Consider the following 57,671-nt stretch of genomic DNA (forward strand, 5'->3'; position numbering starts at 1 on the left):
CGGGGTCCTTGGCGTTTAGATGCGCCAAAGCACCCATGACCATCGTAAACCCGAGCCAAATGCCCGCATAAGCGGCAACGCCCGGATACCAGAAGCCGACAATCAGCCCGGCGACCCCGATGTATTGCACGAGTCCCGTAACGATGCGGAACCACTGCGGCAATCCCAGATGGTTGAAGGCCTCTACCTGCTGCTTCGCCCCTCCCAACTTGCTGGCGCCCGCCACCAGGAAAACCAGAATCAACAGCCCTTGCAAAACGATAGATACTATGGACACGAATAATTACCTCCTTATTTTATTTCAGTAACTTACATGTTATTATGTATCCAGGTTCGAACTTACGGAAGTAGGCACCTTAAAGTGCCCCGGTAACCTTTAAGTAACCCAGGAAAGGAAGACGATGCGATGAATCACAACTTCGATACGGACTCATGCATGCTTGATGAGACCATGAACGTCATCATGGGAAAATGGAAGCTGACCATTTTATATTTTCTTTTCCACGGCACGATGCGTTTTAGCGAGCTTCAGCGGGGCATTCCCGAAGTCACGAAAAAGATGCTGACCGCGCAGCTGCGGGAGCTCGAAGAGCAGGACATCATCCGGCGGGTGGTTTACGCGACCGTTCCGCCCAAAGTGGAATACTCTCTGACCGAATACGGACGTACCCTCGAGCCCGCTCTAAGAATGATTCACGAATGGGGCGCCTCCCACTCCGAGCATATGCGATCCATAGCAAAAAACCGCCAGGCGATGGCGGTCAATGATTCGGTATAGCGATTAATTCTTTCACATCCGCGTATATGATATACAGCATTCCCCCGAGCAGCCCTCCGGCGGTGTTCAAAATCATGTCGTCCACATCGAATTGCCCTATCGATAAAACGGCCTGGGCGCATTCCAGGGATAAGCTCATCACGCAAGACGCCAAGCATACGCTCATCAGAGAGAAGCCTTTGCCCGCACTTGACAGGCAGCCGAGAAATAGGCCGAACGGTATGAAAATCGCGATGTTTCCGACCAGATTTACGAGACCCTGCCCTGTTACCTCATGGAGCGTCCTTGTTATTTCGTGAAAAGGAATCACATTCCCCTCATGGATTCGAAAGATAATATGGCCGGGGCTTTCCAAGCTGCTCATCAGCTGTTCCCACAGGAACGGCGGATTGACCCGGCCGAACTTAAAAAGGATGATTTTCACCAGTTCGTACAAATACGCGGCAAATATCAACCGAATTGTCAGCTCATACCACCATATTTTAGATTTCATATTCCATTCCTCGCTTTCTGCCGCCAAATTATCGGTACACGGTTACGATCACGCCGCCCATATTGTCGCCGGAAATGTCATATTGGCCTTGCGACGGCACATGAAGCGTCACATCCTTAGCAACGGGATAGTAGTAAACGTCATAGGTTCGCCCGGCGATCGTCTTCGTAATCTCTCCCTGTTCCTTCAAGTAGTCCAAATATTCTTCCAGCACAAAGCCGTTCTCCCGGATAATCGCGCTATGCGGCAAACCAACGTAACGAAAATGCCAAGGCTCGTATTGAATGCCGGTGATGGCCGTTTTGTCCTGGGGATAACGCAAAATAAAACCGTATTGCCAGGCGTTCTCCTTGAGCCACCTGCCCTCGGGGGCTTTGTCCATCTCCGCCTCGGACGACCCGATATCCAGCGATAGTCCAAGGTTATGTTCGCTATACCCCGCCGGCATCGCATACTCGGCGCCCATCTGCCGGTACAGCTGATCCTGCTTCTTCTCGTCCCGGTAGCCGCTGCTGATTAAAAAATGGTTGACTCCGTCCTTTCCCGCCGCCCGAACCATGGCCGAAAATTTCTCCGTCAAGCGAGGCGACAGCTGAACGGAATTATCCATGACGGCAAAGCCCTGGATCAATTCCGAATGCTTGACCAGGCTGACGGCCCCGGACTCCGGCTGCCCTTTTGGCACGGGATGATCCCGGTTCACCAGCAGCAGGTCCCCCTTGAAGATTTGGTCCTTCGTTACATTTATCGTAAGCCCGTCTTCGGCAGGAGTCTGATCCTCCGCGTAATATTCTTCTTCAAACTGCCTCTCATTCACGGTATTTTGCTGATAGTGGGTAACTCCGTAGTAGCCCGCCGCCAGCAGAATGATTACAAGCCAAAAACCCCGTTTCCTCATTGCTTCCTTCCTCCTAACCTTGCTGTAAATTAGGATAAAGAAAACTTTTTAAAAAGAAACGGGGTAAAAAATAAAGTTTTTCTTAAATTTTATTCGGCATGCTCATAGAGCGTAACGCTTTCGATGTTGTTGAGGAATCTCCGCAGCTCCGTGGCCGTGTTCCTGCCGATGTCGCCGGACTCGTACAGTTTGCGGATTTCCGAGCGTTCCATATCCATTACCTTCAACCGCAGTTCTTCCTTTTGTTCCTCTTTGCGCTCGTTGTAACGGAAGGTAGGTCTCTGCAGCCGGTCAATCATTTTCCGGTAATCCATAGCGACCGTTTTGACCAATTCCGGGTGGTCGCATTCTCCCGAATAAACCTCCAACCGCTGGAGGCCCGCTTCCAGGGCTTTGACTTGAATGTCGAGGCCCTGCCGGAGTTTCGCCATTCTTTCTTCCCTACTTGCCGTCTTATTATGCTTAAACCTCCTGGAACCGCGGATCATTCTGCCGACCAGGTATTTGAAGCCGGACTGGACGCTTTTGGAAAGGGCTTCTTCGCGATAGTCCATGGACTTCTCGAAGGTTTCGAATACCGCCGTTTCCATTTCGCCCTTGTCGATTTGTTCGTGAATGCATTTTCTTTCCGCCTTGAGCGCCAGAAGCCGGATCTCATTGATCCTTTGCTGAACATCTTGGGGCAAAGACGGAGCGAGCGTATGAAACATTTGCTTATATTCGTCGATCAATTCGTAAGCGGCCGCTTGGTTATCTTCATCCATCTCCATACGGAGCTTCTTGACCGCCGACATCAAAAGCATGCTCTTCGCCTCATGCAGACCGATACGGTCCGCCGGTTCTCCGAGCGCGGTTTCCTCCACGCTCAGCATCGGCAAAAATAGGGTCGCCGCAATCAGCGAGAACAAAATGACCCCGGCCGCCAAAAACAGGAGCAAGGCACGCTCGGGAAACACTTCTCCGTTTGCGATCAAATAAGGGATGGACAGCACCCCCGCCATCGTCACGGCGCCGCGCACGCCCGTTAAGCTAACCAGAAGACTGTTTTTAAAATCCGGTTTCAATATGCTTCCGGTTCGGTCGATCCGATATTCGTAATGGGAAAAAAGGTACGACCATACAAAACGGATGCCCAGGATGACGAACCCGACCGCAACAACATAACCAAGGGCCAGCCAGTTCCCGATATCCGGGTCCGCGACCGTTTCGCTCATGGACGAAGGAATACTTAGCCCGAGCAGCAAGAATACGACGCCGTTCAGTACAAACAGCATAATGGACCAGATGTTTTCGGTGAGCACCTGCACTTCGGCAATCATGGTTCCCGTCCGCTCCCTCACCAGGGCATGGACGATCCCGGCCACCACCACGGCGATCACGCCGGAGGCATGAAGCAGCTCCTCGGTTACGATATAGATCACAAACGGGGACAAAATCTGCAGCAAAGAGTGAAAGGTCACGTCATAAATGCCTTGTTTGCGTAGGGCAAAGCGGATCCAGGTGACGATCAGGCCCAATAGGAGCCCTAACCCGGCCCCGGCAATAAACATATAGGAGAAATCGAAAATCGCCTGTTTCAACGAGAAGAAACCGGTGACGACCGCTGCTACCGCATAGTTAAAAGCCACCAAACCGGAGGCATCATTGATCAGGGATTCTCCCCGAACCAGATTCAGCACTCTATCGGGGATATGAAAACGTTTGGCGATCCCATTGACCGCCACCGGGTCGGTCGGCGACAAGATCGCCGCCAAAGCGAAGGCCGCCGCCAGGGGAATCGAGGGAATCAGGGCATGGATGAAATAACCGCCGCCGAATGTCGTAATGAGGACCAGAATAATGGCGTTGCCGAAGATGGGCACCCTCATTTTCCATAATTCGTCCCGCGGAAAAAACCTTCCGTCATTATACAAAAGCGGCGCAACGAACAACAGCAAAAACCATTCGGAGTCGATTTCGATTCTGACGCCGTGGAAGAGCAAGGCGATCAGGACGCCCATGGCGATTTGAATCAAAGCCGTAGGGACCGAGGGGATATAATGGCTGATGATATTCGAGATCAATAAGGAGACGAGCAGTAAAATAACAGTCAATAATAAGTCCATGAAGTCACTCACCTTCCGCGGGCAATTTCCGAATTTAGTATTCTCGAGGCAAAAGGATGTATACCAATCCAAGCATACGCTTTCGCTTGGGGTTAAATGATAGGCGCCTTACCGCTTGCAGTACGGAACTGCAGCCATAAGACGCCTACGGTATAGGCTCGCTTATGCTATTTAGCTTGCCCGCTGGCGGTGCACACGCTTCTCCAGGTTGACTCGATCAGCCGCGCAATCGTCTCGTCCGTCAGCGTCAAATATTGATGGACTGAACCCTTTACCACGTAAACAAACGAGCCGTAGTGCATTTGCAGCATGGCGTGGGGATCCATTTCAACGAACAGCTTCTCGCCAATCGCCTGAGCGTAGAGTTTCTCGAGCGGTCCGCACCATCCTCCGGTATACGCTTCTCTCTTCACTTCATCGTAAATGTACGGCGAGAAGGAATACTGCTCGATGAACTGAAAACCCTGCGGGAACTCGATCGACACTCGAATCATGTTTCTCCATGCGCGCTCCAGACGTGTACGAATCGGCTCATCCGTGAAAAATCCGTCGAGCACGTTTTCCCCGTTAAAAGCGACGATCGCTTTATAGAGCTCGTTGATGATCGCCTCTTTGCTGGGGAAGTAATGATATATATTGCCCGTCGAGACCCCGGACTTTTTGGCGATCAAAGACATCGAGGTGGCCTGCAGCTCCTTCTCGATAATCAAGGACAGCGTCGTTTCCAGCACGGCCTTCTGAACTTTGTTGTATTTATCGAACATGGCCTTTACCTCCATATAAAACGATCGTTCGTGCAAGAACATAAACCGAATGATCATTCTAATCTTAGGCATGCCATGGCTCGTTGTCAATACATTCGGTTATTTATAATTTGCCCGGAGCGTCTCCAAATACTCCTCGATCGGCACCGAATTCCGCATGGCTACGAGTGAGTTGCCCGCAGCCCCGACCACGTTCCGGAACGTATTGATTTCCCGGGTAGCCAGCTTCACGATGGTGTCCACGATATCTTGGGAGCTTTCCAGCAGGGAAGGATCACTGTGCGTCATCATGTTCTTGACCTTGTTGATCAATTCGTCATAATCCTTAATATTCTCATCCGCGTTCCACACGACACTATCAACGAAATTATTGCCGTCCGAACCGCCCTGCTCGATTAGCCGCAGCTCGATATTAAGCGGCTTGAGCTCATAATACAGCCCTTCCGTCAAACCTTCCAGCGCAAATTTGGACATGTTGTACAGCGAGCCGAGCGGAACCGCCGTGGCAATCCCCATAAAAGAGCTGATGTTGATAAACATGCCCTCGCCGTTCGCCCGGAAGTGCGGCAAAAACTTGCGAATGACGTTGATCGGCCCTCGAGCGTTAACGGCAAACTGCCAGTCGATGGCTTCTTCCTCGGCCAGCTCAAGCGGACCGTAAGTCCCCATCCCGGCATTGTTGACGACAACATCGATTTTGCCAAAGGCTTGAATGGCCGCATCCACCGCGCTTTGCACTTGATCCAGCTTCGTCACGTCCAGCTTGAACAGTTTGATATTGCCGTACTTCGTAAGCTCCGTTTCCTTCTCGGGCGTGCGCATCGTAGCCGCTACATTCCAGCCGAGCTCGGCGAACTGGATCGCGGTCTTTTTGCCAAGTCCTGAACTTGTTCCGGTGATAAAAATCGTTTTAGCCATTTGATAAGCCTCCTAAAGTGAATGATTGTTTGAATTCGAAACATAGATCGAACGTTCATTCTAATTATGGATTCAGGTTGCGCCTTTGTCAAATGGATCGTTTTGGACAGCAAAAAAGAGCCCATTCCAAACTTTGGAAATGGCTCTTTTCGCATGCCGTGATGAGTGGATCAGATGAAAAGAAACGGGATGAGAAACAACAGGGCAATAGCCGCCCAATCGAGTCCAAAGCCATAGCCGTAGGGGTAACCGCCGCCGTAGCCGTCATAACCGTATCCGCCATCATAGGCCGGGCCGTATCCGAGCGCTTTCATCTTGGCCTTCGCCTTCATATCATTCAGTTGCTTCTTGGCTTTGGCCGGTTGGGTAGAGAGAACGGATGCGCCTTGAACTCCTCCGTTGAACTCGATTCCCGTATCGTTCACACCGGTAATGGTGCCCATATAATATCTGCCGTCATGAAGTACCGCGCAAACGTTTTTGCCGACATGTCCCTGACAGTTCTCTTGAGAAACCGGATAGATTTGCTGCATGGTTTCGTGCCTCCCCTCCTCATTCGCTCAAGTTTATCCTATTCTTCCGGGCTCCTCTCTGATTAGGGCAGGTATCCTGAAAAAATAAAAATAATTGCTTCGTTCCGAAGCCCTTAAGCATATTCTGCTCAAAAGAGGAGGCATTACGAAATGAACCTGAGTTATCACGACATCATTGCGGCTGTCGGAGAAGGCGCCGCTCACCCTGGAGGTTATCAGGACACGCTGAATTTCATCGAGGCCGTCCGGATCGAACCCGGCCTGCGTATTCTGGAGGTCGGATGCGGGACGGGGAGAACCGCCTGTTTGCTTGCTCAAAAGGGCGCCAGCGTAACCGCGCTGGACCAAAACGATGCCATGCTGAACAAAGCCAGCCAGCGCGCACAGCGGCAGAACGCCCGGATCGAGTTCGTCAAAGGAGATATCAGCGCGATTCCCCTGGAATCCGAAAGCTTCGATGTCGTTCTGGCGGAGTCGGTCACGGTTTTTGCCCAGCCGGTTGCGGCCTTTCGCGAGTATCACCGCGTCTTGCGGCAAGGAGGCCGGGTCTGGGACAGGGAGCTGCACCAGGCGAAGCCTCACCCCGATTTAAGCAAGGAGATGCAAAGGCTTTACGGCAATTCATATCTTCCGACGAAAACGGAGTGGGCGGACATGATGCGCGAGGCCGGCCTGAAGCAGGTACAATACTGGCCGCCAACGGACGGGGCAGCTTTTCCCTCAGGTCAGGGGCTTCAGGCCGCTTTCGATCCCGACCGGATCATTGACTTCGAGACGATGCAAAATCCCGCCGTTCAAACGTTTTTTGAGCAAAACGCCATCTTCCTGCAAAAGTTCCATGGCAACTTGGGTCATTGCGTGTTTATCGGAGAAAAGTGACCGGTTGCCCGGTGATCAGCCCAAGTGCGTATTTACGTTTTCGAGGAGGCGGACCGCCTGTTTCTTCTTCAAGAAAACATTCAGACGCTCTGAAAACAGCAGCATCGCCGCTGCAGAAACCACGATGTATAGAGGGAAGATGCCGATGGTCGAATGGGAAGCCAGAAATCCGAGAATCGGCGGCATGAACGTGCTGCCGGTATAGGCTACGGCCATTTGCAAGCCCATGATGGTTTGGGAATGCTTTTTCCCGAACCGCACCGGGGTCTCGTGCAGCATGCACGGATAAATCGGCGCAAGCCCGAGGCCTGTAATCATCAAGCCGGCAAGCGAGAAACCGGGCGGAAGCGGCAGGACCAGCAGCACCGCTCCGGCGAGCGCCGTGAGTTGCCCGCCCCGGATCAAAGCCCGGTTGCTTACCTTAAACGTGATAAACCCGGTAATGAAACGGCCGATGGTAATGCCGGCATAATACATGGAAACCCACTGCGCGGCGGTGGCCGCGGTCAATTCCTTGACATTGACCAAAAAGCTGCTGCCCCAAAGGCCAACGGTCGCTTCGACGCCGCAGTAAAACAAAAACGAAACGAGAGCCAGCTTCACGCCCCGGATTTGCAGAGGTTTCACGGAACCGTCCCGCTCTTCATCCGCCGAATCGGCCTGATTTCCCAGCGCTTCCGGGGAGATTCCGGCTGAGATCCCGGCGACGCGGTCCCATAAAGGCAGCGTAAAAAACAGGATGACCACCAGACCAAACTGAATGAGAGCTACCGTCAAATATCCGCCTCTCCAGGAATTCCCGGCAATGAACTGTGCCATAATAACGGGACCCAAGGTCGCGCCAACGCCCCAGAAGCAGTGCAGCCAGCTCATGTGATGCGCCTTGTAATGCGCAGCGACGTAGTTATTAAGCCCGGCGTCCACGGAACCCGCGCCAAGCCCGAGCGGAATTGCGAACACGACGAGCCAAATCAGGGAAGGCGCATAAGCGTAGCCAAGCAGCGCGCCCGCCGTCATGATGCAGCTGGCAAGGGTCACTCTCCCCGTGCCAAACCGTTTCAGCACGGCTCCGCTCGCCAAGCTGGACACGATCGTGCCGCCGGCGACAACCATAAACAGCACGCCTGCCGTCCCCAGCGAGGCGCCGAGCTCCGGCTGCATGACAGGCCAGGCCGATCCGAGCAAGGAATCCGGCAGCCCCAAGCTGATAAAAGCCAAATAAATAATCAATAAAAAGAAAATCGCCAAGTTTATCACCCATTTTCGCTAGAAATCATAAGTTGAAGACCGAGATACTGCAGTCCGTTCAGATAATCCCGCTTCCAGTCGCTGACCGTAAGTTTGGGCAGATGCTCCGCGGGAATATAAGTCGCGCTTTGGGCGGCGATTCGCTTAAGCAAGCTTTCGTCCGCTTCATGATGGCAAAATACAAAGGTCTCCGGATTCAGCATCGCGGTATACGCGGCCACCAGCCGGCTGATGGCATCCACCTCTTCGTCCCGGAACGTCAGCTTTGCGATTCCGTTCCCCCACAAAGCTTCCCCGAAATTCCGGTTCTCATATTGGGGAACATAATAAACTTCCCCGGAGAAGAAGGTACTCCCCCGAACCACGTCTCCATTAATTAATACGCCGCCCCCCGGACCGTTTTGACCGAAATACAGGTAGACGATCGAAGAATTGGCGTTTTTGCCGTATACATCGTTATATCCCAAAACGGCAGCGTTCACGTCGTTCTCCACGACGACCGGAATCCCCAGCCGCTCCTCCAGATACCCTTTCAGATCGATATTCTGAAACTGCGGATAGCTTGGAATATGAATAATCCGTCCGTTCTTAACCGCGCCGGGAGCTCCGATGGCCAGAGAACGGACCTTGGGATTCTCCGCGGTAATTTCTTGGATATGCTCCATCAGGCCTTGTTCATCGCCCATCAGAAAGCTGGGGGCCTTACCCTGCTTTTTCACTTCCCCCAGACAGTTGAATACCGTGTAGTTCGTTTCCGTCTGCTCCGAAAAAATCGCCAGTCCCAGCATATATTCCGGGTTATAAGCGTATCTTTGGGCTCTTCTTCCGCCGCTGGAATCATCCATGCCCACCGTCACCAGCTCGCCCTCGTTCTCCATTTGGCCGAGAAATTTGCTGATCGTCGGGAAGCTGATGCCCAGCTTCTGGCTCAGTTCAGCCTTCGTAGCGCTGCCCATCGATAAGAGCGCCGCTCGAATGCCGCTGTAGATCACGTTTCTCATCTCTTTGGGAGTAGCCGGCAGTTCGTTCACGAAGGTCACCTCCTTATATTAGTGCGTTATTCGCGACGGCATGCGGATCATGGCCGCACGGATTATGTGCGCGAATCGCAGCCGAGTAAATACAGGGTCACTCAAGTTCATATTATCGGCAATGGCGGGATTTCATATGATGCGCTGCTTGATGTGCCACATGACACACCACATGATGCGCCACTTGATACACCACTTTTTAAAGTTCTTTAATAAGTCACCATGATATTAACATAACCTTGCGGCGCTGAAAAGCACCAATATAAAACATTACGCTTGCATACAAAATTACGCCTGCCGGGACTCGCATCGGAAACATCCCGGGGCATGGATTGGAACACCGGGTACCGGAACTCGCTGCCTACGTGCTGTGCCACTTCCTCAGCTTCCTGTATATTTTTGCCCACTCCTCGCAATAGCGATATATTTTGGCGCTATTGCGGCGATTTGGTCATTCTACGCAGGAATAGGGGTAAAATGTATCGTTATTTTTGGCAAACGCCTCTAAAATCAGCCTTTTTCCTGCCATTTGCCCAAAATAACGGTAAAAAATGCCTTTATTCCCGGGTCAATCATATAAATGGGCTAAATAAGACCATTTGGTGCCCTTATTGTTGGCTCGTCGGCGCTTATCTCATCTCCAGAGACATTACGGCGCGTCCCTGCAGGCTTATTCGCACAAACTCACTTCTTCCCCGTTTGCTTCTCCATCACGATATAGGATTTACCGCCCTTCATGAAGGTGATGTCCGTCTTACGCAAACCGAATTATTCATAATAAGCGGCCTTTTCCGCTCTGGCGTTGCAAAAGATGCGTTCCGCTCCCGTTTTCGCGGCCTCCTCAAGCACATGGCTCAGCAGTATGCTGCCATAGCCTTTTCGCTGCTCCGACTGCCGCGTGGCAAACTTGCGGAACTGCGCTTCGCCCTCCGACACGAACAGCGACACGACGGAAACCAGCTTGTCGCTTGCGGCCTGGCCGGATTGTTTTACAACATCACCAACTTTATACAGGTCAACGCCCGTTGCTGCTCCATCCCCCGCAAGCAGGTCAACGTCCGTTACCGCATCATTTCCTGCAAACAAACCAAAATGCACTCCGGCATCATCGTCCTCAAGCTTGACGTAATCCAGGTCCTCATCCGGCCACATCACTTCATGACGAAGCTGCCAAGCGAGCTCCTTGCCGATGATCTCGATTCGCCCCCCGATTAGCATCCCGCCCCACATCCGTATTCTACCTCCCGCGGTTTTTTTCTTTCCGCATCGTATCCCACATTAGCGAAGTTGGCAAGCTGCCTGTTCCCCCGCATTCCGCAAATCCGCCCGGGTCTAAATCTGGGAAATTCAAAAAACAGTTGCCAACGCTCCCGATTCGGATTATATTATAAAACGAAACGTATCGTTTCGAAATCAAAGGATAGTGGTATGACGTAGTGAGATGATTTAGTGAGATGATTTAGTGAGATGATTTAGTGAATTGATTTAGTGAATTGATTTAGCGGAATGATTTAGCGGATCGACAAAGGAGTGGAATGAATAATGAAGAAAAAATCTGCCGCAAGCACCGGCCTGTTCTCCCTGCAATGGTTTGTGTTTCTGGTCGCCAATTCGCTGATGCTGCCGATTGTGGTCGGGCAAATCTATCAAATGTCCCCGGCCGAAATCATCAGTTTGATTCAAAGGATGTTTTTCGTGGTAGGTGTTTCGTCTCTGCTGTCGGGCTGGCTGGGGCACCGGCTTCCCTTGCCGGACGGACCGGCGGGCATTTGGCTGGGCGTATTCGTGATCATGGGGCAGCTTGCCGCGGCGTCCGGCAGCCGGTTTACGGATACGCTCCGCCTGCTGGAAGGCGGAATGCTGATAACCGGATTTACCGTAGTTCTGATCGGCTTAGCCGGATGGATGCGACATATGCTAAGACTCTTTACGCCGCTCGTTACCGGGGTATATCTGATTTTGCTAACCTTCCAGCTAAGCGGCACCTTGCTCAAGGGAATGCTGGGCGTCGCCAGCGGAGAAGCCTCCATACAGCCTGCCGCAGCCGGCATTTCGTTCGGCGTATTTCTGCTGGTGCTGATATTGACCGTCCGGGGTAAAGGCTGGATGCGCAGTTTTGCCGTGCTGATCGGGGTTATTGCCGGATGGGTCGCTTATTCGCTGGTATATGGGATGGGAAAAACGCCGACATCCGGCAGTTCCGTCTTGAGCATGCCGGGCCTGTTCGTGTGGGGGCGGCCCGCGATTGACGGCGGTATGATCGTCTCCTCCATCATGGTGGCCTTCGTGCTGATCTCCAGTGTCATCGCCAGTGTGTCCGCTATGGAGCAGGTGCTTGGACCCGATCCGCAAGCAGACGGCGCAAAGCGCACACGTCTGGATCGAGGCGGCATCATTGCCGGAGTCACCAATCTGCTGTCCGGGCTGTTCTCGACGATTGGCGTCGTGCCGCTCTCCATTTCCGCCGGTTTTGTCCGGATGAACGGACAACGGAACATGCGTCCCTATTTTATCGGCTGTTTGGCGCTGGTTGCCGTTTCCTTTCTGCCCGGGGTGTACTCGCTGCTGTCACTTTTACCGCCCCAGGTCGCCAATGCGGCTATGTTGGCTTCGTTCGCGCAGATGATCGGCATCGGCGTTCATTCCATCCTGAAGCAGCTTTTGGATGAGCGGCGAATGACCATTCTCGGGCTGGCTTTATCTTTCGGCACCGGCGTAATGTTTTTACCGCAATCGCTGTTTAGCGGGCTGCCGACGATTTTTCAATATTTGCTGGGCAACGGTGTGATGGTCGGCATGATCGTCGCTTTAGCGCTGGAGCAAGGATGGCGGGTTAAGGAAACCGGCACGGCCGCAAAGACCGTTTGAACAGCCTCAAGCCTTGTGATACCTTAAGAGGGAAATGCTTATCAGAAGGAGACGAACTCGTATGTCCGATTCACCCAAATCTTCCGCCGGACGGCCGCGCAGTGAAGCGTCCAGACAAGCGATTTTGAATGCAACCGTAAGCCTGCTTGAGCGATCCGGCCACGCTTCACTGACCGTTGAAGGGATCGCCGCGGAAGCCGGGGTCAGCAAGGCGACGATTTACCGGTGGTGGAAGGATAAAAACGGGCTGGTGCTCGACGCGTTTCTGATGCTTGCCGAGCCTCAGTTCAATTTTTTCACCGCCGGAGAATCCGTGATGCAAAGTTTCCTGGCACACCTGAAAGGGCTTGCGGGTCTGTTCAACAGCACGATTGGCCAGGCGGTGCTCTATATGGTTTCCGGCAGCGAGCCGGGGTCCGAATTTGTCCAAGCCTTCCATCGGCAATACCTTGCGCCCGGCCGGGAAGCGGCCAAACGTTTTTGGGTGAAGGCTATGGAAGACGGCCTGGTCCGCGGCGGTTTTGTGCCGGATGTCGTTCTGGATATGATCTACGGCCCACTGTATCTCCGGACTCTGGTTTACAAAAAGCCGCTGGACGACGCGTTTCTGGAATCGCTGCTCGACTGCGCGCTGGAACCGCTTTTGATATCGGGCAAATAATGATGATTTGCATGCATGGGAGGCTTCAATAACGTGGCAGTATTGATCAATGAACAAATTCGGGCGTCCGAGGTGGCGCTCACGGGAATGCGGGGCGAGAATCTGGGCATCGTTGCCAGAGAAGAAGCCCTGGCTATGGCCCGATCCCAGGGGGCCGATCTGGTCTGCACCTCGCTGATGAGCAGCCCGCCGCCCTGCAGCCTGGTTCCCAAAGGGAGAGGCAAAGCGGCCGCCCAGAAAGAGAACGCCGCGCGTAAGGGGAATGAGAGCCGTGCGCACGGCGTGAAGGGAAACGGCGGCGGCCATGAGAAGGCCAAGGAGCTGCGCTTCACCGCGCACATCGAAGAGCATGATTACGACACAAAGCTGCGGCAGGCGGACAAGCACCTTCGTTCCGGGAAGCCGGTGCTGCTCGTCGTAAAGGCGGCCGGTGCCAAAGAAGGGGCGGCATCCAAGGCTGTGCTGGAGCGGCTGCTGGCCGATCTGAAGGGAGCCGGGATCAAGGAGACCGGCATTCAGACGAGCGGCAAAGGCTCGCAGGTCAAGGTAAATCCGCGCTGATTGGCTCTTTCTTTGGATGCCGGAATATGTAATGGAGCTTACGAACTACCTACGCTTTGATATTTTTATACCAATTATATTCGGTTTGGATTTCTTCTTCGTTTCGATAGATATTCATGGCTTGGCCCAATTCGATGGAAAATTCGATAAAGGCCTGACCGACGGCGGTAATGCAGTTTCCGTCCCTGACGACATCCTGATCGACGATATGGACGTGTTCATAGATGTGCCCGTTGGTTTCATCGATCCTAAAGCCTTGTCCGTCCCCGTTCGCTCTTTTATGGTCAAGCAGACCATAGTAAGCCATCAACTCGGCGCCGCCGCATATCCCGGCTATGAGCTTGTCTTTATCGTTCAAGGCGGAAATAAAAGCTCTTAACTCGGCATTCCCGTAAAGAGGCTCCGGATTCCCGCCGGGAATGATCAGCAGGTCGATATCGTCCGGATTCAGATCGCCGATAGTCTTGTCCGGCACATAGCTTTGGCGCTCTTCGCTGACATAAACGCGATTCTCCAAGGCTGCCGAGAAATGCCATTCCCTAAATTGGCCCAGGGCAAACACCACTTCGAATTCGCAAAACCCGTCATAATACAAAACGCATACGTTCATTCTTGTTCCTTCTTTCTTGAGATGGATACTCCCATCATAAAACAGAGTGGCTGACATCTAGATGTCAGCCATTGTACTTTCCGTATATTTTATGAATGTATTCCCGCATTTCGTTTCTCAATTTCAAGGGAGCCGCCACTTCGCATTGGTCGCCGAAGCCCAGAATGAATTTCTTAAGCCCGCCGTCATCCGGAAAATAGTCCTCGACCCGGTAAGTTCCATCCTCCAACAATGCGATCCGGTCCTTGGGAAAATACTCGCTTAACTGCGGCCCGATTTCAGCCGTAAACCTCAAAGTAACCGAAATGCTGCTGCGGTCATAGCTATCGTTGAAGATTTTCTCCAAGGCCTCCGGGGAAATCACTCTTTTGACAAAACGTTCGCCCGGCCTCATATTGCGGATTCGCACAAGCTTAAATCTCCGGAAGTCTTCCCTGATCCGGCAAAAGCCGATGAGATACCATTGTCCATAGGTATATTGAATCTTCACGGGTTCAACAATACGGGTGGAATACTCCATGTTGCGATTGATGTATTCGAACTCCAGCAGCCTGCCGTTTTCTATGGCCTCATTCATCAGGAACAGGTACTCCCGAAGCTCTTCCTCCATGCTGAAGTGAGACATGTTGATACTGAGCTCGTCGTGCGTCGGCTCATCGTTCTTCCGCAGAGCCTCGAATTTCAGCACGATATCATTAAACTGCGGGTTGTTCCCGAACAGAAGCTTCAGATTGTCCATCACCGCCATCAAGGGACGCATTTCCTTCTTATTGAGGAAAAGCTGATTCAGGCTATAATTCCCCATGAGATAATAGCCCCCGCCTTTTCCGCCGGCAGCGGCGATCGGAACCCCGGCTTCGCCGATTTTATCGATATCCCGGTAAACGGTTCTGAGGGATACTTCAAAGTGATCGGCAAGCTCCTGGCCCGTGACCAGACCTTTTTGCGAGATGATAATAATCATGGATAACAGCCGGTCCGTTCTCATGGATCAATATCTCTTGCACATCCCGACGGATCTCGGGGCAGCGTGTTCGAAGCCGAATTTTTGATACAGACGGTCGGCCGGGACATCCGCAATCAGGGTGACGTAAGCATTTTTGGGAGCATGCTCATCCAGATACCTCGTCAATTCGGCCATGATGGTCTTCCCCAAGCCCTTGCCTTGATAAGCCGGATCCACGGCGATGTCCACAATGTGAAAAAAGCACCCGCCATCCCCGATAATTCGTCCCATGCCCACAAGCTTCCCTCCCAAATCCCGCAAACTGACCGCAAACTGGGAATTCGGCAGTCCGATTCGCGAAGCGGACGCGTCTTTGGGACTCAGCCCCGCTGCAATTCTTAATGCGCAGTATTCCTCCACTTCGGGAGTCTTGTAAATGACGCTGATTGGCTGGTCCATAACTGCCGCCTCCAAACTTCAATAGGTTATCTTCATTTTATAAGACTCCATCCTAGCTTAAAAGTTCCTCATAAATGTTCCGAAAGGCCATAGGCATATATCAACAGGAATGGATTCGCTCGGGCGAACCCGGACGAAGGACGGAGGGATACGGGTGCAGTATCAAATAGTTTTCCATTGGAACCGGCTCGATTGGAATTTTCCCGATCCGGAGATGAAACGGGGGTTCGAAGCCGGGCAGTTCTGGAAAATGGCGATCCCGACCGGCGTCAAAGTCGATCTGCAGGGCAATTACTATGTATGCGTCCCCCGCCGCGCCCACGGAATACCCGCAACCATGAACCGCATTGTCATCCGGGACGGCAGGTCCTTTTTGGACGCTTTCCCCAGTTGGGAATGGAATCGGCCAGAAAACGAAGGCGCCATCCGGTCCATTCAAGGATATGAAATCGACGAGTTCAACCGCATCTGGCTGCTCGACCAGGGGAAAATCGCTTTTGCCCCCTCCCCGGAGGGATCGCAAAGACTACTGGTCTGGGATCTGAACGCAGGAAGAATGATCGACGCCGTCACGATTCCGGATGAGATCGCTTCATACCGGACCTCTTATTTAAACGATCTGGCCGTGGACAACAAGAACGGCTTCGTTTATATTACCGATTCCGGCAACGGCGCGCCGGGACATCCCCTTGACGGCGGAATCATCGTCTACAATATGAGAACAAGAACGCTCAGACGGGTGCTGGACCGGCACTTCAGCACGCAGGATGTTCCCGGCTTTCAATTCCAAATCGACACAAGGACGGTCATGGACCGGGCCGGAGCCGACGGCATCGCCCTGTCGGCGGATCGCTCCACGTTGTATTACAGTGTGGTGTCGGGCCGCAATCTCTACGCGATCGACACCTCCGTGCTACGGAACTTCCATACGCCGCATGAACAGATCGAGCGGGCGGTGCGAGTCCTCGGCAGCAAACGCACCACCACGGACGGGATGCACGCCGATAATCGCGGGAATGTATTTTACACAATGCTTGAAGGGAAAGGAATCGGCGTCTACAACCCTGCCATCGAAACCTTTCGGGACCTTGTGTCCGACGACTGGATGTTATGGGTGGATGGCGTCGCTTTTGATCAAAGGGGCTCCTTGATCTTCAACAGCAACCGGCTGCATGAAATCACGAGCGGGTCCGGGATCGACTGGACGTACCCCTATAATTTGATCATCTGGAAGGCCTTTGTTGGGAACGGCGTGAAGTCTTACTTGTTTGCGTGAAGGCAAGAGGCGGCAAAAAAAGCATCATCGCATGATGATGCTTCTATCGGCGGCCTAACCCGCCGGTTATTTCCGCGGTTGACGAACCTTTATTGTATCTGTTGATTCTGCGCCACCAACTTCGGCTCAAAAAGCTCGTTCAAATTGGGCTGGTCGCTGAAACGCTCCAGGTCGTTATAGGCCGGAATGCCGTGCATGGCCATGTCGAGACCTTCCTCTTCTTCAGAGGCCGAAACTCTAAGGCCGATCGTCGCTTTCAGCAGCTTGGCGAAGCCGTAGCTCAGCGAGAAGCCCCACAGGGAGACGATGACTACACCTAACGTTTGCACCAGCAGCAGATGGACATGCCCGGTCGTGAACAGTCCGTCTTTGGCGTCGAACAGCCCCACCGCGATCGTCCCGAATACGCCGTTTACGCCGTGAACCGCTACCGCGCCAACCGGATCGTCGACTTTGGTCTTATCGACCGCGAGTGTGCCCAGAATGACCAGGACACCGGAAATCAGTCCGATCAGGATGGCCGAGTACGGGCTGATGAAAGCACATCCCGCGGTCACGGCCACCAGCCCTGCCAAGGCGCCGTTCATGGTCATGCTCGGGTCGGCTTTGCCGTAACGGAACATCGTATAGATCATGGAGGAAGTACCGCCCGCCGCAGCGGCAAGCGCGGTATTCAGCGCAATGACGGACAGTTGGGTGTCCATGGCGCTCAGCGTGCTGCCGGCGTTAAAGCCAAACCAGCCGAACCACAGAATAAATGTGCCGGCCGAAGCGAGCGGAATATTGCTTGGCGCAAATACGTTCACGCTGCCGTCGGAATTGAACCGGCCTCTGCGGGCCCCGAGCACCTTGGCAAAAGCAAACGCCGCCCAGCCGCCCATGGCGTGGATCGCCGCCGAACCGGCAAAATCCTTCATTCCAAGCTTGGCCAGCCAGCCGTCCGCGTTCCAGACCCAGTGGCCGGAAACCGGATATAAAATCGCCGCCACGAACACGGCAATCGCGATATACGCTTTAAAGGACATTCTCTCCGCCACCGCGCCGGAAATGATGGAAATCGCGGCAATGGCGAAGCCTAATTGGAACAATACATAAGCGGACAACGGCAGGTCCAGCGAAAGCTGCAGATGCTGAGAAGCGCCCCAGAACCGAAAGCTGAAAACTCCTCCCGCGTCGCGTCCGAACATGATGCCGAATCCGATCAGAAAAAACGCAAGCGCGCCCACGGTCAAGTCAACAAAAATCTTCATCGTCACATTCACGGCATTTTTCGTGCGGACAAACCCGGCCTCCAGCAAGCTGAAGCCGCCTTCCATAAGCAAAACCATGGCCGCAGCCAGGACAACCCAGATCGTATTTAATGCAGTAATGGACTCTGAATTCATGATGTCAACTCCCCTAACATGTAATAATCATGTTACAATTCACAAATCCGATTATAGCGAACGACCGGGAGCGGCGTCAATTGAAAATCGAATGAAATGTCAGATTTCTTGACAGAAAAATGAACCAAACTGGGAATTTATTCAATAAATTATTCATATTTATCGGATATTCCACCCATTTTATCTATTTTATAGGTATAAGATCTAATTGTGGATGGTTTAGCAATTGAAAACGTCAACAAAATAGTTAACATCATATGTTACTTATTTATTGAAATTTCTCTCCCTATAGAGTCAAAACATGAAAAAGCCACCCGTCATCCGGGTGGCTTCTCCATAAAAGCTCTTATTTATTTAATTCATCGATTGTCTCATCCGGCTTGCCGGTACGAATATTGTACATTTCCAGCACGGGCAGGACAAAAATCTTCCCGTCGCCCATTTCGCCGGTTTGGGCCGTGCGAATCATCGTGTCGACGGTTTCCTGTACCTTGTAATCGGAAACGACGATCTCGATTTTGACTTTCGCGTGAAGATTGACCGTGTAGGCTTGGCCCCGGTAAACGCCGGCGGTGTTCTTTTGCTGGCCGCGGCCTTGCGCCTGAGTCACCGTGAAGCCTTTAACCTCGATCTCCCTGAGCGCCTCGATCACCTCTCTCAGCTTCTCGGGTCTGACAATCGCTTCGATTTTCTTCATATAATTCCTCCGGGTCTATAGATAACTGAATCTATGGGCTGGCAAGCCTCTCTCAGCTATTATACCTCAGGAATTTGCACCCGCACATGATATTCGGCACCCGGCTGAATATTCCGCAGCACTCCGCCTTCTACCGAAGCGCCGTCCGCGATAACCTCGGTTTTCGTCACGCCGGCTGCGCGCTTGATTTCGAGATGAATACGCGCTCCCCGGAAATCCCGCGTTACCTTGGCGCTGTCCCAATCGGACGGAAGCTGAGGGTCGATGCACAGTCCTTCGGGGCTTCCCTGCAGGCCAAACAGGCCGTCGAGCAGACAGCGGTAAACCCAAGGAACGGTGCCGGTGTTGAACAGATGGCTGGAGCGTCCGGCTGTACGAGGGAACTGCCGATAAGCGCCGCGATAATAGTTCGGGATAAAAATCGGCATTTGACCGCGCTGTACCATATCGTCCAGATCCGGTCCCGGCAGCATTTTGCGGAGCAGACGGTAAGCCTCGTCGCTTTCCCCGACGGCATACAGCCCGTAGATGTAGAAAGCAGCCGCGTGATTGTAGACCGCGCCATTCTCGGCCGATCCCGGATGCTTCTGGGTTACCCGGCCGACATCTTCCCGCATCGCGGTGTAGGAAGGCGCCAGTTTTTCCACCCCGTACGGGGTTTCAAGCTGTTCTCTGACCGCTTGCATCAGCTTCTCCCGCTTGTCCGCGTCAGCGGCACCGCTCAGCAGCGACCAGCCTTGGGGATTGATGAAAATCCGGCCTTCCGTATCCTTGCTGACCCCAAACACCACGTTGTCGTCGGTGATGCCACGCGCGTACCAATTACCGTCCCACAAATATTCGTTGATGATCTCATTGGCTTCGCGGGCCGCGGTGCGATATTCCTCGGCTTGCTCCGTATGTCCGCTGCGGTCGCAAACCTCGGCCCAAATCAGGCAAGCATAAGCGGTCGCGATCGTGAGCCAGCCCGACACGCCGTTGCCTTTATAGCCGACCATGTTCATCGGATCGCACCAGTCGCCCTGGTTAATGAAGTTCAGCCCGCGTTCATCGCGGTCCTGGAGTAGCCAGAGCAGCGCCCTGCGGACATGTTCGGATACGGTGCTGGTTTCTTCGCTGTCGCCGTACCGAACCTGTTCCTCCAGAATGGAATAGTCGTTCGTTTCATCCAGATAAGTGCTTAGGCAAATCGGCACCCAAACGCAGTGGTCCGTATGCGGCACCTGGTTAATGTACTTCAGCTCGGCGTCGGGATGCAGAATAATGCCGTCCGGCATCGCCCCGCTCGCTTTTTGTTGGCTCAACGCCGTCAGGAACGCCTCTCTTGCGATCTCCGGTTTGATGAAGCTCATCCCCATGTTATCCTGCAAGTAATTGCGGGTTTGCGGGTCGGTCGTCAGACGGTTGGTTTGGCCGTGGTAATACATTTGGCGCGGCAGCCAGTGGTTCACGAAGTTGTCGAGATGCGGATCCGGCGTCGTAATTTGAATGCTCCCTTTGCCTTCCCGGATGTACTGGTCGTATTCCCGCTCCGCTTGAACGAAGCCGTCCTCGCCCTCAGCGTTCTTGTGCCGGAAGTAGTCGTTTTGGATGCGGGCGATTTGCTCCTCGTTTTTGGCCGGGCCGAAAATAAACCGGTAGCTCTCTTCCTGCCCCGGCTCCAGCGCGATCCGGTACTGCAGCACGGCCACGGGCGTCTCGTAAAGCGCGTCCCCGCGGGACAGCTCTTCGTTCTCCAGAGCGGACGGATGCATGATGCCGCCTTCCCCTTCAAAGGCCTCCTGGTTCACTTCCCACGAATCCGCTGCGCGATCGGGAATCAGGAAGGTTTTATCGCTGAATTCCTTGATAGTATCGTAATCCTGGTATTTCTGGTATGGCGTAATCGATGAGCACACGATCGACTGCAGCCCCTCGTTGTACGCCCCCGATTGATTCATCCAGGACATATACCCCACCGTAAAATATGGATACACGCTTAATTTGCGTTTGGTTCCCGAAAGATTCTTCACCTTGACGCTCCAGAGTTCCATCGGCTCATCCTTCGGCAGGCTCAGGCTCATCTCAACGGCCACCCCCTTGAACTCCACCTTCCAGACAATGCTGCTCTTGCCCACTGCAAATGTATACTTGTCGACAGACACGCGTACAGGTTCATACGGAGCGGAGAAAATCTCTCCGGTCTCTTCATCCTTCACATAAACGAAGCGGCCGGGATGATGCGCATAATAAGGCTGTTCGGGCTGCATAAACGTCTTCGCTTCCAGATTGGGCGCGTGCGAATATTTGGCCGGTTCCGGCTGCATGAACTGAGCTACCGCATATCCGCGGCAATTCATGTGGATCATCATTCTCTCGTTCCACAGAAACCCCGATGCTTTCGGAAGCAGGGTGGGACTGGACAACTCGTAAAACTCTTGATCCTCCGTCGCTCTCAACATCTTTCGTACCTCTCTCTCATTATCATCTAAATGTCGTTCATTCTATTGATCGTCTACATACGCTTTCATTATACAATACGGGCTCGCCAAATTGGACGGGCTTACTTTGGGGATTGGCCTGCGAAACCTAAAAAAAAAGCAGATTTAGCGGGCGATTAACTTCATGGAGGAAAAATTAGCTTGCAGCGTTCGGCCGGCATCGTGCAGCGTACGCCAGTACCGTGCAAAGTTCGGAATTTTGACCCTTTTCCTCGTCCATATTTGCAAGTTGCTAGTAAGGAAGTTGGTTTGGCCAACATTCGGTGAACCTTTGGCTATTCCGTCGCAAGCGCCGTGCTCGCAAGTTCATTGTTTTGGCGACCCGGCATTCCTGCTTTGTCTATTCCATCGTAGGCGCCGTATCCCGTTTCTTCGCACTCCCCTGCACATGTGCAGCATGTGTAAGCGCGGCTGCCTCCAAAAGGATCGAACGCAACGTTCAAATGACGAGGGATTGTGCCCCATTCCCGTACGGCCGCCGATTGGGGCTAAACCTCCAATTAGCGTCCCCCCCGCTACCAGAACCTGCATTTTTACAGGTTTTGGCCCGGTATAGGCCGGTTCCGTAGGAAATAACTGCAAATCTGCAGTTATTGGGGGAGTTTAGCTCTATATCGGCCCGCTCACTTTGCAAAAACCTGCACTTTCGCAGGTTTTTGCTCCATATGAGCCGATTCTGTAGGAAATAACTGCAGATTTGCAGCTATTTGGGAAGCTTAGCACCATACCGGCTTTCACGCGCTGCAAAATCATCTGGCTATTTTTAATCATGCGATGATTCCAAGTGAAAATAGACGAGGCCTTCCACAAGCTCCTCTTTTCTTTTGAAGCCCAATTTATGGAGTAAGTGAATCGACCTTTCATTTCCCGGTTCGACCGTTGCTTCAATTGTAGTTAAGCTCATAACGTCGAAACCAAATCGAATCACGGGCCGAATCGCTTCTGTCATCAACCCTTGCCCCCAATATTCCTCGGACAGGTCATAACCTATTTCAGCTTTGGCTTCATCAGGTATCCAACAATGATATCCTAAAGTTCCAATTAACTTACTCTCTCTCCGATCAAACAATCCCCAACGGCAGCCTGAATCATCAAGATGAAACTGAATGATCTCCTCAGCTTCCTTCAGGTCTTTGCATGTTGAGATATCCATAAACTTCGTAACCTCTTCTGCCGAAAAGTGTTTTAAAACTTCCGCGCTGTCTTCAAGTGTCAGTAATCTTAATATGAGTCTCTCCGTTTCTATTGAAAGAAAGTCTATATTTTGCATAGAGTCCGCTCCTTTGGAACATTTTTCACCTTCATCAACCATATGCTGAAATCTTGCTGTCTTCGTCATTCACCAAACTATGTATATTGTACAATGTTCAGGCACAACTGCCTGTGTAAAAAAAGAAAAACCGGCATCGTTGCCAATGCCGGTCTATCAATCCATTTGGTTGTCGATTACATACTTTATTTCAGCGGTTTCCACACCCAGTTTTCGACTTCCGGCAGATCGAAGCCTTCTTCGCGAATGTACGCATGATGCTTCTGCACCATGCCGTCCATTTCGGCCACGATCACTTGGTGCTTGCTTGCCCCCGGCAGGCTCAATACAGCTTCCTTCACCAGGTCGAAGCGGTCCATTTGGTTCAGCACGCGCATATCGAACGGCGTTGTGATGTCGCCGTTTTCGCGGTAGCCGTGGACGTGCAGGTTATGGTTATGGCGGTCGAAGAACAGGTCTTTGACCAAGCCTTCATAGCCGTGGAATGCGAACACGACCGGTTTGTCCTTCGTGAAGAACTGATCGAACTCTTCGTCGGACAGGCCGCGAGGGTCGAGCTTTTGGCTTCTCAACTTGAGCAAGTCGACCACGTTGATGTAACGGATCTTCAGCTCAGGCAGTTTTTCGTGCAGGATCGAGATGGCCGCCAAGCTTTCGATCGTAGGCTCCGTACCGGCGGAAGCGATAACGATATCCGGTTCCCCGCCTTTGTCCGTGCTGGCCCAGTCGATGATCTTGAGGCCTTTGTCCACGAGTTCCTTGGCTTCGTCGGCCGAGAACCATTGCGGACGCGGATGTTTGGACGACACGATCAGGTTGATCTTTTGGCGGTCGTTGAGCACTTCGTCGAACACGGCCAGCAAAGAGTTGGCGTCCGAAGGCAGATATTCGCGGATGAATTCCGGTTTTTTGTCGGCCAAGTGGCCCAAGAGACCCGGATCCTGATGCGTATAACCGTTATGGTCCTGCTGGAATACGGTTGAAGTGGCTACGACGTTCAGCGAAGGGATATCCGCGCGCCAGCTTTGATCCGTCGCTTTGCGGAGCCATTTGAAGTGCTGCGTAATCATGGAATCGACGACGCGCAGGAACGCTTCATAGCTGGCAAAAAATCCGTGGCGGCCCGTCAAGACGTAGCCTTCGAGCAAACCTTCCGCTTGGTGTTCGGACAGCTGAGAGTCGATCACGCGGCCATATGGAGCCAGGAATTCGTCGTTCGGCTCGATGACTTTGTCCATCCATTGACGTTTGGTGACTTCGAACACCGGTCCCAAACGGTTGGACATCGTTTCGTCCGGCCCGAAGATGCGGAAGTTTTTGTTCTCTTCGTTCAATGTAACGACTTCGGCCATATATTTGCCGAGCACGGACATATCTTGTGCGACGACTTTGCCCGGAGTCGAGTTGTCCAGCGCATATTTGCGGAAGTCCGGCAGCTTCAGGTCTTTGATCAGGTTGCCTGCGTTTGTTACCGGATTTTTGCCCATCCGTTTGTCGCCCTTAGGCAGGATTTCGGCCAGTTCTTCGATCAGACGGCCGTTCTCGTCGAACAGTTCTTGCGGTCTGTAGCTGTTCAGCCATTCCAGCAAAGCCGGAGCGTGCTGCATGTTGTGTTGATCGACCGGAATCGGCACCTGGTGAGCGCGGAACGAATTCTCGTTCGGCACGCCGCCCCATTGCTTAGGACCGGTCCAGCCTTTTGGAGAACGGAACACGAGCATCGGCCAGGCCGGACGGGTCGCGTCGTTGTTCTCGCGGGCGTTCTTTTGAATGGACTGGATTTTTTCGATGATGGCATCCAATGTCTTGGCCATTTCCGGGTGCATAACGGCAGGATCTTCGCCTTCCACGAAATAGGGTTCCCAGCCCATGCCTTTGAAATAAGCCGTCAATTCTTCATGCGATTTGCGGGACAGAATCGTCGGGTTGCTGATTTTAAAACCGTTCAGATGCAAAATCGGCAGCACCGCGCCATCCGTAATCGGGTTGATGAAGCGGTTCGAGAACCAGGAAGCCGCCAGCGGTCCGGTTTCCGCTTCGCCGTCGCCGACAACGACCGCGGAGATCAGGTTCGGATGATCTAGAATCGCGCCCGTACCATGGGACAAGGAGTAGCCGAGCTCGCCGCCTTCATGGATGGACCCCGGAGTTTCCGGTGCGGCATGGGAGGCGATTCCGCCAGGGAAAGAGAACTGCTTGAACAGCTTTTTCATACCCGGGATGTCCTGCGTGATTTGCGGATAGATTTCAGTATAGCTTCCGTCCAGATATGAGTTAGACACCATCACCTGGCCGCCGTGGCCCGGTCCTTCAATGTAGAACATGTCCAGATCGTACTTGTTGATGACGCGATTCAGATGGGCGTAGATAAAGTTTTGGCCGGGGATCGTGCCCCAGTGTCCGATCGGCTTCACTTTGACGTCCGCATCCTTCAGAGGTTCTCTGAGCAGCGGGTTATCCTTCAAATACAGCTGTCCTACCGAGATATAGTTGGTTGCGCGCCAGTAAGCGTCGAGTTTGTCCAGATACGTTTTGGACGAGTAATCCGTTTCCGTAAATGATAATACCATGGGAATCCACTCCTTGTTTTTTATCTTTAGGCCGCTTGTGAATATTTTCACCTATGTATATATCATAACGACTTTTTTGGAAAATTGATACGGTCCAATTATGTGAAAAAGTGAACATAGTATGAAAAATGGTGGGTTCCGATCCTGAAATCGGTCATTTTTTTGCTGGAGACCAAATATAAACCAGTTAATTTTTAAGCATATGGGCAAAAAAATAAGACCGAAAATGGTTTTTCGGTCTTCAGGCTGTCGAGAAATCCGGGGTGTTTTAAGCCCCGGGTGTTTAAACGTTTTTTTCATCAGCCAAGGCCGGCCAGCTTAGCCCCAGCCTTGCAATTCCTGCAATGAAACGGGTTTTCTTGTCCCGAGTGCTCGAAACTTCAAAATTGCGAATCTACCGTTATTTCAGAGCGGAAAAAGCCTGCCACATGCCAAACCAACTCCGAGAATGTGCTTCATATTCAATGGTATGCTCTCGTCAACAATGGCCCAACGACATTCCAAAACGCCGCATCCCTCAGACACTTGAAATAGCGACCTTTTAAGACCTTATTTCCACGGGAAGGCATCATTCTGAAGGAATAGCGCCCTTTTATGGCTTTATTTCTTCAAAGCAGCTCCTTTTTTTCCCGGTTTCAGACGTTTCGCCGAAAATAAGACCCTTTTGCGCCGCTATTTTCTGGAAAATGCGGTTTTGGAGTGAAATAAGGCCCATTTATGGCGCTATTCGAGCAAATCATTCGGGACATCGCGTTCGTGACGGTCGGCGTCGGTTAAGGCTGATTCCAGGCCGGGCCGGGTCTGGACGAAGATGGTCCCGTTCAGCGCTCGCCGCCCTGCGGCAAAAACACAATCCAGCTGCGGCTGCCCGAACCGCTGCATGATGGCGGCGTCTTCAACCTTCGGAGCTTGCCGAAAGCCAGCCCCGCAATCGGACGGCCACTTACACTTGCCGACGACTTACTCTTGGAAACAAGACATGGGTTTCTCAACAATCTGAAGACCGAAAATGGTTTTTCGGTCTTACTCAGTCTTATTGGATATCAGGATTGCACCGAGACAAACGTGTTGAATTTCAAATATTTGTAGTGGAGCCGCATATGCGAGAACTCGAACGGCGTGCCGTTATCGAGGAAGAAGATCCCTTCCATGATGCCTACCGGCTCGTTTTCTTTCAGATGCAGCAGCTCCCGGTCCTCCGCGTTGGAGGGTTCCGCAAAAATGGACAGGAACGACTTGGTCACGGCCAGGTTGTGCGCATTCTGCAAGTAATTGAAAATGGACCCCTCAATGATGGTCTGATTCAGGTTCTGGACGATTTTGATCGGAATGTAGCCCGTCTCGATCATGAACGGTTCGTCGTCGAACAGGCGCAGGCGGACGATCTTGTAGACGAAATCGTGGGGTTCCAAGAACAAATCCCGCTGCAGCTCTTCCGTCGGCGGTATGACCTCGAAGCTCAGCACCTTGATCTTCGGCCTCTTGCCGTCCATGTGGAAGTTGTCGGTGACGCCCAGATTGGAGCCTTCGTAGTTGAAAACGGATTCGTTTTTTATGTATAAAGGATTGATAAAAGTACCGGACCCGCGTTTTTTGAAAATAATGCCGTCGTTCTCCATCTTCGTAAGCGCGCGCTTGACCGAGCTCCGGCTCACCTGGTACGTCTCGCTCAGGCTCCGTTCGTCCGGCAGCCTCATATTGGCGAACTTTCCGGCGAAAATCTTCGCCTTCAGGTCATCGATAATTTGCTTGTACACTAACTGCGCCATGTTTTGCTCCTTTGGGGGTGGTTCTGGTCGATAGAAAGAACATTTCACACTCTTGCCATGTTACTTTTCTCTGTTCAACTTCTATCTCCCATTTTACCCTTTTTCGGAGATGCCGAGTAGTGTTAACTTAGCGTAAAATGTGGGGATTGCGGGACAATTTTGAGGCCTTCCGCCGATTTTAGCGGAAAGTGTTCAGTGCGGCTTCGGCAGCCAGCAGAGCGGTTTGAATCGTCTCGCTCCGCTCGTCTTGCCCTCGGCGGAAATAAAGGCTGCGGATCATATTTTTACAGTTGACCCGGGCGATGTACTGGCTGCGGTTTCTCAGCCAGTCCCCGCATTCCGCCAAACCGGCGAGCCAGTCGGCGATTTCCTCGGCAGACAGCAAGCCCTTGTCGATCATTGTGTCTACGATCGTGGCGATCCGCTCATCCTCCTGCTCGCTAAAAATATGCTTCCCGTTCTGCAGCTTCCCCTGAATCACGGCGAGAATCTCGCGCTGCGTCTCGTCGTCGCTCTCCAGACATTGTGCCAGCTCATCGAGCGCATCCGCTCCGTGAGCGGCGCTGTGCGCCCATCCTCCGCCCGGAAGATAGCCGCGCAAGTCATTCTCCTCCCGGTAATAGCGGAGCAGAGACCGTTTGAGGTTCTGGAACTCTGCCGGTTCCAGAAAAGGCAGCTCCCGGTGGCGCAGCATAATCAACGCGATGGGCAGCACCGAAAAGGCCCGGGTAAACACGGTCTCGTCCTCCTCGCTGCCGATATGGAAGAACAAATGCCGCTCATCCGTCAGCACGGCAAGCATGTTGCGCAGCAGCGTCTCCATGATCAAGCACTGCGGATGCATCCAGTGGTAAAAGGTTGGGTAAATCAACTCGTCCCGGAGATCCGGATCCGGATCTCCGATATATTTCAGCATCTGCGCAACGAACTCCTCATGCCGCTCGCCTTCGCGAAGGCGGTATTCATCCTTTGCGATTCTTTGCAAATCCTCTTTGAGCTTCACTCTGTTGTCGGTCATGTCTTTTCCTCCTTTTGGGGTTTAAGGCGCTTCGTTACTTTTACTATAAAGCAGAATGGCTGACATCCGTGTGTCAGCCATTCGAGGGAAATATGTAAATGAAGCAATCTGGAGCCTGGTGCTGAGTGGCAGGGCGCCAGAGCGGTAGAACAATTGAACGACAGGTAGAGGGAGAGGGGCGCTAGAGGAGCGGGATGACTGTGCAACAGAACAGCAGTAGGCTAGACGGCACGACGGCTATGCAACAGTTCGGCTGCATGGCTGGCTAGACGGCACGACGGCTGTGCAACAGTTCGGCAAAACTGCACAGCAACAGGCGCCAGTCAATGTATCCGTATCCTCTCCCGCTAACGGACGCCAGCGTCCTTATTTGCCGCAAAAAGCCGGGTTTCACGTTCCAACGGAGCCAGGAGTCCTTATTTGACCCAAGCAGCCCAAAAAGTGTGCAAATCAGCCAAATAAGGACTGTGGAGTCCGTTACATTTCTCAGACACCTTTTTCCACCGAAATAACGTCATTGGGATCCGTTAGCGGACCTGAGACTTCGCCGCGTTCCCTCATCAGGCAGCCGGTGCCGATTCGATCCTGAACTCAGGACTCCGCGATTCAAAACAACCCGAAACGTTTCCTTGTATAAAACGGTTCGACATCCTTCACCTGATCGGCCCAGCCGTCCAAGGGGACCATGTCGAGGAGCATGCCGTTCAAGTTGGGGTTGGCCGCAGCCGCGATCCCGCCGAAGATTTCCTCCTTGCTGCCCTCAAAATCGACTATGAGCAGGTAGCTTTTCTCGGCGTCCCGCACCATCAGGCGCAAAAAAGCCTTTTTGACGCGTTTCTCCGTTTTCAAATGCGCTTTGATCGCGTCGATCATCTTGTGCGGGTACTCTCTGGGCTCACCAAGCAGCACCCGCGTATCCTTCTGAATAGTTACCTCTTGAACCGGCGCAGTCCCTTCCTTCCCGGAGTTCGCTTGCGCCACGGCGACCTGCCCCCGGTAATCCTCGATCATTCGCTTGTTCTTCTCGTCGATCCGCAGCGAGATCCCGTGGCTGTTGATGACGGCGCCGGTCATTTTCTCGGACAAAGCCAGCACATCGTCAAAGCTGGCAACGTTGCTGCTCCATACGCTCTTATCGAACGCCTTCTCGAACTCGGGCCAATCCGTATACGCCGGCAGCCAGGCCGAATTCTCCTCCGCGCTTAACACGCCGGACTGGATCACCGTGCCCTCCTTTAGCGTCTTTACGCCTTGCTCATCGGCAGCGGAAGGTTCCTTTTCCTTGAGCTGCATCGGCACCAAGAACTTCGCGCCAAGGACTTCGTCCAGCATGCGCCCCTCCAGGACTTGAAGACGCTGCTGCTTCCCCTCGTCATTTTGCCGGGAATACATGGTTTGAAAAAACCGGATGAGCGCGTGCTGTAGTCCCGGATTCGTCACGGGGATGCTGATCTCCGGCGTTTCGCTCCAGTCCGGCGGCGGCAAAATCTCGTCCCGGTCCAGCAAAAGATGGTACTGCCCGTTGTCGACGATAATACTCCGCAGTCCCAGAATATGCAGATCGGCAAACGTCTTCAGGATGTTTTCTCCGCCGATGGCTCGCATCTCCAGCATCAGAAGCTGCTGCAGGAAGTAGTCCTCCGCTTCCGCGGCATACTCCTGTTTCGAGAATATCCAAATCCGGTCCTCGCCATCGACGTAAGGGTAATTCGTATGTTTGTCATAAGCTATGTACAAGGCATCCGCCTCTTTGATTTTCTCCTTCAAAACACGGTGAAACACGGCAATTTGCTCATCGAAACGCTCGTTCAGGAACGCCTTTTGCTCCTTAAAATGCTTGGCCGAATGAATCAGGAAAATCAATTCCTGAATCTCCAGCTCCCGGCATTCCTCCACCGATCTTAACCCGCTCAGCAAAAACTTCCGCCCGACCTCGTCTTTTCTCTCCTCATTCATTGGCAGCGCCTCTTCCCCTTGAGTGTTGGCCTAATTATAGAGCCCCCTTCGCATTAATGATATGACTTGAAGAACATAGCCTCCAATACCGGCTTCGAATTTTCGAATCCTGCCCGTTCGGCTTGCGAAATGCCTCACTCCCCTTTTCCCTTGCGCTGCGCCAAAATTTGTGGAATGTGCAGCTCCCGCAGAACCGGCACAATTTCCTGGACGCTGTTTTTGCCGAATTTTTTCAAAATGCTGTTGATCTGCGATTTCAGCGTGGACGGCTCCACGTGACGCAGCTTGCAGATTTCCTGGCGGGTATAGTCTTTCATCAGCAGTTCCAGCACTTCAAGCTCGGTTGAAGTCAGTTGGGTCAGGATGTAAAAATTATGCAGCAGGCTGTCTTCGGATTTTTTGATCCGCTGGAACTCGCGCGTAATTTTGCCCGCGATGTTGGCATGCAGCGAGGGACGGCCTTCAAAAGCGTCCTTCACCGCTTGCAGAATGGCGTCGGCGGGCATGTTTTTCAGCAAATAGTTCGTCGCTCCCAGCTCGAAAGCGCGGAATACGGCTTCGTCCGTATCCAATACCGTCAGCATCACGACCTTCACCGCCGGCATATAGTTGAGGATTTCGGCTGTGGCCCGAAGCCCCGCCTGCTTGTCCTCCAGCTCGATGTCCATCAGAATCACGTCCGGTTTATTGAGGGCGGCGAGCATCGTGCCTTCGTATCCGCTCGACGCGCTGCCCACGCATTCGATGTCCTTGTCCTTGGACAAGATCATCTGATAACGTTTGGCGATCAATGGATCGTCCTCCACAATCAATACCTTGATGACCGGCGCACTCATGCCTGTTCAACTCCTTTCCGGTTTGGCAATCGACAGCAGCGGCATCACGATATGAAACGAACTGCCCTCGTCGGGCCGGCTCTCCGCATGGATTTTGCCGCCATGGGCGGTAACGATCGAATGGCTGATGGACAAGCCCATCCCCCAATTCGTGGCCGTCGGTTTCGAAGAATAAAAGGGCTGAAAAATCTGCCGCACCTGCTCCTCGGTCATTCCCGTCCCGTTATCCGATACGGTCAGCTCAACCCACTTGTTCTTGAGGATCAGCCCGATCGTCAGCCTTCTGGCTTTGTCCGGCACGTATTCCAGCGCATCCACCGCATTGGAGATAATGTTCCCGATCGCCTGGGAAAAATAATACGGATCCGCCATAATTACGGGCGGTTTGGCAGGAGGGGCATACTCAACCTGAATCTGCTTCAAATCGGACCGCATGTCCTGCAGCAGCTTTTCCAAAAGCTCGCTCAACACGACCGGTTGCAGCTCGATTTTCGATTTCAGCGTTTTTTGGTGCACGGAATCCAGCCGCTCGTACACCTTCCGGCAGCGCTGCTCGATCACGCGGATTTCCGCAACCGCCTTGGGCGATTCCTCCAGCATGTTTTCCAGAAATTCCGTTTGCGCCATAATTGCCAGCAGTTCGTTTTTCATGTAATGGCTAAACACACGGGAAGTAAGAAGCGCAGAATCGATGTTCGTGGATATGACCGACTCCTGGTTTTTGATGCTGTTCTGGATGCGCGTATATTTATATATGCCGTACAGGCTGATCAACAGGCACAGACCCGCAATATAAGGAAGCAGCGAGTAAATCGACGGGTTCCCGACCAGGTTGATCGGCTTGTAATGGACGAAATGAGCGGCTTTGGACACCTTCACCAGCACGTCGGGCGACCAATAGTTAATGTAATAGTAAGTCACCTGCACGGAAACGTAGGAGATCAGGATCATGGCGATATTGCTGCGGATTTGGCGCACCTTTGGCGCATCGTACAGCGCGTACACCAGCAAAACGACGCCGGCAGCAAGGTATAACGTGTTCAACGCGAAAGTAAGCGCATGCAAAGTTTCATACATGGAAACGATCGCTTGGGAGCTCATGACCCCGGGATACAGCTTATAGTACAGATTCGCGTAAAAAGAAGGGTCGTACACGATCACCTGGATCAGGCACGGCACGGCCAGCCCCGTCAGCAGCCATACCCCACGCTGCAGCTGTACGTGAAACGCGAAATAGATCGCCGAACACAAACTCGCGTACAGGAACACAACGGTGAAGAAATTCAGCAGACGGATCAGGTTCAGCCGGGAAATCGGCAAAAACATGAATTGGTTCTGCAGGTCGCCGCTGATGCCGAAATAATGCTCCAGGCTGTTGTAATAATAAGCATCCTTCGACATGTAAATAATGATGCAGGATACGACGACCAAGTAGGAGAGGCCCATGAGCAGCATAAACAGCGTGGCTTTGGTGTACCGCTGCTGCAGCAGGCAGAAGACGGCGATGGCGATGAAGAGTATGAACACCAGGAAAATAAACATGCATTTCTCCCCCTTCCTCTTCGAAGTACTTCATTTTAGTTCAAGGATCTCCGGCTGTAAAGGTTGAAATTTTCTACAACCCCCGGCCCTTCCGGCGGCCGAACCCGCGGCGAAACGGCGTTGGGGACGGCCTCGCGGGGATTCCGGCGACGATAAAAGTTCAACCTTACTAGGATCAGGCATTCGACTTAGACTGTAATTGTAAGGTCTGCTCTCAAACCATAACACAGATACAGGAGGGGTTCGAATGATCAGAAAACACACCCGCGTTGGTATGGCGGCAGCGCTCGCGCTCATGCTCACGCTGGTCGGCTGCGGTTCGGGCAATAACGATAGCGCTAACAACCCGGGCGACGGCGAGAAAGTCGTGCTCGACTACTACACCTGGACCGACGAAGCCGACTACATGCAAAAAATCGTCGACGCGTTCAACGCGCAAAACAGCGACATCGAAGTGAAAATGACGACCATCAGCAACGACGCCGACGAATACAACACGAAAATCATGAACAACCTGTCCGGCGGTTCCAAAATGGACGTCTACAGCATGAACGGAACTTCCGGCCTCGGGCTTTATTCTTCCAAAGGCCAGCTCGTCGACCTGACCGACAAGATCAAGGAGGCCAATCTGGATGTCGGCGCTTACGGTCCCAGCTTCCAGGACATCACCAACGTGCTGACGAAGGGAAAATATTACGCTCTCCCTTACCGCACCTCGGAATATGCTCTGTTCTACAATAAGAAGCTGTTCGACGACGCCGGCGTTCCTTATCCTCAGCAAATGACCTGGGAAGAATACGCCAAACTGGCCAAAAGCCTTACCAAAGGCGACGGCGCGAGCAAGCAATGGGGCGGATACTTCGCCGACTGGCTGACCGCTCCGCTGGGTGCGCTGCAGGAAGGCGCCACGATCCTCGACGACGATCTCACCCCCGTGGCGAACTGGCTCGACTACCAGAACCGCCTCTATTACACGGATGGCTCCCATATGAGTTACAAGCAAATGAAAGCGGAAAGCATCGACTGGATCAAGCAATTCGAAAGCGGCAACGTCGCCATGCTCGTCAACGGCGAATGGACGCTGAACATGTTGAAGGCGGATATCGACGCCGGCAAAACCGACATCGAATTCGACATGGCTCCGCTTCCGCTGCCGGAAGGCATGAAGGATCCGATCACCGTGGGCGGCGTGAGCACCTTTATCGGCATTAACCCGCAAAGCAAATACGGCGACGCGGCGTTCAAGTTCGTGCAGTTCGTCGCCGGCGAGCAGGGCGAATCGGTCATCGCCGAATCAAGCGTACTGCCGGCCTACGCCAGCGACAAAACCAAAGAGGCGTTCCTGAACGCCACCGGAACGCAAGGCAGCGGCTACTTCTTCGAAGCGAAGACGGTCGTCGAGAACCAGCCCGTTCCGCAAATCGACGAAGTGAACCGCGTTTACAACGAACAGCGCGACCTCTTCCTGTTCCAGGAGCAGGATGCGGCCACGTCCATTCAAAACTTCACCAAGGAACGTCAATCCGTGCTGAATCAATAAACGATACCGATATGGCAAACCATCGGCTTCCGCTATCCCCATAACGGAAGCCGAGCCTCTTTTACGGGGCTTCAGAACAACTTACAGGAGGTGGCCTCGATGATCGGCCAACGGCTGCGCGGCTACAAGGCATACCTGCCGGGTACTTTATTCATCCTCCCGGCTTTCGTCTTGTTCGCGGTATTTATTTTTATCCCGCTGATCTATGGTCTGAGCATGAGCTTTACCGATTACGGCGGGTTCAACCTCAAAGCCAACTTCGTCGGCACGGACAACTACGCCAAGCTGCTGCAGGACGATTATTTTCGCATCTCGCTCAAAAACAACGTCATTTATACGCTCGTGTTCGTGCCGCTTACGGTACTGCTCGCTTTGCTGTCGGCGGTCGCGCTGAACGGGGTGCGGCATCTGCGCAAATATTTGCGCATGGCTTTTTATTTTCCGCAAATCACGTCCATGGTGTCTATCGCCATCGTGTGGGGCCTGCTGTTCAATCCGATTTCCGGCCCGATCAATTCCATGCTCAAGGCGCTTGGCGTCGCCCATCCGCCGGAATGGCTGATGTCCTCGCATTGGGCCCTGCTGGCGATCATTCTGGTGGCCGTGTGGAAAAGCTTCGGCTATTACATGATTATTATGCTCGCCGGCATTCAGGGCATCCCGGAGCATCTGTACGAATCCGCCAAACTCGACGGAGCGAACAAGTTCCAGCAGTTTTTGTACATTACCCTGCCGAGTTTATCCCCCACGCTGTTTATGGTGCTGGTGCTGACGGTCATCAACTCGTTCCAGGTGTTCGATCTAGTCTCCGTCATGACCGACGGCGGGCCGGGACGCTCGACCAACGTGCTGGTGTTCCGGATTTACCAGGAAGCGTTCATCCATTACCGCATGGGATACGCCGCGGCGATGTCGGCCGTTTTGTTCCTTATCATTATGGTCATATCCCTCATTCAATTCCGAATGGAGAGAAAATGGGTCACTTATTAAAATGACACCTACAGAAGGGGGGAGGACTTCGCATGCATACCTTTAATGGGCCGAAAAAAGGCCTTTCGTTCTACTACATTTTGCTGGCCGTTCTGGTCGTCTGCTCGGTCGCCGCTCTTTTTCCGTTCCTCTGGATGATCTCGTCCTCGCTGCGGACGGACATCGACCTGTTCAAGAACCCGACTAACTGGATTCCGCAGACGTTATATTTGGACAACTACCGGGAGGTTTGGCGGGCCATTCCGTTCGGCCAATATGTGTTCAACACCGTGAAGCTGTCCGTGGTGATTACCGTTTTGCAGGTGCTGATCTGCTCCATGGCCGCTTACGCGTTCGCCAAGCTGAAGGTGCCGTTCAAAGGCGTCGTATTCATCCTGTTCATGACCAACCTGATGATGCCCTGGCAGTCGATCATGGTGCCGCAGTTCGCGGTCGTCAGCCGCCTCGGCTTGTACAACACGCATACCGGCTACGTGCTGATTCAACTGTTCAGCGGCTTCGGCATCTTCCTGATGCGCCAGTTTTTCCTCAGCCTGCCGAACGAGCTGAACGAAGCCGCGCGCGTCGACGGCTACAGCGAATGGCGGATTTTCCGCAAAATCATGCTGCCGTTGTCGGCCCCGGCGCTGTCGACCTTGGCGATTTTCACCTTTACGTATATGTGGAACGACTATTTGGCGCCGCTGATTTATTTGAACGACGATAAGTTAAAAACGCTGCAGCTCGGCTTGAAAGCTTTTCAAACCGAACATACGACGGACTACGGCCTGCTGATGGCGGGCACCGTCATTGCCACGATCCCGATGGTGGCGGTGTTCCTGGCCGGGGAACGGTTTTTTATTCAAAGCGTGGCCACGACGGGCATGAAAAACTAACTTTTAATGGATGGGAAAGGGGAGGCTGCTGAACCATGACGACGATAAAACCTTTTGTGCAGGTGTCGGGCGAGAACTTTACGGTGAACGGGGAAAAAATCTTGTTCCGCGGCTTCGGCCTCGGCTCCTGGATGAATCTGGAGCACTTCATGATCGGGCTGCCGGGAACGGATACGATGATCAAGCGGGCTTTTGCGGAGGTGTACGGCGAGGAGCGGAGCCAGGCGTTTTTCGACCGCTTCCTGCTCGAATTCGTCGATGACCGGGATTTTGAATTTCTGAAAAAGCTGGGCGTGAACCATCTGCGCCTGCCGTTTAACTACAAATATTTTATCGATGACCAGCACCCGGAAATGTTGAAGGAAGAGGGCTTCAAGTATCTGGATCATGTCGTCGGCTTGTGCGCCAAGCATGAGATCTACGCGATCCTGGACCTCCACTCCGTGCCGGGCGGGCAAAACCCGGACTGGCACTGCGACACCAGCTCCGGTCTGCCGCTGTTCTGGGAATACTGCGCGCTGCGCGATACGGTGATCCGGCTGTGGGGACGCATCGCGCAGCATTACAAGGATCAGCCTTGGGTCGCCGCTTACGACATCGTCAACGAACCGTCGATGGTAACCGACGCGGAGGTGTTCAACGAATTCTACCGCAGGGTAATCGCGGAAATCCGCAAACACGACGAGCAGCACATTATTTTCATCGAAGGCAACGCGTTTACGACCGACTTTTCGATGATCGATCCGATCGACGATCCGCAGGTGGCCTACGAGTTCCACTTCTATCCGTTCGTCGACGAACCGGCCGTGCTCACCCGAGAGATGGATCGCGCACGCCGCAAGGAAATTTTCGCGGAGGCCTTCCATAAACTTCTGGCCATCCGCGACAAATACAACCGCCCCGTCTGGTGCGGGGAGCTGGGGCTTGTGTTCGAGCAAGAGGAGATCAATTTCCAAATGGAAATCATTGAGGATATGCTCGACCTGTGCGAGGACAATAACGTGTCCTGGGCGCTGTGGACCTACAAAGACGCCGCAACGATGGGCATCGTCTACCCCCGTGCCGACACGCCTTGGCGCCGGTTGACCGACGAGATCAAGCTGGTGTGGAACCAGCACCAAGAGCAGGAAAAAGGCGAAGCCCTGGTCGACTACATGGCCGCAACCTACTTCAAGCCCATCTCCCGAGAGATGCGCTACCCGCTGCAATTCCGCATGCGCACGCTGATGCAGGTCATCTGCGTCGAACAGAACCTGAAGCCGGTCCTGGAGAAGCGGTCCTGGGAGGAAATCGCCGAGCTGCCGGCCTCGTTCCACTGGGAGCAATGCGAGCATTGGACGGAGCTGGCGGAGGTGATTGGGAGCTACACGAAGGAGTAGTGTAGAAGCATAGGAGGATGAAGCAACCCCCCGGCATGGTCGCCGGGGGGTTGCTTGGTTTGGGTGAATCTGTTTTTCCGCTTAACCCCCCAGCCCATGAATCAAGATTTGGAACACGGAGTTGTCCAGTATCCCCACAACGCCAAGCAGGAAGCTGAAGCTAATCGCGAACAACGGCAACACTCTTCTTTTCCTCATCATTCTCATACACCTCGCAAATGATATTTTTGTACTGCACTTGTTGCTCACTTGATGCCGTATGCCTGAACTCTTCGAATAAACGGATCGAACGGATCAAAATGGACTCATCATTGAATTTTCGCGAGATCTCCAAATTTTTGATCAGATGTTCAATCCCTTCTTCGTACCGCTGACTGTGCAATTCATAAAACGCTAGCTCAAACAGGAACCGGGCGTACTGATCCGCCACAATTTGCGCATTGTATTTGCCAAAACGGCAGAGCCGCTCCTTATCCTCAAAATGCCCCTGGAAACGATCCAAAACCTCATCCACGTTCCAGTGATACCGATTCGACGCCTGCAAAATCCGGTACATTGCCGGAAAAATTTCATGCTTATAAGCGGCCACATATTCCACATAATCCGTCAGCACCTCAGCTTGCCCGGCCATCAAACGGTACAAATAGTCGTTGGCTTTGCCCCACTCCCTAAACTGCTCGACAACCCGCCGCTCATCCTCGCCGATTTCCCAGGATTCAAGCAGATCGTCTTCACTATACAAGCGCGCGTACTCCAAAGCCCGGTCGTACTCTTGGCGTATGTCACAGACATTGGCCTTCAGCAAATACGCATACAGCAGGTAAAAAAGCCTCGGCCTGGACGGCCCCTTACTGTCCTCAGCTTCACGCTTGCGCTTAACCGGGTGCTGATATCGGGGGTTAGCCATCTTCTCCAACCTTTCCGCAATAGAGTCAACCCGATCCCACAGATGCAGAGAAGCGTAAATATCCGCCAAATCTTTTAGGGCATCCAATTGATCCCCTTCATCCAAACGGTCGACATAACCCTCGAACAAAATGGCTTTTCGCAGATTCTCCACTTGATCCTCCCCGAGTCCAATCGTAAACAGCCGGTATCGGCCCAGCGCCAGCCGCTCGGAATGCTGGTATTTCTCGCATTCGGCAACACATCCATACAGCAAGGCGGCAGCCGCCTTTTTCCCTTCCGCAAAAAACCGCTCCGCTGTCTCAAACAACGGGGACATATACGCCAAATGATCCGCCATCGCCTGAACCAGCCTTTGTATGCAGTCCAGCTTGCCGAGCTCCGCACACCGCCGCAAGAACGGCCCCGCCCTCCGCCAGTCCAGCGCCGTGCCCAGCAAGTAATCCTCCAAGTAGACCTCGTAAAGGCTGCCTTCCTCCAGCCCCATGCCCACCGTGATCCGGTCCAAATTATGCATGGAAATCTGCCGCTGCCCGCTGATCATCGAACTGACCGTCCCCGGATTAATGCCGGAAGTCTTGGAGAATTGATGAAGAGTTAACCCACTCCGCCTTAGGTAATCCTCCAACTCTTGTCTGATTGTGGTAGCAGGTTGCATAGGTAAACCTCCTTATTACATAGACAGGAATTATGCAGAATTACGTTGCATAATCTACGAATATCCACATATGCCCACTTTTGACTTCATTATACTATATATAAGTAGTAATTAAAACAAGAAAAACTATATTTAATGCCCTGCATAATATTTTGAGAGTCACCTAAGCTATTATTGAGGTGATGAAATGGCAGAATTACGCAATTTCCTAGGGAATCGAATCCGAGCAATCCGAAATGCTAAAGGTCTCACCCAACAAAACTTGGCGGACATGTCCGGCTTGGACTATAGATACATCGGCTCCATGGAACGGGGAGAACGAAACTTTTCCATCGATACTTTGGAGAAGGTACTAGTGGCGTTAAAAGTCTCACTGCATGAAGTTGCTTATTTCAGCGCTGAGCAGGTTAAAGAAGAATCGGTGCGATGGGAAGCAACGGATCAGTTTATCGCAAGTACGGAGGGATTAACCGAGGAGCAGATCGAGATTTTGCGCAGAGTGAATCAGGAGGTTTTGAGGGCGTTTAAATAGCCTTTTCCGGGGGAAAAGGCTATTTTGTTATGAATTCTAACTCAGTACCTATAGCAATGTTAAATCGGCATATAAAATTACCAGAAATCGTTAGAAAACGAATCCAAGAATATAGAAAAAAGAAAAGCTGGACCTAAGAGCAACTTGCTGAAGCGGCATTGCTTCACTACAGTTACATAGGCGGTGTGGAGCGTAGGGATCGGAATATTTCCTTGGAGACATTGGGGGAAATCGTTGCAGTTTTCCCGAAGGGAATTATTTCAACCGGAAGAGGTTTTGGATAAGCAAAGTTTGCTTGATTAGCATATGAAGTTGATAAGTGGTAGAAGTACTGAAGAAATTGCGTAGAAGGTCACTCGGAATGTTCTTTGGAGGATGGAGATGAAGGAGATTAACTGAAGTTCACCATAGTAATCTTCAATTCAAAATCTCATTATTTTTATGCCAAGAACGATAAAAAGGGCCTTTGTACGGGAAATGTACAATTAGCCCTTCATTAACGATTTCAAGTTTACATTTTAGGTTGTTATTTGAATCAGTCTATTAAATATTTCCTTTTTCCAGTCTGGCCACTTAGCTATGGTGCTTTTAGCCAATTCATATTGTTCACCTTCAGGTTTACTGCTATTAAATAAATCCATCGATAGCACCGACACTTCCATACTCTTCGCAATTTTTACTTCAGTCATTTGCTTTCCCCCATTTTTCTTGATATACAGCTGTAGCCACCATTTCTTTTTCCAAATATGAATATGGCAACAACTGCATTCTAGAGTTTGAAGCCTCGGGAACCCAAGGTAATGTTTCACCTAGTTTATTCTTACGTTTTTTATTAATTCCTGAATTGATCGACATCGAAAAAAGTTCAAAGAATCGTCTTGGTCCTATTCCAACAAAAGGTTGAAATATTACTTTATTCTTTACGTTTTCCTGTCTCATAGAAAAAGGAACTATTGAATCTGTATGAAACTGAAAAGCCTTACTCTTAGGATATGGTTCGATATATACAACTCTTTCCAACCCTGCAGCAATGATGTGTTTAGCACAATTATGACATGGAAAAGTTGTTCCATACAGAGTTGCACCGCGTGTAGAAAGCCCATTTCGAGCACACATCAAAAGAGCCTCCATTTCGGCATGAACCACTCTACCATACTCAGTAATATCACTAATAGGGCTATTTCTAAGTTTTTCTTTATCCTCCTGTGAAAGATCTAGTAATTCGACTATTTTTTCTATCATTTTTGTCTGTTCTTGCTTATTTGAATCTATTTTTCTAGTATAATCTCTACCGTCAGGATAATCTATGATTGAATTTGATTTATTATCAAAAATTGGCCAATATAATCCACCACCTGCTTTTGGTGCGTCATTAGCACCAGAAGCAATTATTTCATTGTTCTTAGCAATTACAGCACCTACTTGCCTCGAAAGATCCGCTGATCTTAATGCAGTAGAAAAAGCCATAAACATTGCATATTCCTCAAAGGTTGGTGTCATAAATGGGTGACCAAATAGTAGATCTAATATTCTCCAAATACTTTTTTCTACCTGGTCGTGATCACGGTCAAGATGGACAAAGAAATCAGCCATCTGAAATGTATCTCGTGTATGTTGTCCGTGACCTTCTTCCTCGCTTACATCTCTCTCAATTAGTTCCAAAGCTTTTTCTTCAGAAATTCTAAGATTTTCTGTTAAGTTATACAATCGACTTTCTTCATCTGAGTGTATTCCAAACAGGAAAAAACCATCTGAATATATCTCTCTCAGTAACTCCACCTCTTTTGGATGTTTAAGAGAGCGTATTATGTAACAAGTTCGCGGGGCAGGTCTCTCAGATTTACGTCGACTTGCAATTTCAGCGGCTACTCCGAGAGCAAGTATTGAATTGTCTCCCAATTCTTTCCTAGCTCGATTACCTAGATCCATTTGAGTCTTTATACGATCAAACTCAGATTTAAATTTAGGAACATTATATATCTTCATTATCACGTCTCTTGAAACGCTTATGGAAACAACATTATATTTATATGCTCGCAATCTCTCCGTTATAATTTCCACTATTCTGTTATGTTTTGTACCAACAGCACCTACGAGACCGATTATAAGTTCTGTGTCTTTATACGCATAGTTCAAAAAAGCTTCTTTATTTTTTTTTGAATTAGACTCCTCTCCTAGGCTTTTCTTATCCGCTTCTGTATCGAAAATCTCTTGGGGTTGTGAAGGACTATCTTTTGAAATATACTCTTCCTCTGGATTACTTTTATTTTCGCCCATAACAGATATCCCCTAGTACAATAATTATTCTACTCAATTCTTCATATTCAAGTATTTTCCTGCAAGACCTCAGAGTATTTTCAAATTAAATATTTCATCTATATTACTGAGTGAAAATAATCTTGAAATTCAAAAACCTAAGCAAATTAAAATATTAATATCGCATCGTCGCGATGATCTATCAAACTTACAATGAAATTCCTCTTTTAATTTCACCCATACTATTTGATTTCCTCGAATTTTAATACCCTACCAATGAAATTGAAACTTCCTACTTAAAAACTTTGGCATTTAATGCAGAAATAAGATAAAATATAAGTAAATAAACCCCTCAAAGATCCCACACCATTGCTACTTAAGTATGGAGGGGGATCATTTTAGGAGGGGTTTTTATGTTGAGTCCTGATCAGAAGTTAAGTTTATTTGAATTACTCAAAGCTAGAAGAGGCGATGACCCTTGGCCTCTTCACCGGATTGGTCGTCATATCGGCTTTTCCGTAGATACTCTCAAAGAAAAAAATGCACTACGATATCAAATTAAAAAACTAAAGAAGCACCCTGACTTAGAGTACCTTGCTAATATAGGAAAGGGATATTTTATTCCTGAGTACCAATATGAATTCGAAGACGTTTCCACCACTTTTAAAAATCGTGCGAATGGTATGGCTGAAACAGCAGAAAAGTATAAATTCGGAGGATTAAATGCAAGAAAGTCTACCAGAGACCATGAACAACTAAGTTTTGATTTTGATAACACATCTGAACAATAAGGAGTAGGTACTAGTGTTAGTTAAAAATCTACCTATTGACTTAATCGATGAAGATTTAGATCAACCTAGGTATAACTTTGACGATGATAGCTTGGTCGAATTGGCTAACAATATCAAGGAAATCGGACTTTTAAATCCTATAAAAGTTAGGGCCTTAGAAAATGGCAGATATAAAATTATTTTTGGTAACAGAAGATTTAAAGCGTTCTGTCAATTATCTTTAAAAGATATACCGTGTATTATCTCCGAAGAGACAAACGAACTAAATATTTATTTAGAGCAACTTGCAGAAAATATACAACGAGAAAGTTTTTCACCTGTCGAAGAAGCTGAAGCCTTCCATAAACTTTTGAATGAGGAATATAAAATCTCCACAATGTTTCTGTCAACTAAGCTTGGAAAAACCGAAACTTATATTCGTACAAAATTAGAACTCTTAAAATTCGGTAAAGATGTGCGTTTCCTAATAAAAAGCGGAAAAGAAACCGTCCTAAACAGACTAACAGAGGATCAATTAATTCCTTTAAAAGATGTAGACTATGAATTTCGCGATGCTTTAGCTATGAAAGTAGCCCACTCACAAATGCCTCCAAAAGATGTTAAGAGAATAGCAATCATGTTTAAAGACACTGAAATTTCAAATGAAACCAAGAATAATCTTATTAAAAATAATGGCGATGAGTTACTTCGATCTTGGTCGGTGTACAATGAAAAAAAGCAACGACCCCAAAAGCCTATTGAGGAGCTAAAACTTGTCGATTCCCAAACAAAGCAAGAAGAGTTAAAAACGTTTGAGATTACGCCCATTGAACAGAAGGTTCAAGAACTAATATCCAGAATTCCCTCATTTCGTCCAATACCACTAGAAACTATCTTTTCACATGAGCGTATTACTCTCGATAATAGAGTAGACTTTCAAAGGCAGCTTGACCTCTTAATTGAAAATCTAGAAAAGCATCTTTCTGAATTCAGAAAGGTGCGTGATATTTGTAAAAAAAGTTCCATAAAGGTAATTAAATAAATTAAAATCCATTAGAGTCTCTTTTGGGCTCTTTATTTTTTATTTTCTCAGTTTTTCTCGTTTCTTTCTTATATCCCGACCGTCCGTATTTCGACCCGCCACGATAAAATCGATGCGTTTGCTCGTCGACGGTATGTTGTATTCAATCATGACGCCGCAATCGTCGGCAATATTGGAATTGCGAATGACCCGCTCCATGAACTGCATAGAGTTGTTCCAGGCTCTTTTCTCGTCCGGGCCCTCATTCCCATCCGCTTAATAAAAGCTTCCTCAATCTCTACAGTAATTTGATTCCAGTCCACCGTCTCCCGAAACTGCAAAGCATTGCTGCCGTAACACGTTGCCCTCTCCCTATAACTCCGTATATTTCGTCATCTTACCAAAGGACTTCTCCGGGGGATACTTAGCCGCGTTTCTTTGCATTTTATCCTGGATGATAGTTTCGATATCGAAGTCCATGGACAGGGCCAAGTAGTAGGCGTAGATCAATACGTCGGCCAGTTCGTCGGCGATGGCGGATCTTTTTTGGGAGACGGCGTCTTCGGACGATTTCCATTGGAAGTTCTCGAGCAGCTCGGAGGCCTCCAGGCTGAGGGAGATTGCTAAATCCTTCGGGTTGTGGAACTGTCCCCAGTTGCGCTCCTCTCGAAAAGCGATAAGTTTTTTGACCAGCTCTTCATTCATGTTTCTTGCTCCTATCATTTTTGTAATAGAGTTCTTGCAGCTTCCGATCCACGCAAAAAAAAGGCGGTTCTCCCCTTAGAAAAGGGGGCCGCCTCTTGTCTTTCTTGAAATGACCATGCTTTGGCCCAAATTTGGAGATTCCTACCTCCAAGTTAGTACGAAACGCAGGATTCGTCAATTAAATCCCGATCTCTCGCATTTTCGCCGTCACTTTTGCCATTCTGTCGTCCGTATCTGTACCGTTGAATTTCGGGAGCCGCATTTCGCTTACGATTTTTCCGTCGCGCATGAACATGATGCGTTCTGTCTTCACGGCGATTTTGGCGTCATGGGTGACCAGCATTACGGCGGTGCCTTCGGCGTTGATTTGAGCGAACAGGTCCATGATTTCCTCGGCGGACTTCGAGTTCAGCGCACCGGTTGGCTCGTCGGCAAAAATGATCTTCGGATCGCTGAGCAAGGCGCGGCAGATTCCCGCACGCTGCAGCTGTCCGCCCGAAACCTGGGTGATATCCCGCCGTTCCAGCTCCGCGATGCCCGTCTTGTTCATCAGCGCTCTGGCCTTTGCCGTGATTGCCGCGGCGTTTTTGCGGTTGTCGCGCAGGGACGGAAGGAGGATGTTATCCAGGAGGTTCAGATTCTTCATCATTGTCGGCTGCTGAAAAACAAAGCCCATTTGCGTTCTGCGCAGGTCGGCTAGCTCATTTTCACGGAGCCCCGACAATTCCCTGCCGTCAAAAGTGACCTGCCCGCCGTCAATGCCGTCCATCCCGCTCAACGCAAACATCAGCGTAGACTTCCCCGAGCCCGAGGGCCCCATCACCGAAACGAACTCGCCTTCGTTGATCTCAACGGATACGCCGTCAAGCACAGGGCGCCTCTCATCGCCGAGGCCGTAATGTTTTGCGATATTTTCGCCGATCATCAGCTTCTTCATATGCCTCACCTACTCCTTCAAATTCTCGGATATTTGGATTTGCCCCGTGCCCGCCGTGCCGATCACCGTTGCGATCAGTACCGAGCCGATCATCATCAGCGGACAAAGCACATACGCCAAAAGCGGATTAACGACAAACTTGAACGACGAGGCCCCAAACGAGGAAATCAGCGCGCCCGTCAGCATTTCTCCGACTGTGTTGGCCAGCAGCGTGCCGAGAACCAGGCCCACCAGAAGCACCAAGCCCGAACGGGCAAAATACTGCGTCCTGATATCCGAGTTCGTAAACCCGAGCGATTTCATGACGGCTATGGAATATCTGTCTTTGGCCGCAAGCATTTTCATGAACAGCAGCGTAATCAGGACATTGATCATCAGCACAACGACAATGGCGACGTGGGAAGCCCTTCCGACGGAGTTAATGGTCGAGCCGAAGGTCTGGGCGATAACCTCGTCAATGTCCGCAACCTTGGCATAATCAAACCGCTTCGCATATTCCAAAACCTTGCCGTCGACCCGCGTTTTTTCCGCGAGCTCCGCATAAATGACCGACCACATCACTTCAGGCGAATGACTGGTAAAAGCGGCCTTTGCCGTCTTTCCCCCATTGGTGATGTCCGAATAAATGCCGGACACCGTGAGATCCCTTGCCTCCCCGTCCATCAGCAGCGTCATGACGTCGCCGACCTTTTTGCCCAGCTCGCCCGCGTTCATCGCCGACAGCGCGATTTCGTTCTCCCCGGACGGTCTGTTTCCTTTGGAATATTCCACGGGGAAAACGGAATGGTCGCCAAGCTCGATTTTCAGATTTTCCTCCGTACCGTCCGTCTTCCTGGCTTTGAACGTTTCCGTGGTGAGCACGGCATATTTCGATATGGACGGGTCGCTCTCCATGGTCTTCGCGACATCCGCCGCCTTGTCGGCAATATGATCGGTCTGCTGAATGTCGAGGCGCATATCGCTGTTCCCGATCCCCATATAGGTGATGAAGCTTTTGGCGGAAATCGTGTTGTACAGGTTCTGCGGCACAATCATGATAAAGGCGGAAATCACAAGCACGGCCAGCATGGTGGCATAAAGGCTTTTCCTGGCGAGAACGTCTTTGACGCCAAGAAAAATATTCGTGCTAAACAGCCTGTTTCGGCTCAGCGAGAAATGCCGGGAACTCGCGGATTTATCCTGCGAAATGCCGAAGCGAATGGCTTCTGCCGCGGAAATCTTCCGGAAGCGTTTCAGCACTCGGTTGACGTAAGCAACCACGGCAAGGAAAACAAGCAGCATGCCGATGATTCCGAACAGCAAAGCTAATGAAGGATGATCGCTCCCCCCCATATACAGCCGAATATTTTCAAGCAGCAGGCCTCGGAACGCAAAAGATAGCGCAAACCCAAGCACGCAGCCCACCGCCGCAATTCCCGCGTACTTGGCGAGATACATCTTTTTGATGTCGGAAACGCGCAAGCCGATGGCTTTCATCACGCCGATTTCGCGGTAATCGCTCTCGATCTTCGCAAGGAGCGTAAAGCGGATGCACATGAAGGCGATGGCAACAACAAGCGCGCTGATCAGAAGGATGACGGCGATCATAAGACCGTCGGAAATGGCGTTCAGCATTCTGAACAGGGGGTAGGTTATCGTGGGGCCGTTGGCTTCAAGCCCTGCGGAGGTATAGTCGTTTTTAAAGACCCCGAGCATGGATGCGTCTTTTAACCGGAACTCGATCAGATATTCGACGCTTCCCGTGTCCTTGATTTCCGCATAATCATGCGGGCTGATCAGGAATCTTTTGGACGAGGCGAGCAGCGAATTCATCTGAGAATCCCGGAGAAATCCGGCGACGGTTAATTTCTTTCCGCCAACCGTAAGCGTATCGCCGACCTTTGCGGTGCCGTCTTTCATATAACCGACCGGAACATAAACCTCCCCGTCGGACACCGTGATCCTGTTCCCGTCAAGGTCAAGCAGATAATCGAATTTATCGCTCTGCGTGCTGAAGCCGTTGTCCTGCACATTGTCCGCCAGCGATTCTCCGTTAATAACCATCCGCGCGCCATCGACATTGAGAAAATCAAGCACCTGATACTGATCGACCTTGTCGTTCCGCTCCGCAAAAGCCGCGAGCCGCGCTGTATCCATTTCGCCGGAATGCATCTGCATATAATGCGGTGTTTTCGCTTGCGTCATCAGCGTATCGATCGCGCCCGTCAGATTGACGACGAGGATGGCCGACAGGGAAACCAGCATCGCCGCCGCGGCGACGAATATCATGGTTGTGAGTGAGATGAGTTTGCTTTTTGCGATATCATTGCGAATGATTCTGTAATACATAGGTCACCTCTCTTTCAAGCCGCTTCACCGATCTGAGATTATACAAAATGACGGCGGCGGCGCTTAACAGGATTCCGGCGATGATGATGAGAAAGCCCGTTCCCCGGCCGCTGCCCGTGCCGATGATCTTGCCCACGCTGCCCGCCAGCGCGCCGCCTTCCACCAGCAAAGGAGTGAAAACGTAATCCGCAAGCACGCCCGACAGCAGATAAGCGGCAACATAGCCTAACTGCGAGACGACTCCAAACAGCGACCATGCCCTGCCCTGAACGGGATTGTCGATGTTGGTACGAACCAGATAATCCAGGGTTGTGTTGGCAAACGGGATCGTGGCAAAGAAGAGAAATCCCGAAACACCGAGAAGCATGATATTTTCGCGAAGCCCGAATACCGCCATGAATAGGCCTGCCAAGAAAAGCGACAGCGAGAGAATTTTGACAAAGTCTTTTTTGATCGGAAGCATTCCTATCAGCACACTCGTAACAAGCATCCCCGAAGCGACAACGGTTTCGAGCGTTCCTACTGCGGCGCTGTCCGAGAAGGCAAGGATCATCGGCATGGAAAGGGTTTGGATGAATCCGAGGAAAAAGGTCATAACCGACGTCATGATCACAAGAACAAGCACGCCCCGGTTCTCGGAAACCGCACTCCAGCCGGATTTGAATTCGCGGATAAACGAGCTTGAGTTTGCCTGTCGCTCAACTTTCTTGGAAGCCAAACCGCCGCGTACGGCCAGCGTTGAGGCAACGGTTACGCCAAAAGTGCAAATATCGATGATCAGCAGCAGCTTCACGTCGGAAACAACGAGCAGAAATCCCGCGATGACGGGCGAAACCAAATATTTTGCCGATCCCGCCACCTGCACCAAGCCGCTTGCCTTCGTGTACTGCTCCTCGGTGAGCAGATCCGTCACCGTAGCCTTGTACGCCGGATCGAGCAGCGACGCAAACACCGAGCTGATCGCAACTCCCGCGCAAATCTGCCATAGCTGCGCTTCTCCGCGAAGCAGGCAAGCCAGAATGAACAGAAGCCCCGTCGCGGAAAGGCTGTCGCCAAGCACCATGAGGAGCCGGCGGTCATAGCGGTCCGCAAGCACTCCCGCCACGGGGCTTAACAATAGCGACGGCATAAACGCCAGCAAAGTGACCAGCGCCATGGCCGATGCCTTTCCCGTCTGCTCGAACACGTAAACGCCAAGTCCAAACGACGTAAGCCCGCTTCCGATCGCCGAAACCAGCTGCCCGCTCCACAGAAGCGTAAATTTCCCGAAGGATTTGCCCGGGTCATGATTCATGGCCGGTATCATCTTCGTGACCAAACATTTGCATCACGCTCATCAGACTCCCCTTTTCAGCGCCCAGCAGCCTCTCCACGTTCTCAATAAACGCCAGAATGCGTGAGAAGCGCTCCTCGTCCGTCAGTTCAACCATATCGCCGTCAAAGACGGTATTCGCATAGATCACGACCATTTCCATGCATTCAAAAGGGTACGGCGTGCTGAACATGCCAAGCTCAATGCCCTCGTGGATGATTGGCGTCAGGATCGGCGGAACGCCACTCACAATGACCTTTTGGATTTTCTGATGCATCAGCGCGTTTTGCGGCTTGTGGATATGATCCATGATTTCTTTGCCGCTTGCCTCATTTCCGCTGCTGATGTTCAGCGCCATGACCACGCGGAGAATGCGTTCGACGACAGGGACGCTGTGGTCTGCGGCAATCTCCCGTGCGGCCCCCAAAATATGGGCGCTGTACCGTTCGATCAGCGCGTCCATAATATCCTCCTTCGACTTGAAGTGGTGATACAGCGTCCCCCGCGCTATTCCGACCTTGCCGAGAATATCGTTGGTGCTCGTGCCGTCAAAGCCCTTTCGGCCAAACAGCTCATTCGCCGCGTCCAGAATTTCGTTTCTGCGTTCTTCGGCTTCTTTTACAATTCTCATTACTACATCCCCTTGTTGTTCGATCAACCGACCGACTGTCTGTCTGTAAGTGGATAATAGCATGCCGCTGTAAAACTATGGTATTAACTATGTCACAGGAAATGGAAGACGGGCGACTGAAACAGCCTATTTTGCATAGGGTATGCATCGACTCATATCGGGATGTATGTGCGGTACTTGATACCATTCGCGTCGCGCTCCGAGTATCCGGAATGCTGCCTTTGTCCTGATTCATATACATATGTAACTATAACGACAAAAAACCGCTCACCGAGCTGCTCAGGCTACCGAAAAACCCGGGATATTTTACGCTTTGTTTTAAATGTTTTTTCGCCATTCGCAGGCCAACGCCAGTCTTGCAGCTTCTTCCAAGCTGAGCTGAACGCATCAAAGTGCTGAGCCGGTTGGCCGTTGGGGTAAAATGTGAGGCGCGAAACGGACTCATTGGGGAATAATTTGAACCAGCCCGGACGGATTACGGAAAAACCTGCAAATCTGCAGTTTTTTCTTGCCCTAAGTGCTCGAAATTTCAAAATTCCTGCGAATTTACAGTTATTTTCTTATTTTCAGCGCTGCCGGAGGAAAAACTCAGTAAATACCTGTATTTTTGCAGGTATTGTCCGTTCAAGAGAGTAGAGTGTGAAAAAAACTGCATAATTGCAGGAAAATATCGCCAACTATATGCGTCAGCCGCCTAAAGTACGAACCTCCCCTTATAAAGAAAGCTCACGGTCACTTCCCTAAAAAAGAGAAACCCTGCCGTTCTGGAAACAAGACAGCAGGTTTCTCGATAATCTGAGCCGCTCACCGAGCGGCTTTCAACATTTAACCTCTCTCCCCTCGCCCTACTCCCGCCGATACCTGAACCAGTCAAAATAAGCAATCGTGCCGCGGGCGGAATGATTGTACATCCCGAAGAAGACGCCGGTGAAACCGCCCGCCACTTCCGTCGAGATCAAATGCGTCTCCGCTTCGCCCAGCAAATGCCACTCCCGATCCGTGTCCGTATCCGTATCCGCATCCGCGGCGCGATAATAGAACATATACTTTTCCGGCAGGGCCTGGATTCTCAGTTCAACAGCCGACCCTTCGAACGGAGGAGAATGCTTCTCGACCATCATGCTTCCGACCTGTTTCCGAAGCGTGATCGCGGATTTGCCGTTCAATTTGGTTGAACCGATCGCATAATGGTGTTTTTCGTCCATAAATACAGCGAGTCCCGCTTCATCGCCTTCCAGAGGATTAAATTCCAATCCGGTGGAAATTTCGCAACGCCAATGCCGCTGCCTGCAGCCAATGAACGTCGGCGTTCCATTCTCGCTCAGCCCAACGGCCGACCCGCGCAAAGCCAGCATTCCTTCCCGCTCCCGCAAAGACCATTCCACCTTGTTCGCATTGCGAATAAAATTCCAGGACATGCCCAAACCGGGTTCCTCAAAATGATCGACTTCAGGTTCATCCTCCCATACCGCCGAAGGTAACACTTCCGCCTCCACTTCGACCTCTACTCCCACTACGCCGTTATCCCCTATGATCGGCCAACCGTCTGCGGTCCAGCGGACCGGAGCCAGGAACGTCTCTCTGCCCAGATGGTGACGGTAAGGATAACCCACCGGCCGAATACCCAGGAACACGGCCCACCAGCTGCCGTCCGGCGTCTCCACCAAATCGGCGTGACCCGTTGCCTGGATTTCGTGATACAAGCTCCGGTGCGACAAAATGGGGTTGTAAGGGCAGGATTCAAACGGGCCGTACGGCGTTCGGCTTCTGGCGATGGTCTCCATATGCCCGTATTCCGTTCCGCCTTCCGCGCACATCAAATAGTAATAGCCCTTTACTTTGTATAAATGCGGCCCCTCGGGAAATTTGCCCCCGCTGCCCGTCCATATCAACCGCGGTTCGCTCCGCCTTTGGCCGGTTTCGATATCGATCTCGCTTTTATAAATACCCATCCCCTGCCGGCTGCCGGTGCTTGTAAAATAAACGGTTCCGTCCTCGTCAAAAAATAAAGAAGGATCGATGCCTTCCTGGTCCACATAGACGGGGTCCGACCATTCGCCCGCCGGATCGTTCGCCCAGACGTAAAAGTGTCCGCCGCTGTCCTGATTCGTCGTCACCATATAGAATCGGCCGTCATGATAACGGAGGGTCGGAGCCCAGACTCCTCCCGACACGGCAGATCCGTCAAATTGCAGCTGACTGTCGCGCGTCAAACAATAACCAATCTGCCGCCAATGCGCCAAATCCTTGCTGTGCCAGATCGGCACTCCCGGCGAGTAGGCGAACGAGCTGTTCACCAAGTAATAATCCTCTCCTACCCTGCAAATGCTCGGATCCGGGTAAAAGCCCGGTATCACCGGATTATGAACTTTCATGACGTTTATCCCCTTTTTATTTCCGCAATATATTCGTTAACCGGTATTTCGACGGCGTGATGCCGTATTTCTTCTTGAACAAGGTTGTAAAATACGTGCTGCTGTTGTACCCGATCCGGCTGGCGATCTCGCCGATCTCCAGATCGGCTTCGTGAAGCAGCAGCTCCATGGCCCGTTCCAGCCTGATGTTATTGACATAATCCGGGAAGCTGCTCCCCGTGTAATCGTTGAACAGCTTACTGAAATACGGCACGCTGATGGCCAGCTTCCCCGCCATATTATGGACCGACAATTGCGGGTCCTGATAGTGGGTATTCACGTATTCAATGACGTCCATAATGATGTTCAGCGTCTTTTTGGCGTTTGCGTTCAGCATGATTTCGGAGGTCTGGGCGAATAAACGGTCAAGCCAGTCCCGCAAATCGTCATAGCTGTCCAAATGGACCACGCGGTTGTAGATATCGAGCAAATTTGGCGGTTGGCCCTGGCTTTTTTCGATCAGCACATCGTTCGTAAGCCGCTCTATGGCCGCGATCAGCTCGGAAAATCCCTTCACAACCCCCGAAATCGCAAACCCTCGGCTCACCTCAAACATATGGTCCAGCATGACCCGATATTGTTCAGAATCGCCTTTCTTGGCCGCATCCACGACCGCGTGGATCACCGCTTCCGAAATGTCTCCTTCGCTCATCTGCCGGAGAATATCCGAGTGAACAATCGCCTCTTTGCCATACACGATTCGATATTTAACCATCTCCAGCGACTCGTTGTATTTGGCCTTCAATTGACGGACATCGTCCGTGATCGAACTGATACCTCCCGCCATATCGAGCCCGAAGGATTCCTTTACCGTCTTCTGCGCTTCGGACAAAACGGCCGGCAAGTCCACGCCGGTTAGCGGGGCGTCCTCGGCCAGCTCACTCACAACAAGCGCGATGTGACCTTCCGTGGTCTGCAAAGCGGCGCAAAACGCCTTTCCCGCAAAACCGTCGCAGAGCAGCGTGCAAATGGAATTCATGCGGAATAAAATCGAATCCGCGTTCAGCCCTTGATCCAGTCTTTATAATGATGGATTCTTAAAGTGATCACACGGAACGGGACCCCGACGGCACGGATTGTCCCGCTTTTGACCAGGAGGTCGCCGGACAGTTTATCTTCGTTGTCCGCAGGTGAAATCAACAGCTTGATTACCGTATTGCTGTCGATTTCCTGTTCAAGCGAGTTGATTCGCTGCTCGACGCCGGCAATCGTATCATTCATGGCCTCCAGCTCGTTTCCGTTCTCGCTCTTATCCGCGAGGTGATCCGCCAGCTTGCGGATATTCAGAAACATATGGCCAATCGGCCGATAGAGCCGATACGACAGCAGCATGGACACCGCCGTTATAACGAGAAGCAGGGCTGCGCACAACGAAAGAATGACGTTTCTTGTTTTGATAAGCTCGCTCATGGAGAGGTTGTACGCTTCCTGCATCACAACATAATACTTTCCTCCATTCAATGCCGTATATGAAAAAGCGTAATCGTTGGCATCGATCGACTTCGTAAAGGAATGGTACGCTGCATCCGGTGATAACCTGCCTTGCATCGCGAGACGTACGGCTTCCGTTTGCCCGGGCTGCGCAAGTCCGCCCTGCATGATGACATGGCCGCCGCCATCCAGAATAAATATGCTTTGCCGCCCAACGGTCTGCCGTGAAAATATTCTCCGCTGCAGCTCATTCAGATCGATGTTGACGGCAACGGCTCCATCGAAGCTTTGGTTTTTGACATAATCTCTGAAAAAGACGGTCATCGTATTGGAATATTCGCCGTTCGACCGGCCCTGCAAGCTCCAAAACACGGGGGAATCCTTGACGCTTGTCCGCGCAATGTACCGAAACATGCTCGATTTCGCATCGTCCGTTACCGGCATATTTTCCACGTTAAAAACCAGTCCGTCATGATTGAACACATAAACCGCGTTGATATATTTATTGGTGCGAAGGTTGCGATTTATCTGCTCCAGTACGGTCTGCAGTCTTTCGTTCCATTCGGCATCGCCCGAGAGGATGGTCGACTCAATATCGGGATTATTGAACAATTCCATGGCATAACTCTGCGCAAAATCAACATAGCTTGCGAATGCGCTTTCAGTATTCAGCAGGGTCAGCTTATTGATTTGCTCCCTGCTCGCTACCGCTTTGGCCTGGAACCAGTAGAAGTAGAAGACGGTCAAAATCATGACGGAGCAGAGCGAAACCAGCAGCAAACTGAGAAAAAACCGGTAAAATAAAGAACGGTTTTTCATCGTAGTCAGGCTTTTCAAGTTTAGGGCCAAGATGATTCTGTTCCTGATAATCGCCACCCTCTTCTCCTTCAAGATTGCAATGGACAAGGGCAACTATGATCATAGTCACCCTTGCCGATAATTCCGGTTATTGCTTATTCTTCTCGGCGTACCAGGCCGAAAACTGCTTCTGGTATTCCGCCATGTACTTGTCGATTCCCGCTTCTTTCAACTTCTTCAAAGCGGTAGGGAACATCTCGTCGTAGCTTACAAAACCGGATCCTATCGGATTCAGCAGTTCCGTTTCGACCGCGCTGATTCTCGCCGCTTCCGTTTTTACCGGTTCGACGTTGAATACGAACCCGATGTCTTTGCGCAGGATCGATCCGTCGTTCCAATGCTTGTACGATTCAATGAAATCATCCGACACATCCTTGCTGAACCGCATGAAGTTCACGTTCATCATCATCCAGTCGTCAAACAAAAGATCGGTGCTGATCCGTTCCACCCGGCCGTTCTCGTCAAGCGAATAGTCCTTGTCTTTTACCCCGTAAGTGAAAAGATCGTATAATTCCTGATTTTTTTGCAGCAGGTTGAAGAACATAACGTAACGTTCCGGGTCTTTGGCGTTGGCCGATACAAAGTAGGCGGTGCTGTACGTCCCGCGGCTGATCAGCGGCCGGTCTCCTCTCCCCAGAAAGTAATTGGCGAGCTTCGCGCTAGGCACCGCTTTGACCATGCTTTGATAGCTTTCGACCGGCATCAGCGCATTTCCGGCTTTCCACATGGCTTTGCCTGCCTGCCAATCGGCCATCAGCTGATTTGGATTGGTCGGCGCATACTTCGGAATGATCCCTTTCTGGTACCATTTGCGCATAATTTCGCTGTAAGCTTTAAACTCCGGCGACTCGTACCAGCTCCAGAGCTTGTCGTCGTTTGCGGAAGCATCGGACACAACCCTTGAATCCAGCCACATCAAGTTTTTGTCGGAATACGTATAGCTGAGCGCGTAAGGCAGTCCGGCTTCGGCAAAACCGATCATGTCCGGATGTTTGGCGTGGGCCAAATCGTAGAACTTCTCAAGGTCGGCGAGCGAGGTAATCTCTTTCATGCCGACTTCTTCAAGCAAATCCTGTCTGACGAGAACGGAATAAAATTCCCCGGCATTCGGCTTGTTGCCCACCGGAATCGCATACTGCTTGCCGTCCGATTTAAACGAGTCGAACGAGAGCGCTTCCACATTTTTCTTCAAATCGGGCGCATCCTTGTCAACATACGGGGTTAGGTCCGCATAATACCCTTTTGCGACCTTTTTGCCCAACAGGTCAATATCGGTGTAGGAGGCAAAATCTTCGCCGGAAGCCAGCATCAGGTCCGTTTTGCCGGTTCCGTATTCGCTCCATGGCAGGTATTCCAGCTCCAATTCGGCGTTGAGTTCTTTTTTGACGAGCGCTTTGATTTCGTTTGCGACAAAATCGCTCATTCTGCCCGACTCCTCACCGTAGTATACAATTTTCAATTTGGCGGGGTCCTTGGGCGCTCCCGAGGCGAGATCGGAGGCTCCCTCCGAAGACGCGTTGCCGTTATTCGCGCCTCCGCAGGCCGCGAGCGTAACCAGCATGGCGATGGACAATGCAAAAGCGCATAATTTTTTTACCATAAATTTAGTCTCCCCTTGTATGAATTTTTATTTTAATACTTATCGCCCGAAAAGACGATGAGCAGTAAAATCGGCAATGCGGGACTCACGATCAGCCTTTTACGGATCCGATCAAGATGCCTTTGACGAAATACTTCTGCAAGAACGGGAACAGCAGCACAATCGGACCTATCGTCAAACAGGTCATCGCCATTTTGGCCGTTTCCAGCGGCGGCACGAGATTGGCGTTAGCCAGCATGCTCTTGTTCGTGCTGGTGGCCAAATAAGAGATATTGGACAGCATGTTGTAAATCATGTACTGAAGCGTGTACAAATCTTTGTTGCTCGTCAGCATGAGCGGAAGAAAAAAATCGTTCCAGTATTGGACGGCGTAAAATAAACAGATGGTCACGATGCTGACTTTTGAGAGCGGAAGCATGATCGATATGAAGATTTTGAAATATCCCGCCCCGTCGATTTGAGCGGATTCGGTAATTTCCGCGGGAATCGATTTAAAATAGTTCCGCTGCAAGTACATGAAAAACACGTTCATCAAATAGGGAACGAATAACCCCGCCAGCGTATCGCTCAAATGATAGTATTTGGTCGTCAAAATGTACCAGGGCAGCATGCCTCCATTGAACAGGATCGTAAAGTAGGCGAAAAACGCCAATCGGTTGCCGTTTTTGAAATGGTTGACCGAAATCGCATAAGCGAAAGCCGTCGTTACGGCGACCGAAGCCAGGGTCCCCACCAGGGTAACAAAGATGGTAACTCCGTAGGCTTTGGCAATAACCCCCAGCTTATCCGACAGTATGAATTTGTAGGTGGCAAAGGTCGGGTCCCTCGGCCATAACGAGAAACCTTTCATGGCGATCGCGGTCTCGCTTGAGAACGATGCGGATACGGCCAATACAATCGGCAGCAAGCATACGACGGCAAGCGCGATCAGCAGAAATTTCATGATTGCCAGCACGACTTTATCTCTCATGGTTTCGCTCATCATTCTTCCTCCTAGAAAAGTTTGCTATCCTTGTCGTACCATCCGGCTAGCTTGTTGGCTCCCAGGATCAACAGCAGTCCAACCACCGATTGATAGAGCGAGATAGCGGACGCGAAGGCGAATTCGCCCGTTTTCACGGCGGACCGATAGACGAACACATCGATGATATCCGTGACCGGCAGCAGAAGCGGATTCAGGTAGGTCAGGCCCATGATCATGCTCAGATCGCCCTTCAGCATATTCCCGACCGCAAGCAGGAACAGCATAATAATCGTCGGCTTCAGCAGCGGGATCGTGATTTTGAAAATTTGCTGCATCCGGCTGGCCCCGTCGATTTTCGCCGCCTCGTAGACGGAAATGTCAAAGCCCGTTAAGACGGCGAAATAAATGATCGAGGAGTAGCCCATCCCTTTCCACACGTTGGCAATGACCAATATGGGAATCCAAAAGTAAGGATGCGAATACCAGTCGATCGGACTAAAGCCGATTTGTTCGAGCATCCGGTTGATCAGGCCGTTCTTGAAATCAAGCATCGCAAACAGAACGGACCCGATAACTACCCATGAAATAAAAAACGGTAAGAACATGGCGCTTTGCGTTAATTTCACGGTAATTTTGCTGCGCATTTCGTTTAGCATAATGGCAATGGCGATCGCCGCAACCGTGGTAAACACGAAGAACAGAACATTTAACATAACGGTGTTCCGCGTTGCCCTTAGCGCCAAATCAAAACTGGAGTAAAAAAATTTAAAGTTGCCAAAACCGGCCCACGGACTTCCGAAAATCCCGCCTTTAAAGTTGTAATTCTTAAATACGAGAACAAGTCCCGTCATCGGGAGATACGAAAACATAATTAGAAAAACGACACCCGGCAGCGCCAAAATATACAAGGGGCCGTGCTTCGTCAAATCCCGTTTCATTTTTTGCCAAACCGTTAGCTTCATCGGTAACAGGGTTTCCCCAACCGCTTCCTTCACGTGAGCTTCCTCCTTTGA

At 51.3% G+C, this 57,671-nt stretch carries 51 protein-coding genes (1 of these 51 only partly in view); 14 read left to right on the forward strand and 37 right to left on the reverse strand.

The features are described 5' to 3' along the window. Positions 1-277: the 5' portion of a DoxX family protein gene (locus ACI48K_RS18050; RefSeq protein ID WP_475029008.1), read on the reverse strand. 92 nt of this gene lie to the left of the window's left edge; 277 of the gene's 369 nt are visible here — the first part of the coding sequence; the start codon lies at positions 275-277; its stop codon lies off the left edge, out of view. A 129-nt stretch (positions 278-406) separates the two neighbouring features. Between ACI48K_RS18050 and ACI48K_RS18055 the strand changes: the two genes are divergently transcribed. Further along, positions 407-778, forward strand: coding sequence for a winged helix-turn-helix transcriptional regulator (locus ACI48K_RS18055; protein ID WP_475029009.1), 372 nt, complete (start codon positions 407-409; stop codon positions 776-778). On the opposite strand, the gene ACI48K_RS18060 is transcribed toward ACI48K_RS18055, so the two are convergent. From ACI48K_RS18060 to ACI48K_RS18085, 6 genes are all read right to left on the reverse strand, one after another. Then, entirely contained in the window at positions 762-1,271 is a 510-nt protein-coding gene (locus ACI48K_RS18060; RefSeq protein ID WP_475029010.1) for a VanZ family protein, read from the reverse strand. The two genes, ACI48K_RS18055 and ACI48K_RS18060, sit on opposite strands and share 17 nt — an antisense overlap. 28 nt (positions 1,272-1,299) lie before the next feature. After that, positions 1,300-2,169, reverse strand: coding sequence for a M15 family metallopeptidase (locus tag ACI48K_RS18065; protein WP_475029011.1), 870 nt, complete (start codon positions 2,167-2,169; stop codon positions 1,300-1,302). An 89-nt stretch (positions 2,170-2,258) separates the two neighbouring features. Then, positions 2,259-4,274, reverse strand: coding sequence for a Na+/H+ antiporter (locus tag ACI48K_RS18070; protein ID WP_475029012.1), 2,016 nt, complete (start codon positions 4,272-4,274; stop codon positions 2,259-2,261). Positions 4,275-4,441: 167 nt separating this feature from the next. Beyond that, positions 4,442-5,038, reverse strand: coding sequence for a TetR/AcrR family transcriptional regulator (locus ACI48K_RS18075; protein ID WP_475029013.1), 597 nt, complete (start codon positions 5,036-5,038; stop codon positions 4,442-4,444). A 99-nt stretch (positions 5,039-5,137) separates the two neighbouring features. Continuing rightward, positions 5,138-5,956 carry an SDR family oxidoreductase gene (locus tag ACI48K_RS18080; RefSeq protein WP_475029014.1) on the reverse strand — a complete coding sequence of 273 codons (819 nt, stop codon included), beginning with the start codon at positions 5,954-5,956 and terminating at the stop codon, positions 5,138-5,140. Positions 5,957-6,126: 170 nt separating this feature from the next. Beyond that, complete coding sequence (locus tag ACI48K_RS18085) at positions 6,127-6,489, reverse strand: hypothetical protein (protein ID WP_475029015.1); 363 nt, start codon at positions 6,487-6,489, stop codon at positions 6,127-6,129. Positions 6,490-6,639: 150 nt separating this feature from the next. Here ACI48K_RS18085 and ACI48K_RS18090 point away from each other — a divergent pair, with 150 nt between their 5' ends. Beyond that, on the forward strand, positions 6,640-7,368 hold the full coding sequence (locus tag ACI48K_RS18090; protein WP_475029016.1) for a class I SAM-dependent methyltransferase: 729 nt from the start codon (positions 6,640-6,642) through the stop codon (positions 7,366-7,368). Between the two features lie 15 nt (positions 7,369-7,383). Here ACI48K_RS18090 and ACI48K_RS18095 read toward each other — a convergent pair whose 3' ends face one another. The 3 genes from ACI48K_RS18095 to ACI48K_RS18105 form a co-directional block, all read right to left on the reverse strand. Next, positions 7,384-8,616, reverse strand: a complete 1,233-nt coding sequence (locus ACI48K_RS18095; RefSeq protein WP_475029017.1) for an MFS transporter — start codon at positions 8,614-8,616, stop codon at positions 7,384-7,386. 5 nt (positions 8,617-8,621) lie between these two features. After that, positions 8,622-9,647, reverse strand: a complete 1,026-nt coding sequence (locus tag ACI48K_RS18100; protein WP_475029018.1) for an ROK family transcriptional regulator — start codon at positions 9,645-9,647, stop codon at positions 8,622-8,624. Between the two features lie 768 nt (positions 9,648-10,415). Further along, positions 10,416-10,877 (reverse strand): GNAT family N-acetyltransferase, encoded by a 462-nt coding sequence (locus ACI48K_RS18105; protein WP_475029019.1) that lies wholly within the window; start codon positions 10,875-10,877, stop codon positions 10,416-10,418. A 312-nt stretch (positions 10,878-11,189) separates the two neighbouring features. Here ACI48K_RS18105 and ACI48K_RS18110 point away from each other — a divergent pair, with 312 nt between their 5' ends. The 3 genes from ACI48K_RS18110 (at position 11,190) to infC (ending at position 13,737) form a co-directional block, all read left to right on the forward strand. Further along, entirely contained in the window at positions 11,190-12,515 is a 1,326-nt protein-coding gene (locus tag ACI48K_RS18110; protein WP_475029020.1) for a purine/pyrimidine permease, read from the forward strand. A 61-nt stretch (positions 12,516-12,576) separates the two neighbouring features. Then, a complete protein-coding gene (locus tag ACI48K_RS18115) occupies positions 12,577-13,176 on the forward strand; it encodes a TetR/AcrR family transcriptional regulator (RefSeq protein ID WP_475029021.1) in 600 nt (199 codons plus the stop codon). Positions 13,177-13,209: 33 nt separating this feature from the next. Continuing rightward, a complete protein-coding gene (gene infC, locus ACI48K_RS18120) occupies positions 13,210-13,737 on the forward strand; it encodes a translation initiation factor IF-3 (RefSeq protein WP_475029022.1) in 528 nt (175 codons plus the stop codon). A gap of 49 nt (positions 13,738-13,786) precedes the next feature. On the opposite strand, the gene ACI48K_RS18125 is transcribed toward infC, so the two are convergent. From ACI48K_RS18125 to ACI48K_RS18135, 3 genes are all read right to left on the reverse strand, one after another. After that, positions 13,787-14,347 (reverse strand): DJ-1/PfpI family protein, encoded by a 561-nt coding sequence (locus ACI48K_RS18125; protein WP_475029023.1) that lies wholly within the window; start codon positions 14,345-14,347, stop codon positions 13,787-13,789. Between the two features lie 64 nt (positions 14,348-14,411). After that, positions 14,412-15,335, reverse strand: a complete 924-nt coding sequence (locus ACI48K_RS18130) for a helix-turn-helix transcriptional regulator (protein WP_475029024.1) — start codon at positions 15,333-15,335, stop codon at positions 14,412-14,414. 3 nt (positions 15,336-15,338) lie between these two features. After that, positions 15,339-15,752 (reverse strand): GNAT family N-acetyltransferase, encoded by a 414-nt coding sequence (locus ACI48K_RS18135; protein WP_475029025.1) that lies wholly within the window; start codon positions 15,750-15,752, stop codon positions 15,339-15,341. Between the two features lie 109 nt (positions 15,753-15,861). Between ACI48K_RS18135 and ACI48K_RS18140 the strand changes: the two genes are divergently transcribed. Then, positions 15,862-17,028, forward strand: coding sequence for an L-dopachrome tautomerase-related protein (locus tag ACI48K_RS18140; protein WP_475029026.1), 1,167 nt, complete (start codon positions 15,862-15,864; stop codon positions 17,026-17,028). An 89-nt stretch (positions 17,029-17,117) separates the two neighbouring features. Here the strand turns inward: ACI48K_RS18140 and ACI48K_RS18145 are convergent, their stop codons facing one another. The 10 genes from ACI48K_RS18145 to ACI48K_RS18190 all read right to left on the reverse strand — a co-directional run bounded on the left by ACI48K_RS18145 (position 17,118) and on the right by ACI48K_RS18190 (position 32,551). Continuing rightward, positions 17,118-18,413 carry an ammonium transporter gene (locus ACI48K_RS18145; RefSeq protein ID WP_475029027.1) on the reverse strand — a complete coding sequence of 432 codons (1,296 nt, stop codon included), beginning with the start codon at positions 18,411-18,413 and terminating at the stop codon, positions 17,118-17,120. 346 nt (positions 18,414-18,759) lie between these two features. Further along, entirely contained in the window at positions 18,760-19,110 is a 351-nt protein-coding gene (locus tag ACI48K_RS18150; RefSeq protein WP_475029028.1) for a P-II family nitrogen regulator, read from the reverse strand. A gap of 59 nt (positions 19,111-19,169) precedes the next feature. Next, complete coding sequence (locus ACI48K_RS18155) at positions 19,170-21,551, reverse strand: GH36-type glycosyl hydrolase domain-containing protein (protein WP_475029029.1); 2,382 nt, start codon at positions 21,549-21,551, stop codon at positions 19,170-19,172. A gap of 802 nt (positions 21,552-22,353) precedes the next feature. Continuing rightward, entirely contained in the window at positions 22,354-22,860 is a 507-nt protein-coding gene (locus ACI48K_RS18160; RefSeq protein WP_475029030.1) for a GNAT family N-acetyltransferase, read from the reverse strand. A gap of 185 nt (positions 22,861-23,045) precedes the next feature. Continuing rightward, positions 23,046-25,430: a phosphoketolase family protein gene (locus ACI48K_RS18165; RefSeq protein ID WP_475029031.1), complete on the reverse strand. Its 2,385-nt coding sequence runs from the start codon at positions 25,428-25,430 to the stop codon at positions 23,046-23,048. Positions 25,431-26,473: 1,043 nt separating this feature from the next. Then, positions 26,474-27,199 carry a GntR family transcriptional regulator gene (locus tag ACI48K_RS18170; protein ID WP_475029032.1) on the reverse strand — a complete coding sequence of 242 codons (726 nt, stop codon included), beginning with the start codon at positions 27,197-27,199 and terminating at the stop codon, positions 26,474-26,476. 178 nt (positions 27,200-27,377) lie between these two features. Continuing rightward, a complete protein-coding gene (locus ACI48K_RS18175) occupies positions 27,378-28,217 on the reverse strand; it encodes a DUF2785 domain-containing protein (protein ID WP_475029033.1) in 840 nt (279 codons plus the stop codon). Between the two features lie 606 nt (positions 28,218-28,823). Continuing rightward, positions 28,824-30,173 carry an enhanced serine sensitivity protein SseB gene (locus ACI48K_RS18180; RefSeq protein WP_475029034.1) on the reverse strand — a complete coding sequence of 450 codons (1,350 nt, stop codon included), beginning with the start codon at positions 30,171-30,173 and terminating at the stop codon, positions 28,824-28,826. A gap of 134 nt (positions 30,174-30,307) precedes the next feature. Then, positions 30,308-31,009, reverse strand: a complete 702-nt coding sequence (locus tag ACI48K_RS18185) for a response regulator (RefSeq protein ID WP_475029035.1) — start codon at positions 31,007-31,009, stop codon at positions 30,308-30,310. A 6-nt stretch (positions 31,010-31,015) separates the two neighbouring features. Continuing rightward, entirely contained in the window at positions 31,016-32,551 is a 1,536-nt protein-coding gene (locus tag ACI48K_RS18190; RefSeq protein ID WP_475029036.1) for a sensor histidine kinase, read from the reverse strand. A 247-nt stretch (positions 32,552-32,798) separates the two neighbouring features. Here ACI48K_RS18190 and ACI48K_RS18195 point away from each other — a divergent pair, with 247 nt between their 5' ends. From ACI48K_RS18195 to ACI48K_RS18210, 4 genes are all read left to right on the forward strand, one after another. Next, complete coding sequence (locus ACI48K_RS18195; RefSeq protein ID WP_475029037.1) at positions 32,799-34,091, forward strand: ABC transporter substrate-binding protein; 1,293 nt, start codon at positions 32,799-32,801, stop codon at positions 34,089-34,091. Between the two features lie 99 nt (positions 34,092-34,190). Next, positions 34,191-35,081 (forward strand): carbohydrate ABC transporter permease, encoded by an 891-nt coding sequence (locus ACI48K_RS18200; protein WP_475029038.1) that lies wholly within the window; start codon positions 34,191-34,193, stop codon positions 35,079-35,081. A 32-nt stretch (positions 35,082-35,113) separates the two neighbouring features. After that, positions 35,114-35,956, forward strand: a complete 843-nt coding sequence (locus tag ACI48K_RS18205) for a carbohydrate ABC transporter permease (RefSeq protein ID WP_475029039.1) — start codon at positions 35,114-35,116, stop codon at positions 35,954-35,956. A 35-nt stretch (positions 35,957-35,991) separates the two neighbouring features. Beyond that, on the forward strand, positions 35,992-37,335 hold the full coding sequence (locus ACI48K_RS18210) for a glycoside hydrolase family 5 protein (RefSeq protein WP_475029040.1): 1,344 nt from the start codon (positions 35,992-35,994) through the stop codon (positions 37,333-37,335). A 160-nt stretch (positions 37,336-37,495) separates the two neighbouring features. On the opposite strand, the gene ACI48K_RS18215 is transcribed toward ACI48K_RS18210, so the two are convergent. After that, positions 37,496-38,899: a helix-turn-helix domain-containing protein gene (locus tag ACI48K_RS18215; protein ID WP_475029041.1), complete on the reverse strand. Its 1,404-nt coding sequence runs from the start codon at positions 38,897-38,899 to the stop codon at positions 37,496-37,498. Between the two features lie 187 nt (positions 38,900-39,086). On the opposite strand from ACI48K_RS18215, the gene ACI48K_RS18220 reads away from it, so the two are divergent. Together ACI48K_RS18220 and ACI48K_RS18225 are read left to right on the forward strand one after the other, a co-directional pair. Continuing rightward, positions 39,087-39,431 (forward strand): helix-turn-helix domain-containing protein, encoded by a 345-nt coding sequence (locus tag ACI48K_RS18220; protein ID WP_475029042.1) that lies wholly within the window; start codon positions 39,087-39,089, stop codon positions 39,429-39,431. A gap of 185 nt (positions 39,432-39,616) precedes the next feature. Beyond that, entirely contained in the window at positions 39,617-39,715 is a 99-nt protein-coding gene (locus ACI48K_RS18225) for a hypothetical protein (protein ID WP_475029043.1), read from the forward strand. A gap of 234 nt (positions 39,716-39,949) precedes the next feature. Here ACI48K_RS18225 and ACI48K_RS18230 read toward each other — a convergent pair whose 3' ends face one another. Both ACI48K_RS18230 and ACI48K_RS18235 read right to left on the reverse strand, forming a co-directional pair. Beyond that, positions 39,950-40,120 (reverse strand): hypothetical protein, encoded by a 171-nt coding sequence (locus tag ACI48K_RS18230; RefSeq protein ID WP_475029044.1) that lies wholly within the window; start codon positions 40,118-40,120, stop codon positions 39,950-39,952. Next, complete coding sequence (locus ACI48K_RS18235; protein WP_475029045.1) at positions 40,113-41,708, reverse strand: anti-phage dCTP deaminase; 1,596 nt, start codon at positions 41,706-41,708, stop codon at positions 40,113-40,115. Before ACI48K_RS18235 ends, ACI48K_RS18230 begins: the two co-directional genes overlap by 8 nt. 392 nt (positions 41,709-42,100) lie before the next feature. On the opposite strand from ACI48K_RS18235, the gene ACI48K_RS18240 reads away from it, so the two are divergent. Together ACI48K_RS18240 and ACI48K_RS18245 are read left to right on the forward strand one after the other, a co-directional pair. Beyond that, entirely contained in the window at positions 42,101-42,478 is a 378-nt protein-coding gene (locus ACI48K_RS18240) for a hypothetical protein (RefSeq protein ID WP_475029046.1), read from the forward strand. Positions 42,479-42,491: 13 nt separating this feature from the next. Continuing rightward, complete coding sequence (locus ACI48K_RS18245) at positions 42,492-43,499, forward strand: ParB/RepB/Spo0J family partition protein (protein ID WP_475029047.1); 1,008 nt, start codon at positions 42,492-42,494, stop codon at positions 43,497-43,499. 351 nt (positions 43,500-43,850) lie between these two features. Here ACI48K_RS18245 and ACI48K_RS18250 read toward each other — a convergent pair whose 3' ends face one another. The 11 genes from ACI48K_RS18250 to ACI48K_RS18300 form a co-directional block, all read right to left on the reverse strand. Next, positions 43,851-44,183 carry a nucleotide pyrophosphohydrolase gene (locus tag ACI48K_RS18250; RefSeq protein ID WP_475029048.1) on the reverse strand — a complete coding sequence of 111 codons (333 nt, stop codon included), beginning with the start codon at positions 44,181-44,183 and terminating at the stop codon, positions 43,851-43,853. Between the two features lie 178 nt (positions 44,184-44,361). Then, positions 44,362-45,120 carry an ABC transporter ATP-binding protein gene (locus ACI48K_RS18255; protein WP_475029049.1) on the reverse strand — a complete coding sequence of 253 codons (759 nt, stop codon included), beginning with the start codon at positions 45,118-45,120 and terminating at the stop codon, positions 44,362-44,364. A gap of 9 nt (positions 45,121-45,129) precedes the next feature. Then, complete coding sequence (locus ACI48K_RS18260) at positions 45,130-47,448, reverse strand: ABC transporter permease (protein ID WP_475029050.1); 2,319 nt, start codon at positions 47,446-47,448, stop codon at positions 45,130-45,132. After that, positions 47,423-48,742: an MFS transporter gene (locus ACI48K_RS18265; protein WP_475029051.1), complete on the reverse strand. Its 1,320-nt coding sequence runs from the start codon at positions 48,740-48,742 to the stop codon at positions 47,423-47,425. The genes ACI48K_RS18260 and ACI48K_RS18265 overlap by 26 nt, the downstream gene beginning before the upstream one ends. After that, complete coding sequence (locus tag ACI48K_RS18270) at positions 48,732-49,391, reverse strand: TetR/AcrR family transcriptional regulator (RefSeq protein WP_475029052.1); 660 nt, start codon at positions 49,389-49,391, stop codon at positions 48,732-48,734. The genes ACI48K_RS18265 and ACI48K_RS18270 overlap by 11 nt, the downstream gene beginning before the upstream one ends. A gap of 845 nt (positions 49,392-50,236) precedes the next feature. After that, positions 50,237-51,766, reverse strand: coding sequence for a glycoside hydrolase family 43 protein (locus ACI48K_RS18275; protein ID WP_475029053.1), 1,530 nt, complete (start codon positions 51,764-51,766; stop codon positions 50,237-50,239). Positions 51,767-51,782: 16 nt separating this feature from the next. After that, positions 51,783-52,784 (reverse strand): helix-turn-helix transcriptional regulator, encoded by a 1,002-nt coding sequence (locus ACI48K_RS18280; protein ID WP_475029054.1) that lies wholly within the window; start codon positions 52,782-52,784, stop codon positions 51,783-51,785. Positions 52,785-52,807: 23 nt separating this feature from the next. Further along, positions 52,808-54,112 carry a cache domain-containing protein gene (locus ACI48K_RS18285; protein WP_475029055.1) on the reverse strand — a complete coding sequence of 435 codons (1,305 nt, stop codon included), beginning with the start codon at positions 54,110-54,112 and terminating at the stop codon, positions 52,808-52,810. Positions 54,113-54,182: 70 nt separating this feature from the next. Next, entirely contained in the window at positions 54,183-55,694 is a 1,512-nt protein-coding gene (locus ACI48K_RS18290) for a DUF3502 domain-containing protein (protein WP_475029056.1), read from the reverse strand. A 91-nt stretch (positions 55,695-55,785) separates the two neighbouring features. Beyond that, positions 55,786-56,676 carry a carbohydrate ABC transporter permease gene (locus tag ACI48K_RS18295; protein ID WP_475029057.1) on the reverse strand — a complete coding sequence of 297 codons (891 nt, stop codon included), beginning with the start codon at positions 56,674-56,676 and terminating at the stop codon, positions 55,786-55,788. An 11-nt stretch (positions 56,677-56,687) separates the two neighbouring features. Next, on the reverse strand, positions 56,688-57,653 hold the full coding sequence (locus tag ACI48K_RS18300; RefSeq protein ID WP_475029058.1) for an ABC transporter permease: 966 nt from the start codon (positions 57,651-57,653) through the stop codon (positions 56,688-56,690). Positions 57,654-57,671: the final 18 nt, after the last annotated feature.

It is taken from the genome of Paenibacillus terrisolis, assembly GCF_056171975.1.

Excerpts from the sequence above, each read along its gene's own strand:
- ACI48K_RS18055 (WP_475029009.1), top strand. The coding sequence starts at position 407 with ATGAATCACAACTTCGATACGGACTCATGCATGCTTGATGAGACCATG.
- ACI48K_RS18060 (WP_475029010.1), bottom strand. The coding sequence starts at position 1,271 with ATGAAATCTAAAATATGGTGGTATGAGCTGACAATTCGGTTGATATTT.
- ACI48K_RS18065 (WP_475029011.1), bottom strand. The coding sequence starts at position 2,169 with ATGAGGAAACGGGGTTTTTGGCTTGTAATCATTCTGCTGGCGGCGGGC.
- ACI48K_RS18070 (WP_475029012.1), bottom strand. The coding sequence starts at position 4,274 with ATGGACTTATTATTGACTGTTATTTTACTGCTCGTCTCCTTATTGATC.
- ACI48K_RS18075 (WP_475029013.1), bottom strand. The coding sequence starts at position 5,038 with ATGTTCGATAAATACAACAAAGTTCAGAAGGCCGTGCTGGAAACGACG.
- ACI48K_RS18080 (WP_475029014.1), bottom strand. The coding sequence starts at position 5,956 with ATGGCTAAAACGATTTTTATCACCGGAACAAGTTCAGGACTTGGCAAA.
- ACI48K_RS18085 (WP_475029015.1), bottom strand. The coding sequence starts at position 6,489 with ATGCAGCAAATCTATCCGGTTTCTCAAGAGAACTGTCAGGGACATGTC.
- ACI48K_RS18090 (WP_475029016.1), top strand. The coding sequence starts at position 6,640 with ATGAACCTGAGTTATCACGACATCATTGCGGCTGTCGGAGAAGGCGCC.
- ACI48K_RS18105 (WP_475029019.1), bottom strand. The coding sequence starts at position 10,877 with ATGTGGGGCGGGATGCTAATCGGGGGGCGAATCGAGATCATCGGCAAG.
- ACI48K_RS18110 (WP_475029020.1), top strand. The coding sequence starts at position 11,190 with ATGAAGAAAAAATCTGCCGCAAGCACCGGCCTGTTCTCCCTGCAATGG.
- ACI48K_RS18115 (WP_475029021.1), top strand. The coding sequence starts at position 12,577 with ATGTCCGATTCACCCAAATCTTCCGCCGGACGGCCGCGCAGTGAAGCG.
- ACI48K_RS18125 (WP_475029023.1), bottom strand. The coding sequence starts at position 14,347 with ATGAACGTATGCGTTTTGTATTATGACGGGTTTTGCGAATTCGAAGTG.
- ACI48K_RS18130 (WP_475029024.1), bottom strand. The coding sequence starts at position 15,335 with ATGAGAACGGACCGGCTGTTATCCATGATTATTATCATCTCGCAAAAA.
- ACI48K_RS18135 (WP_475029025.1), bottom strand. The coding sequence starts at position 15,752 with ATGGACCAGCCAATCAGCGTCATTTACAAGACTCCCGAAGTGGAGGAA.
- ACI48K_RS18140 (WP_475029026.1), top strand. The coding sequence starts at position 15,862 with ATGGATTCGCTCGGGCGAACCCGGACGAAGGACGGAGGGATACGGGTG.
- ACI48K_RS18145 (WP_475029027.1), bottom strand. The coding sequence starts at position 18,413 with ATGAATTCAGAGTCCATTACTGCATTAAATACGATCTGGGTTGTCCTG.
- ACI48K_RS18150 (WP_475029028.1), bottom strand. The coding sequence starts at position 19,110 with ATGAAGAAAATCGAAGCGATTGTCAGACCCGAGAAGCTGAGAGAGGTG.
- ACI48K_RS18155 (WP_475029029.1), bottom strand. The coding sequence starts at position 21,551 with ATGTTGAGAGCGACGGAGGATCAAGAGTTTTACGAGTTGTCCAGTCCC.
- ACI48K_RS18160 (WP_475029030.1), bottom strand. The coding sequence starts at position 22,860 with ATGCAAAATATAGACTTTCTTTCAATAGAAACGGAGAGACTCATATTA.
- ACI48K_RS18165 (WP_475029031.1), bottom strand. The coding sequence starts at position 25,430 with ATGGTATTATCATTTACGGAAACGGATTACTCGTCCAAAACGTATCTG.
- ACI48K_RS18170 (WP_475029032.1), bottom strand. The coding sequence starts at position 27,199 with ATGGCGCAGTTAGTGTACAAGCAAATTATCGATGACCTGAAGGCGAAG.
- ACI48K_RS18175 (WP_475029033.1), bottom strand. The coding sequence starts at position 28,217 with ATGACCGACAACAGAGTGAAGCTCAAAGAGGATTTGCAAAGAATCGCA.
- ACI48K_RS18180 (WP_475029034.1), bottom strand. The coding sequence starts at position 30,173 with ATGAATGAGGAGAGAAAAGACGAGGTCGGGCGGAAGTTTTTGCTGAGC.
- ACI48K_RS18185 (WP_475029035.1), bottom strand. The coding sequence starts at position 31,009 with ATGAGTGCGCCGGTCATCAAGGTATTGATTGTGGAGGACGATCCATTG.
- ACI48K_RS18190 (WP_475029036.1), bottom strand. The coding sequence starts at position 32,551 with ATGTTTATTTTCCTGGTGTTCATACTCTTCATCGCCATCGCCGTCTTC.
- ACI48K_RS18195 (WP_475029037.1), top strand. The coding sequence starts at position 32,799 with ATGATCAGAAAACACACCCGCGTTGGTATGGCGGCAGCGCTCGCGCTC.
- ACI48K_RS18200 (WP_475029038.1), top strand. The coding sequence starts at position 34,191 with ATGATCGGCCAACGGCTGCGCGGCTACAAGGCATACCTGCCGGGTACT.
- ACI48K_RS18205 (WP_475029039.1), top strand. The coding sequence starts at position 35,114 with ATGCATACCTTTAATGGGCCGAAAAAAGGCCTTTCGTTCTACTACATT.
- ACI48K_RS18210 (WP_475029040.1), top strand. The coding sequence starts at position 35,992 with ATGACGACGATAAAACCTTTTGTGCAGGTGTCGGGCGAGAACTTTACG.
- ACI48K_RS18215 (WP_475029041.1), bottom strand. The coding sequence starts at position 38,899 with ATGCAACCTGCTACCACAATCAGACAAGAGTTGGAGGATTACCTAAGG.
- ACI48K_RS18220 (WP_475029042.1), top strand. The coding sequence starts at position 39,087 with ATGGCAGAATTACGCAATTTCCTAGGGAATCGAATCCGAGCAATCCGA.
- ACI48K_RS18230 (WP_475029044.1), bottom strand. The coding sequence starts at position 40,120 with ATGACTGAAGTAAAAATTGCGAAGAGTATGGAAGTGTCGGTGCTATCG.
- ACI48K_RS18235 (WP_475029045.1), bottom strand. The coding sequence starts at position 41,708 with ATGGGCGAAAATAAAAGTAATCCAGAGGAAGAGTATATTTCAAAAGAT.
- ACI48K_RS18240 (WP_475029046.1), top strand. The coding sequence starts at position 42,101 with ATGTTGAGTCCTGATCAGAAGTTAAGTTTATTTGAATTACTCAAAGCT.
- ACI48K_RS18250 (WP_475029048.1), bottom strand. The coding sequence starts at position 44,183 with ATGAATGAAGAGCTGGTCAAAAAACTTATCGCTTTTCGAGAGGAGCGC.
- ACI48K_RS18255 (WP_475029049.1), bottom strand. The coding sequence starts at position 45,120 with ATGAAGAAGCTGATGATCGGCGAAAATATCGCAAAACATTACGGCCTC.
- ACI48K_RS18260 (WP_475029050.1), bottom strand. The coding sequence starts at position 47,448 with ATGTATTACAGAATCATTCGCAATGATATCGCAAAAAGCAAACTCATC.
- ACI48K_RS18265 (WP_475029051.1), bottom strand. The coding sequence starts at position 48,742 with ATGAATCATGACCCGGGCAAATCCTTCGGGAAATTTACGCTTCTGTGG.
- ACI48K_RS18270 (WP_475029052.1), bottom strand. The coding sequence starts at position 49,391 with ATGAGAATTGTAAAAGAAGCCGAAGAACGCAGAAACGAAATTCTGGAC.
- ACI48K_RS18275 (WP_475029053.1), bottom strand. The coding sequence starts at position 51,766 with ATGAAAGTTCATAATCCGGTGATACCGGGCTTTTACCCGGATCCGAGC.
- ACI48K_RS18280 (WP_475029054.1), bottom strand. The coding sequence starts at position 52,784 with ATGAATTCCATTTGCACGCTGCTCTGCGACGGTTTTGCGGGAAAGGCG.
- ACI48K_RS18290 (WP_475029056.1), bottom strand. The coding sequence starts at position 55,694 with ATGGTAAAAAAATTATGCGCTTTTGCATTGTCCATCGCCATGCTGGTT.
- ACI48K_RS18295 (WP_475029057.1), bottom strand. The coding sequence starts at position 56,676 with ATGAGCGAAACCATGAGAGATAAAGTCGTGCTGGCAATCATGAAATTT.